18 protein-coding genes (1 of these 18 only partly in view) are annotated in these 57,671 nt (G+C 75.3%); 11 read left to right on the forward strand and 7 right to left on the reverse strand.

Translation table 11 applies throughout. The annotated features are described in order from the left end of the window. Positions 1-56: 56 nt before the first annotated feature. A complete protein-coding gene (locus WD341_RS16555) occupies positions 57-1,349 on the reverse strand; it encodes an NHLP bacteriocin system secretion protein (protein WP_368426587.1) in 1,293 nt (430 codons plus the stop codon). Between the two features lie 355 nt (positions 1,350-1,704). On the opposite strand from WD341_RS16555, the gene WD341_RS16560 reads away from it, so the two are divergent. The 9 genes from WD341_RS16560 (at position 1,705) to WD341_RS16600 (ending at position 49,136) form a co-directional block, all read left to right on the forward strand. Next, positions 1,705-2,382 (forward strand): hypothetical protein, encoded by a 678-nt coding sequence (locus WD341_RS16560; RefSeq protein ID WP_368426588.1) that lies wholly within the window; start codon positions 1,705-1,707, stop codon positions 2,380-2,382. 104 nt (positions 2,383-2,486) lie between these two features. Beyond that, positions 2,487-8,936: a beta-ketoacyl synthase N-terminal-like domain-containing protein gene (locus tag WD341_RS16565; RefSeq protein WP_368426589.1), complete on the forward strand. Its 6,450-nt coding sequence runs from the start codon at positions 2,487-2,489 to the stop codon at positions 8,934-8,936. 14 nt (positions 8,937-8,950) lie between these two features. Continuing rightward, complete coding sequence (locus WD341_RS16570) at positions 8,951-14,626, forward strand: beta-ketoacyl synthase N-terminal-like domain-containing protein (RefSeq protein ID WP_368426590.1); 5,676 nt, start codon at positions 8,951-8,953, stop codon at positions 14,624-14,626. After that, on the forward strand, positions 14,623-16,464 hold the full coding sequence (locus WD341_RS16575; protein ID WP_368426591.1) for a PfaD family polyunsaturated fatty acid/polyketide biosynthesis protein: 1,842 nt from the start codon (positions 14,623-14,625) through the stop codon (positions 16,462-16,464). Before WD341_RS16570 ends, WD341_RS16575 begins: the two co-directional genes overlap by 4 nt. After that, the gene (gene menD / locus WD341_RS16580; protein ID WP_368426592.1) at positions 16,461-18,200 is read left to right on the forward strand and encodes a 2-succinyl-5-enolpyruvyl-6-hydroxy-3-cyclohexene-1-carboxylic-acid synthase; all 1,740 of its coding nucleotides are present in this window, start codon (positions 16,461-16,463) and stop codon (positions 18,198-18,200) included. The genes WD341_RS16575 and menD overlap by 4 nt, the downstream gene beginning before the upstream one ends. Positions 18,201-18,293: 93 nt before the next feature. Continuing rightward, positions 18,294-31,613, forward strand: a complete 13,320-nt coding sequence (locus WD341_RS16585; protein WP_368426593.1) for an amino acid adenylation domain-containing protein — start codon at positions 18,294-18,296, stop codon at positions 31,611-31,613. Next, a complete protein-coding gene (locus WD341_RS16590; RefSeq protein ID WP_368426594.1) occupies positions 31,610-40,738 on the forward strand; it encodes an amino acid adenylation domain-containing protein in 9,129 nt (3,042 codons plus the stop codon). The genes WD341_RS16585 and WD341_RS16590 overlap by 4 nt, the downstream gene beginning before the upstream one ends. Continuing rightward, entirely contained in the window at positions 40,735-47,832 is a 7,098-nt protein-coding gene (locus tag WD341_RS16595; RefSeq protein WP_368426595.1) for an amino acid adenylation domain-containing protein, read from the forward strand. Before WD341_RS16590 ends, WD341_RS16595 begins: the two co-directional genes overlap by 4 nt. After that, complete coding sequence (locus WD341_RS16600; protein WP_368426596.1) at positions 47,823-49,136, forward strand: glycosyltransferase; 1,314 nt, start codon at positions 47,823-47,825, stop codon at positions 49,134-49,136. Before WD341_RS16595 ends, WD341_RS16600 begins: the two co-directional genes overlap by 10 nt. A gap of 4 nt (positions 49,137-49,140) precedes the next feature. Here WD341_RS16600 and WD341_RS16605 read toward each other — a convergent pair whose 3' ends face one another. Further along, the gene (locus tag WD341_RS16605) at positions 49,141-50,550 is read right to left on the reverse strand and encodes a TolC family outer membrane protein (RefSeq protein WP_368426597.1); all 1,410 of its coding nucleotides are present in this window, start codon (positions 50,548-50,550) and stop codon (positions 49,141-49,143) included. A gap of 161 nt (positions 50,551-50,711) precedes the next feature. On the opposite strand from WD341_RS16605, the gene WD341_RS16610 reads away from it, so the two are divergent. Next, positions 50,712-51,797, forward strand: coding sequence for an LLM class flavin-dependent oxidoreductase (locus WD341_RS16610; RefSeq protein WP_368426598.1), 1,086 nt, complete (start codon positions 50,712-50,714; stop codon positions 51,795-51,797). Here the strand turns inward: WD341_RS16610 and WD341_RS16615 are convergent. Further along, positions 51,789-52,745, reverse strand: a complete 957-nt coding sequence (locus tag WD341_RS16615; protein WP_368426599.1) for an alpha/beta hydrolase fold domain-containing protein — start codon at positions 52,743-52,745, stop codon at positions 51,789-51,791. The two genes, WD341_RS16610 and WD341_RS16615, sit on opposite strands and share 9 nt — an antisense overlap. 10 nt (positions 52,746-52,755) lie before the next feature. Further along, a complete protein-coding gene (locus WD341_RS16620; protein ID WP_368426600.1) occupies positions 52,756-54,207 on the reverse strand; it encodes a polysaccharide pyruvyl transferase family protein in 1,452 nt (483 codons plus the stop codon). A 174-nt stretch (positions 54,208-54,381) separates the two neighbouring features. Between WD341_RS16620 and WD341_RS16625 the strand changes: the two genes are divergently transcribed. Then, positions 54,382-54,960, forward strand: coding sequence for an inner membrane-spanning protein YciB (locus WD341_RS16625; protein ID WP_368426601.1), 579 nt, complete (start codon positions 54,382-54,384; stop codon positions 54,958-54,960). A 35-nt stretch (positions 54,961-54,995) separates the two neighbouring features. Here WD341_RS16625 and WD341_RS16630 read toward each other — a convergent pair whose 3' ends face one another. The 3 genes from WD341_RS16630 to WD341_RS16640 all read right to left on the reverse strand — a co-directional run. Next, the gene (locus WD341_RS16630) at positions 54,996-55,514 is read right to left on the reverse strand and encodes an N-acetyltransferase family protein (protein ID WP_368426602.1); all 519 of its coding nucleotides are present in this window, start codon (positions 55,512-55,514) and stop codon (positions 54,996-54,998) included. Positions 55,515-55,891: 377 nt separating this feature from the next. After that, entirely contained in the window at positions 55,892-56,347 is a 456-nt protein-coding gene (locus WD341_RS16635) for an SCO family protein (protein ID WP_368426603.1), read from the reverse strand. A 50-nt stretch (positions 56,348-56,397) separates the two neighbouring features. Beyond that, a protein-coding gene (locus WD341_RS16640) for a selenium-binding protein SBP56-related protein (protein WP_368426604.1) crosses the window boundary here: on the reverse strand, positions 56,398-57,671 show its 3' portion. The gene runs 64 nt beyond the window's last position; only the last 1,274 of its 1,338 coding nucleotides appear in the window; its start codon lies beyond the right edge, outside the window; it ends in the stop codon at positions 56,398-56,400.

The raw sequence follows: 57,671 nt of genomic DNA on the forward strand, positions 1-57,671 counted from the left end.
GCCGCGGGCCGCGCCGCCCGCGCCCGCAGCGAGCGCGGGCGTGACGGCGGCTTGTCTCACACGCCGCCTCCGTGGAACCAGGTGCCGAAGATCGGGATGATGTAGGCGAGCGGCGGATCCTCCTGGACCGCGACCTTGGCCGCCGCCGTCGTGCCGGCGGTGACGCGGTAGGGTGGGCCGACCGAAGAGGTCCAGGCCAGGCCGCTCGCGGTGTGCGGGTCGGCGGTCAACGAGATGACGACCTCGATCGGTGCGCCGCCCTTGAGCAGTTGCTGCACGAGAGTCTCGTTGTCGATCTCGTTGCGCAGCTCCGCCTCCGTTGCCGGCTGCGCCCCGACCGAAACGACGGTGCCGACAAGGGTCCCGTAGATCTCCGGCTCGACCGTATCCGGGGACACCTGCGCGGCCATGCCCGGCCTGACCCGCTTGCCGTCTCCCGGACGGAAATAGCCGTAGAGCTGCAGGCTGCTGGTCGCGCTTTCGAGCTGCACGACCGGTGAGCCGGCCGCCAGCTCGTCGCCCTCGCGGGCCTCGACGGCGACGACGCGGCCGGCGCGCGGCGCGACGATCCGGGAGCTCTCCGCGACCAGGGAGTGGAGCTCGGCGACTTTGCTTTCCGACTCGACGATCTGGTTGTCGAGTTCGTCGAGGGAGCTCTCCTGCGTGGCGATGAACTGGCCGAGCTCCGCACGGGCGTTCTGAATGTCGCTGCGCGTGGTCGCGAGGGCGACCCGAGCGTCGTTGAGGTCGCTGCGGACCTGCTCGACGCGCTGGCGCAGGACCAGCCCCTGATCCATCTCCCGCTCGAGCTGGGCGAGGTAGGGCCGGTAGTCCGCCACGCGCTCCTCGAGCACCGCGGTCTTCTCCTCGAGGCTGGCGATCGTCGCCTGCGTCGCCCCGCGCCGCCGCTCGATCTCCCGCTGGACCGCGGCCCCGCGGCGCTCCCGCTCGCTCTTCAGGGTGGCCAGGAGGCGCTGCTCGCCGCTCAGCTCCTCGCGATCGGTGCCGACCCGGACGACGGCGACGAGGTCGCCCTCGGCGAGCTCCGCGCCGACGCCGACGGCCAGCCGCTCGAGTCGGCCGGCGGCGGGGGCGCGGAGCTCCTGGAGCACGCCGCCCTCGTACTCGATGACGCCGAGGCCGCTGACGTCGACGCGGATCTCGCCGAGGATGCCCCATGCGATCCCGCCCAGCGTGACGATCGCCAGGGTCAGGGCGACCAGCCAGCCGCGCGGCGAGGTGAGGCGCGCCAGTCGGCCGATGTCCTGTGGTGTGGCTGCCTTCGCAGCGGCCGGCGCCTTGTCGCGCGCCTCTTCCTTCGTCGTCCGCTCGTTGCGACGACCCAGCATCCCTGCCCCCCCTAGCGGCCCCGGTTGCGGATGTGCCAGTGGGCACCGCGCCGACCACCCCGCGTTCCATTCCACGTGCATTCGCGGCCGATTGCAAGGCTCGGGCTTTCCCAGCCGGAACGACCTCGGCCGGCCGCTTCGTTTCCCCGTCGTGTTTCGTCGCGTCGTGACAGGGGTTTAACTTGACCGCTCCGTGCGGCCATCGCACATTCGTTGCGCGAAAAGGGGCAAAGGGGTCGTGGCGCTACTTACTGACAAATCGCCTCGTTAGCGATTGCGGCGCAGATCGGCCAACCGATGCTGCCCGCGGATTGCACCTCTTTTATGTTTCACAAACAGGCAAGGAGGAATTGGCATGAAGGGGCAGGCTTCGCTCATCGTGGTCCACTACGATCGCAAGGATCCGCACTTCAAGGAGTTCGTAACCAAGGCCGTGGAGGCCACGAAGGAGCACAAGAAGGGGCAGCGCTTCTTCACCTACGTGCCGCTTCACGGTCCTTCCGACGTTGCCTACGTCTGGTTTCCCCACAAGTCCCATGCCGAACTGCATCCGGACAACCACGCTGCCGCGATGGTCGACAAGCATGGCGAGGCGAAGGCGGCGACGGCGGCGCAGAAGGCCCGCGGCGGCGTCAAGGGCCTGGGATCCGAGCTGATGCACACGGTCGCCGAGGCCGGCGAGGTGAACGGTCCGAAGCCCTATGTCATGGCCTACGGCCTCAAGGTCGACGGGGAGAAGAGCGACGCCTTCCGTGGCGCGGCCCGCCAGTTCATGGAGGCCAACCGGAAGTCGTCCAACCCGGTGCGAATCACCGTGCATCGGCCGGCCAGCGGCCAGCTCAGCACCTATCTGGTGCTGATCGGCGCCGACGACCTCGCTGACTTTGATCCGGACGGCAAGCACAACCACTCGCGCCTGTCCGACGCGATCGGCCCTGAGAACGCGGCCGAGGTCGCGCGCAATCTCAAGGAGGGCGCTTCCTTCGTGTGGCGTCAGCCGTTGCGCTACGTGGCCGCCTTCAGCAACCCCTGAGGTCGGCGGATCGGACCGGCCGCCCTCGGGCGCGGTCGGCACGAGAGTTCAGCGGCCGGTCCGGGCAGGGTAGTTCGGGCCGGCCGTTCATTTTGGGGGTTCCAGTGGCGGGCAGTACAACTCCAGGAAGCGCGAAGGCGACCGAGTCCGGCGGGGAGGGGCGCCGGGCGGCGATCGCCATCGTCGGGCTGTCCGCGGTCATGCCCGAGGCTGCGGACCTCGCCGGCTTCTGGTCGAACATCCTGCACGGCGTCGATTGCATCCGGGATCTGCCGCCGGGGCGCTGGCGGCGCGACCTCTACCTCGATTCGGACAGTGCGTCGCGCGACCGGGCCTATTCCGCGCGCGGTGGCTTCCTGCCGCCCGTGCCCTTCGATCCCCTGGCCTTCGGGCTGCCGCCCAAGGCGCTGGAGTCGGTCGACGCCAGCCAGCTGCTGGGCCTCTATGCGGCCAGGGCCGCGCTCCAGGACGCCGGCTGTCCGCCCGGAGTCGTCGATCACGCGCGCACCGGCGTCATTCTCGGCCTTGCCGGCACCACCATGAAGTCGCTCCAGGACCTGCGCGCGGGCCTCGAAGTGCCCCTGTGGGAGAGCGTGCTGCGCGAGCAGGGCCTCGCGGAGGAGCGGGTGGCCGAGATCGCCTCGGCGATGCGGCGTCTCTACCCGCAATGGGAGGAGACCAGCTTTCCCGGCTTCCTCGCCAACGTCGTCGCCGGGCGCATCGCCAACCGCTTCGACCTCGGCGGCCCGGCCTTCGCCGTCGATGCCGCCTGCGCCAGCAGCCTCTGTGCCGTCGGCTTGGCGATGGACGCGCTGTCGGCCGGGCGGGCCGACCGGATGCTTACCGGCGGCCTCGATACCGACAATGGCCTGACGGCCTACCTCAGCTTCTCCAAGACGCCGGCGCTGTCTCCGGGCGGGCGGGTGCGAGCTTTCGATGCGGCGGCCGACGGCACGGTGATCTCCGAGGGCGCCGGGCTGCTGGTGCTCAAGCGCCTGGCCGACGCCGAGCGGGACGGCGACCGGATCTACGCAGTGCTGCGCGGCTACGGCATGACCAGCGACGGCCGCTCCAAGAGCATCTATGCGCCGCGCGCCGAAGGTCAGGCGCGCGCGATCCGGGAAGCGCTGGACGCCGCGGGCCTGGCCGGCGAGGGCGTCGACCTGATCGAGGCCCACGCCACCGGCACCGAGGTTGGCGACGCGGTCGAGCTCGAGGCGCTGCACCTGGCCTTCGACCGGGCCGCGCCCGGCTCGATCGCGCTCGGCAGCGTCAAGTCGCAGATCGGCCACACCAAGGCGGCGGCCGGCGCCGCCAGCCTGATCAAGACGGCCTTGAGCCTCCACCACCGGACGTTGCCGCCGACGCTCGGCGTGACCGATCCCAACCACGGCCTCGAGGTGGCGGGCACGCCCTTCTACCTGAACACGCGGACACGGCCCTGGCTGGCACGCCCGCAGCGGCCGCGCCGCGCCGGCGTCAGCGCCTTCGGCTTCGGCGGCGCCAACGTCCATGTCCTGCTCGAGGAGGCGCCGAGCCCGCTCGAGCCGCTGCCGCTGGCGGCGAGCCCGGTGGGCATCCTGGTCGAGGCCGCGGACCCCGCGGCCCTGGCCGAGCGCTGCCGCGACCTTGCCGGACGCCTCGCCGGGAGCGACGCGCCCGCCACACTGGCCGAGCTCGCGGAGGCCCCGGCGCCGGCGCCTGAGCGACCGCGCCTCGGCTTCCTGGCGGCCGGACCCGCCGAAGCCGCCGAGGCCCTGGTGCTGGCGGCGCGGACGCTGGACGAGCGCGGCGGCGTGGACCCCTGGTCGCTGCCCGGCGGCATCCACTATCGCCCCGCGGCCCTGGCCGAGGCGACGCCGGACGCCCTGGTCGCGCTGTTTCCCGGGCAGGGCTCGCAGTACGCCGGCATGGGCGCCGAGCTGGCTGTCGCCTTTCCCCAGATGCGCAGGGCGGTGGAGCGGCTGGACGCCCGCTATGCGGCGGCCGGCCTGGAGCCGCTCTCCTCGGTTCTCTACCCACCCCCGAATCCGGCTGGCAGAGACGAGGGACAGGAAGCGGCCCTGCGCCGGACCCTCTACGCCCAGGGTGGAGTCGGCGCGCTCTCGCTCGGCCTGCTGCGGGTGCTCGAGAGCGCCGGCTTCCGACCCCGCTTCGCCGCGGGCCACAGCTTCGGCGAGCTGAGCGCCCTGGCGGCGGCCGGCGCGCTCGAGGAGGAGACCTACCTCGACTTGGTTCTGGCGCGCGGCCGGGCGCTGACGCCGCCGGAGGATGGCTCCGACCCGGGCGGGCTGCTGGCCGTGGAGCTGGACCGCGAGGCCGTGGAGGGTCTCCTGGACGGCCTGCCGGGCATGCGGCTGGCCAACGCCAATGCACCGCGCCAGACCGTCATCGGCGGCCCGACGCCCGCCGTCGAGGCGGCGCAGGCGCGGCTCGCCGAGCTCGGGCACGCGGCGGTTCGCCTGCCGGTCGCCGCTGCCTTCCACACCCCCAGCGTCGGCTACGCCGAGGCCCCCTGGCGGCGGGTCCTCGAGGAGGCCGCGATCGCGGCGCCGAGGTTGCAGGTCGCCGGCAACCGGGGCGGCGGCTTCCACGAGCCCGAGAGCGAGCGGGTGCGCGAGGCCCTGGCCGGCCAGCCCTTCGCCCCGGTGTTGTTCCAGGAGAACCTCGAGGCGATCTACGCGGCGGGCGGCCGGATCTTCGTCGAGATCGGCCCGCGCAGCGTGCTGACCCGCCTGGTCGGAGCGACCCTCGGCGAGCGGCCGCACCTGGCCGTGGCGCTGGATCCCGGTCGCGGCGGCGATGGGGAGCGATGGCTGCGCGGCGCGCTCTTGCAGCTTCGCGTCGCCGGCCTGGCGCTGGAGGAGCCGCGCCCGGTCAAGCGTCCGGCGCGCCCGGCAGCCCTGGCCGACCATGGCGCGCTGGTCTGGATCGACGGCGATTCCTTCGGCGCGGCGGAGCGCCGCCGGACGGCCGAGCAGCGGCTCACCGAGCTCGCCCGTACCCCGATTGCTCCGACGGCGGGTGCGGCCGCCGAGGTCTCGCCGCGCCAAGCGGCGCGGCCGGCCGAGGCCCGGCCCGTCGGTGCAGCGCCGGCGACGACGCCGCTCCTCGGCCGGGCGCTCGACCTGGAGGACGCGACGCTCGGCGCCCACCGCGAGTTTTTGACGCTGCAGACGGAACAGGCCCGGCTGCTCGCGGAGCTGCGGCGCAGCGGCGCCGAGCCCGGACTGTTCGAAAGGGTCGCCGCACAGCAGGCCGGAGTGACCCGGCTGCACGCGGACTTCCTGGCGGGCCAGCGCGGGCAGGTTCATGGCCTGCTGCTGCCCGGCGACGTGCCCGCCCCGGCGGCTCCGCCGTGGGTGGCGCCACCCGCAGAGACCTCTCCGGCGCCGCCGCGCCCGCTCGAGGCCGCCGCCACTCCTGCGGCGCAGCCGGAACCCCCCGCGGCGCAGCCCGAAACCCCCGCGGCGCAGCCCGAAACGGGAACCGGCGACCTGATGCCGGTCCTGCTGAACATCGTCGCCGAAGCGACCGGCTATCCCGCGGCCTTTCTCGAACCCGGCATGGACCTGGAGGCCGACCTCGGCGTCGATTCGATCAAGCGCGTCGAGATCCTGGCCGCGGTGCGGCGCGCTCTCGGTGCGGCCGGCGAGGCTGCCGGCCCGCTGCCGAAGGCGGCGCTCGGCGGCGCGCGCAGCCTGCGGGCGCTGGCCGACATCCTGGTCCACCACGTCGCCGGCCCTGCGGCGGGACCGGCTCCGGCGGAGTCGCCTGTCTCGGCCCCCGGACAAGGCGCGGCGGACGCCCCCGGAGACCTCGAGGCGCTGAGCGCGATGCTCACCGGCATCGTCGCCGACAAGACCGGCTATCCGGCGGACATGCTGGCGCCGGAGCTCGACATCGAGGCGGACCTGGGGATCGATTCGATCAAGCGCGTCGAGATCCTGGCCGCCCTGCGCCATGCCCTCGAGCGGGAGTCGGTGGACTGGCCGGACCAGCGGGCCCTGGCCGGCGCGCGCACCCTCGGCTCGGTCGCGCGCCTGCTCGCCGGTGCCGCCGCCTCGGTCGCCAGCGAAGCCATCACGGGCGCCGCGGCACCGGCCAACCAGAACGATACGGCCCAGAACGATACGGCCCAGAACGATAGGCCGAACGATAGGGCGCCGAACGATAGGGCGCCGAACGATAGGGCGAAGGTCGTGGCGCCGCCGCGCCACGTCGCCACCGGACGCCTGCTCTGGTCGGATCTGCCGCAGGCCTGTCCGGGGCGAGCCCTGCCCGGGGGGACGCTGGTCCTCTACGACGGGGGCGGTCGCCTGGCCGCCGAGCTGGCGCAGCTTCTGGAGCAGGCCGGCGCGACCGTTGTCGTGCTGCAGGCGTGCACGCTCCCGGAGTCCGTGGCGGTCGAGCTGCCGGAGACGATCCACCGCCTGCCTCTCGCCGAGGCGGGCCGCGCCACGCTCGAGGCTGCGCTGGCGCGCATCGAGCGACTGTTTCCGCCGATCGCCGGCGCGATCTTCTGCTGGCCCGAGACTACGGCCGGCACCGCCGGGCAGGACGACCCGCTCGGCCCGACGGCGCCGCTCGCAGCGGCGCTGGATCTCGCCGGCTGTCTCGACGCACGCTTCCTCGCGGCCGAGGCGCCGGCCTTCCTGACGCTGGTACCGGCCCGGGCCGAGGCCGCCGCCGCCGGCCTGCGCGGCCTGGTGCGCAGCCTGGCGCAGGAATGGCCCTCGGCACGGCTGCGCGCGCTCGAAGCCGAGGCCGGCCTGTCGCCGCTCGCGCTCGCCCGGGCCGCTGTCGCCGAGCTGAGCGACGTGGGCGCCGGCGCACCCGTGGTGAGTCTCGGGGTGGGGACGCGGCGCGCCCTGCGCCTCGAACCCGTCACGCTTCCCGACGAGGGGTCCCTGCCGGTGGCGCCCGGCGACCTGGTCCTGGTGACCGGCGGCGGCCGCGGCATCACGGCCGAGGCTGCGGAAGCGCTGGCCCGCGCCAGCGGATGCCGCCTCCTGTTGCTCGGGCGCAGCGCGCTCGACGTCGCCGAGCCAGCCTGGGCCGAGGGCGCCGAGAAGGCGTCGCTGCGCGCGCGGGCGATCGAGGCGCTGTCGGCCGAGGGGCGGCCGACGCCGCGCGCGGTCGAGGCCGCGGTGGCGCCGATCGTCGCGGCGCGACTGCTGCGGGCTCGCCTGGCGAGCCTGCGGGAGGCGGGCATCGAGGCCGACTACCGTGCCGTCGACGTCGCCGATTCGGCGGCGCTGGCGGCGGTGCTTTCCGAGGCCGGGCCGGTCGCCGGCGTGATCCACGGCGCCGGCGCCCTGGCCGACCGCCGCATCGGCGAGAAGCGCCCGGAGGATTTCGCCACCGTCTTCCGGCCCAAGGTGGAGGGCCTCTCGACGCTGCTCCGCCTGCTCGATCCGGCGGGCCTCAAGCTCCTGGCGCTCTTCTCCTCGACCGCCGCCGCCTTCGGCAACGTCGGCCAGAGCGACTATGCGATGGCCAATGCCGTGCTCGACCGGACCGCCGAGCGCCTGGCCGAGACCCTGCCCGACACCCGCGTCGTCGCCCTCGCCTGGGGTCCCTGGCGCGCGGGCATGGTGACGCCCGAGCTGGCGCGGCGCTTCGCCGAGCGCGGCATCCGGCCGATCGAGCCGGAGACGGGTTGCGCCCTCTTCCTGGCCGCCCTGAGGCAAGGCGGCGCGGCGCACCTCGTCCTCGGAGACGACCTCTCGGAGCCGGCCGCCAGGCCAGGCGCGCCGCGCCGCTTCGGCCTCGCGGAGACGCCGCTGCTGGCGGAGCACGTCATCGACGGCCGGGCGGTCGTGCCGGCGGCCTGGCCGCTCGCCTGGATGCTGGCCGAGCTGGAGGCGCGAGGGACCACGGCCGCGACGGTGGAGGACTTTCGGGTTCTCCGGGGGCTGATCCTCGAGGAGGGAGAAAGCGCGCCGCTCGACCTGCGGATCGACGGCAGCGACGGCGGAGACGGCAGCTTCGAGGCCGCGATCCTCGATGCCGGGGCGGCGTCCGGCGAGCGGCCCTACTACCGGGCGCGGCTGCTGACCGGGGCCGCGGCGGAATGCCCCCTCGCCTTCGAGCCCGGCACGGACGGCGGCACCCACGACCCGGCGGCCTACCTGGAGGGGCCGATCGCCTATGGCCCCGGCTTCCGTGGGGTGAGCCGGGTCGACCGCCTGGATTCGACCGGGGCGACGGTGACTCTCCGGCTGCCCGCCGCGGTCCGCGAGGGCGCGCGCAACCCCCTCGCCTACGATCTGGCGACCCACGCCCTGCTCGTCTGGCTCCAGGCGCAGCGCGGGGCGGGCTGCCTGCCGAGCCGAGTCGAGCGCATCGTCTGGCCCGCGACACCGGCCGCCGAGGGCACGCTGAGCGCCCGCGTGGCGATCCGCGAGCTGGACGACGAGCGGCTGGTCGCCGACCTCGCGCTGTTCGACGCCGGCGGTCGCGCGCTGCTCTGGATGAGCGGCTTCGAGGGCGTCGTCGTCGGCCGCGAGCACCCGCTGTCCGCACGCGCCGCCGCCCGGCGCAGCGCCTGACCCCGCGGCGCGCCATGGACCGCGAGCCTCTCGCCATCGTCGGCCTGTCGACCCTGCTGCCGGGGGCGTCCGACGCGGAGGCCTTCTGGCGCCGCCTGCTGGAAGGCTGGGACGCCATGAGCGAGGCGACCGCCGCGGACTTCGGGCTGGATCCCGCTGCCGTCTACAGCCCGGAGCGCGGCGTCCCGGATCGCCTGTGCAGCCTGCAGGGTGCGTGGCTGCGCGATGCCGAGGTACCGTGGGAGGGCTACGCCGTCTCCGCGGAGGAGCTGGCACGCCACGGCCCGCTGGTGCGCTGGCCGCTGCATCTGGCGAAGGCGGCGCTCGCCGAGGCCGAAGCCGGCGGACCGCTCGCGCGTGGGCGGTGCGGCCTGCTGCTCGGCGCCTACTCCTGGGGCACCACACAGCAGTCGACGCGGCTGTTTCGTGCGCTCTACGACCCGCCGATCGAAGCGGGCCTGGGCGCAGCGCTGGGGGACGGGGACTTCCGCTTCGCCGAGCCCGGGGACGCACCCGCACCGGAGAACGCGCTGATCGCCGGCTACGTGCCGGGGCTTCTGTCCCGCGCCCTGTCGCTCGGCGGGCCGCGCTATGCCCTCGACGCCGCCTGCGCGACCTCGCTCTACGCCCTGAAGCTCGCCGCGCTGCATCTCTGGGCCGGGCAGGCCGACAGCATGGTGATGACCGCGGCCAGCACCATCGATCCGCTTTACGCGAGCCTCGGCTTTGCCGCCCTGCACGCCCTGCCGGCGGGCAGCCGAAGCCGGCCGCTCGACGCCGGATCCGAGGGCCTGGCGCTGGGGCAGGGCGGCGTCGCCTTCGTCGTCCGCAGGCTGTCAGACGCGCGCGCCGACCGGCAGCCGGTCCGCGCCGTGATCCGCGGCATCGGCCTCGCCAGCGACGGCCGCGGCCAGCACATCATCACGCCCAACGCCCGCGGCCAGCGCCTCGCCTGCGCGCGGGCCTACGAGGAGGCGGGCCTGCCGCCCTCGGCCATCGACTACGTCGAATGCCACGCGACCGGCACCCGCGTCGGCGACCGCAGCGAGCTCAACGTGCTGGCGGAGGTCTTCGGCGGCGGCGCCTCGGCCATGCCACCGCTCGGCGCCGTGAAGTCCAACGTCGGCCACCTTCTGACGGCCGCCGGCGGCGTCGGCGCGCTCAAGACCCTGCTGGCCATGGAGCAGGGGCGCATTCCCCCGACCATCGGCATCGAGAGGCCGCTCGCCTCCGACGACGGGCGGGCCGGCGCCGGGCAGATCGTGCGTGACGAACAGGCCTGGCCCGAGCGCACGCCCGGCCGCCGCCGTGCCGCGGTCAACGCCTTCGGCTTCGGCGGCACCAACGCGCACATGATCCTGGAGGATGAGGCCGACCTCGGTGAGGAGTGCGCCGCGCCGGCGCCCCTGGCCGAGCGGGAGCCCCTGGCGATCGTCGGCCTCGGCGCCCAGGTCGGCTCGGCGGATACGCTGGAGGCCTGGCGCCGCCGCCTGCCGGAGGGCGAGGCGGATGCGCGCGCCCTGCCGGCGCGACGCTGGAGCGGTCTGGAGGCCCAGCTTCGCGGCGAGCCGCCGCGCGGCGCCTGGATCGAGCGCCTGGAGCTCGACGCCCTGCGCTACCGGCTGCCGCCGCGCGAGCTCGAGCGCCTCAATCCGCAACAGCTGCTGATGCTCTCGGTCGCCGACGCGGCCCTGCGCGATGCCGGGATCGAGGAAGGCGCCCGGGTCGCCGTCGTCGTCGCCGCCGAGGCGGAGCTGTCGGTGCATCGGCTGCGCGCGCGCTGGGACAGCGAGGCGCGCCTCGCCGAAGCCCTGGCCGACAAGGGCGCGGCGCTGCCGGACGAAGAGCGCGACCGACTGGCGGCGGCCCTGCGCGACGCCCTGCACCCGGCCTGCGATCCCGGCGACTTCCTCGGCTACATCGGCAACCTCTTGGCCAGCCGCATCACCGCGCTGTGGGACTTCCCGGCACCCAACTTCACCGTCTCTGCCGAGGAGAACGGCGGCCTGCAGGCGATCGCCATCGCCGAGCTGCTGCTCCGTGCCGGCGAGGCCGACGCCGTGCTGGTCGGCGCAGTCGACCTGGCCGGCGGGCCGGAGGCTATCTGGCTGCGTCGGCTGCTGCGCGGGCAGGAGTCGGCCTCGCCGGGCTTCGCGCTGTCGCCGTCGGGTGGCTGGTGGCCGGGCGAAGGTGCCGGCGCCCTGGTGCTGCAGCGCGCCTCCCGGGCCCGTGCCGAAGGACGCCGCGCCTACGCCTGCGTCGAGGCCCTCGCCGAGGCGCCGGCCTCGGGAGACCTGGCCGGGGCGGTCGAGCGAAGCGCCAGGGCCGCGCTCGCCGAAGCCGGCGTGGCTGCCGAGGAGGTCGGCATGCTCGAGGCCTTCGCCGGCGGCTCGGCCGTGGAGGACGCCCTGGAGCTCGAGGGACTGGTCCGGGTCTACGGCCCGGGCGCCGCGCCCTGCGTCCTGGGCAGCGCCAAGGCGCAGATCGGCCATACCGGCGCCGCCTCCGGCCTGCTCGGCGTGATCCGAACGGCCCTCTGCCTGTTCGATCGGGTGCTGCCCGCCCAGCCCGCCTGGGCCGGACCGCGCGCCGGCCTGCCGGGCGACGCCGGCAGGCTCGTCATCGGCGGCGGCGCCCGCCCCTGGCTCCGGCGGACCGGCCCGCGCCGTGCCGCGGTCCAGGGCCTCGGTCTCGACGGGCGCAGTCTTCACCTGCTGCTCTCGGAAGCCGGCGAGAGTGCGGACGGCGGCGTCGGCGCCGAAGGCGAGCGGCCTCCGCGAGCGCGCCTCGGGCTGTCCGAGGCGCCGCCGCTGCCCCTGCCGGTCTTCGCCGGCGACCTGGCGGGGCTGCTGGCCGGACTCGACCGGCTCGCCGAGGACAGGCGGCCGCTCGCGACGATCGCGCGGGAGCGGCTGGAGGCGGCGCCCGCCGACGGCCTGGCGCTGGTCCTGGTCGCGCGCGACCAGGCCGGACTGGAGCAGGAGATCGCGCTCGCCCGCGCCAGCCTGCCGGCGGCCTTCGCCGAGGCGCGCCCTTGGCAGACGCCGGCCGGCAGCTGCTGCGCGCCGCGGCCGCTTGGCCAGGGCGGCAAGATCGCCTTCGTCTATCCCGGCATCGGCTCGGTCGGGCCGGGACTGGCCAGCGAGCTCTTCGCCCTGGCTCCGGAGGCGCTGCAGGAGATCGAGGCCGCCTTCGCGAACCCGGCGGCGGCGCTCTCCGCCGACCTGGTCTATCCGACCGCCTTCGGCCGGGTCGGTCCGGCCGCGCTGGAGGCGGCGGACGAGGCGCTGCTGAGCGACGGGCTGACGGCGCTCAAGACGACCCTGATCTTCTCGGTCGGCTATGCCCGGCTGCTCTCGGCACGCCTCGGCCTGGAGCCGGACTTCGCCTGCGGCCATTCGATGGGCGAGCTCTCGATGCTGGTCGCCGGCGGCGCCTGGCGGCTGTCGGAGGACTGGCTGCAGGCGGTCGGCGCCAGCGAGAGCGTCGTCGAGCGACTGAGCGGCGACAAGCGCGCGGTGCGCGAGCTCTGGGACCTGGAGCCGGCGGCGCCGCTCGACTGGACCAGCCTGGTGCTGACCGCCGAGCCGGCCGCGGTGCGCAAGGCGCTCGCCGGCGAACGGCGGGTCTACCTGACCCACGTCAACGCACCGGCCGAATGCGTCGTCGCCGGCGAGGAGGCCGCCTGCCGGCGGGTCGCGGAGCGCCTCGGCTGCGATCGGCTGCGCACCGGCGGCGCGCTGGCGATCCACTGTCCGCCGGTCGAGAGCGAGCGGCCAGCGCTCCGGGCGCTGCTCGAGCGCCCGGTCGGCAGCCCGCGCGGCAAGGAGCCGGGCTACCTGTTCTCGGCCGGGGACGGGCCGCCGGTGGCCGCACCGGCCGATCCCCTGGCCCTCGCCGATCTGGTGGTCGAGGGCATCGCCCGGCCGGTCGACTTCCCGGCGACGGTCGAGCGTCTCTATGGCGAGGGCGCCCGCTTCTTCATCGAGATCGGGGCCGGGGCGACCTGCAGCCGCTGGGTCGCGGCGACCCTGGGGGAGCGGCCGCACCTGGCGCTGCCGGTCAACCGGCGCGGCGCCAGCGACAGCGTCACCGTCACGCGCCTGCTCGCGGCCCTGCTGGCGCAGCGGGCGCCGATCGCGCCGGGCCGCTGGGCCGCGCTGCTGCCCGAGCCGCCGGCGCCGGCGCGGATGCCGATCCGCATCGAGCTCGGCGACCACGACATCGGCAGCGCGCTCGATTCCCTGCCGCGCACTCGCGCGGTCCAGACGCCCGAGGCGCCCGCTGTGCCGGCGGCGGTCGAGGCCCCGCATCCACCTGCGCCCTCTGACCCCGCCGTCGCGGCTCTCGTGGAGCTGGCGATCGGGACGGCGCGGAGTCATGCCGCCTTCCTGGCGGGACGGCGCGCGGCGCTGGTCAAGCTCGCCGCTCTCGCAGCGCCCGGCGCGCCCGTGGCAGCGCCGGACGCGCCCTCCTGCGCGGCCCCGCTGTTCGACGAGGCCGACATCCGCGAATTCGCCGAGGGCAGCCTGGCGAAGGTGCTGGGGCCCGGCTACGCCTTCGCCGACGCCCTGCCGCGGCGCGTGCGGGTGCCGGCACCGCCCTTCATGGCGCTGAGCCGGGTCACCGCCGCCGACTACCGCAGGGGCGTTCTCGGCCCGGCGACGATCAGCACCGAGTACGACGTGCCCGATCCCGCCTGGCACGCGGTCGAGGGCGAGGCGCCCTACCTCGCCATGGACGCCCAGGGCATCCTGGTCCTGCTCAGCTGCCTCGGCATCGACGAGCGCCTTCAGGGCCGCCGAGGATTCCGCTGGCTCGACGCCAGCCTGACCTTCCTCGGCGACCGCCCGCGGGCCGGCCAGCGCGTGACCTACGACATCCGCATCGACCGTTTCGTCGAGCACGGCCAGACGCTGCTGTTCTTCTCTGACTACCTGGGAAGGGTCGACGGCCGGCCGATGCTGCGCATCGACGACTGCTGCGCCGGCTTCTTCAGCGCCGAGGAGCTGGCCGAGGGCCAGGGGCTGACCGATGGCGGACGGCCGCCGCGGGGCGCGCCGCGGGACCGCCTGGACAGCCCGGTTGAGGCGCTGTCGCGCGAGGCGCTGCTGGCCTTCTCCCGGGGGCAGGCGGCCCGGCTGCTCGGTCCCGACCGCGCGCCGGCCAGCCGCGCGCTGCGCCTGCCGCCGGCCGACATGCTGATGATCGACCGGGTGAGCCGGCTGGAGCCCAACGGCGGGCGGCACGGCCGGGGGCTGGTGGTGGCCGAGAAGGACCTCGATCCCGGGCACTGGTACATCCGCACGCATTTCCTCGACGACCCGGTGTTCGCCGGCCCCTGCATGATCGAGGGCGCCATGCAGATGCTCCAGGCCTTCGCGCTCGCCTGCGGCCTCGGGCGCGGACTGCCGGACGCGCGCTTCCAGCCGGTCGCCGGGCTGCCGCTCAAGGTCAAGTTCCGCGGCCAGGTGCCGGGCTCGCGCAGCCTCTTCACCTATCGGCTCGAGGTCGTCGAGCGCGGCCTCGATCCGGTGCCCTATCTGGTCGCCGACGTCGACCTGATCCATGACGGGCGGGTCAGGGGGCGCTTGACCGGCCTGTCGCTGCAGGTCGTGCCCGCGGCCGGGGGACTGCGCCTCGACGCCGCGCCGCTCGCCGCGGCGCTGGCGCCGGAGGCCGTGTCTTGACGCCGGCCGGGGCGTCGCGCGACCGCCTGTTCGACCTGGCCCGGCCGCTCGCCGTCCTCGCCTTCGACGACGGCCGCCGCGCGCTGGCCGAGGCGGCGGCGCCGCTGCCGGCCGGCGCGCAGATGGCGGCCCTGGTGCCGGCTCTGCCGCCGGAGGCCCTCGGCAGCGCGGCCTTCCGGCGCGCGCACGGAGTCCGGCTGGCCTATGCCGCCGGGGCGATGGCCGGCGGCATCGCCTCCGAGGCGCTAGTCGTGGCGCTCGGCCGGGCCGGGCTGCTCGCCGCCTTCGGCGCCGCCGGCCTGTCGCTGCCGCGAATCGAGGCGGCGCTGGTGCGTCTGCACGAGGCCCTGCCCGACGGCCCCTGGGCGATCAACCTGATCCACACGCCGGAACGTCCGGAGGAGGAGATGGCGCGGGTCGCGCTGTTCCTGCGGCACGGCGTGACCGTGATCGAGGCCTCGGCCTTCATGGAGCTGACGCCGGCCGTCGTCGCCTTCCGCGCGGCCGGCCTCTCGGCAGGACCCAGCGGCCGGCCTGTGGCCGGAACGCGCGTCATCGCCAAGCTGTCCCATCCGCGGATCGCCGAGCAGTTTCTCTCGCCGCCGCCGGCCGACCTGCTGGAGGCGCTGGTCGCCGAGGGCCGCATCACGGCGGTCCAGGCCGACCTCGCCCGCGGCCTGCCGGTCGCCGGCGACGTGACGGTCGAGGCGGATTCGGGCGGCCACACCGACGGCCGCCCGCTGATCGGACTGCTTCCGGCGATGCTGCGCCTGCGCGACCGGCTGCAGGTGCGGCACGGCTACGCAGAGCCGCCGCGCATCGGCGCCGCCGGCGGCATCGCCACGCCTGAAGCGGTCGCGGCGGCCTTCGCGCTGGGCGCCGACTATGTCGTCACCGGCTCGATCAACCAGGCCTGCCGCGAGGCCGGCACCTCCGAGGCGGTCAAGGCGCTGCTCGCCGAGGCCACCTTCGAAGACCTCGCGACGGCGCCGGCCGCCGACATGTTCGAGCTCGGCGTCCAGGTCCAGGTCCTCAAGCGCGGCACGCTCTTCGCGCTCCGTGCGCGCCGCCTTTGGGAGCTCTACCGCGCGCACGAAAGCTGGGAGGCGCTTCCCGCGGCCGAGCGCGCGCGGCTCGAGCGCGAGATCTTCCGGCAACCGGTGGAGGCGGTCTGGAGCGAGTGCGAGCGCTACCTCGGCGAAGTCGATCCGCCGGCCCTGGCCGCCGCCCGGAGCGACGGCAAGCAGCGGCTCGCCCTCCTGTTCCGCTGGTACCTGGGCCTCTCCTCGAAGTGGGCGAACGTCGGCGAACCCGAGCGGCGCCTCGACTATCAGGTCTGGTGCGGTCCGGCGATGGCAGCCTTCAACGACTGGGCCGCGGGCGGCGACCTGGCCGCCCCCGCGGCGCGCGGCGTCGTCGCGGTCGCCGAGGCGCTGATGGTCGGCGCGGCCCGCCATACCCGCCTCGCCCAGCTGCGAGCCGCCGGCCTGCAGCTTGCGCCCGAAACGCCGGTGGCAGCGCCGGCTCCCCCAGCCCCGGCCCCGGAACCCCCGGCACCTGCGGCACCGGAATCCGCGCCCGAGCGCCCGGACGCTGAAGCGGTCGAGGCTTGGCTGGTCGCCGAGCTCGCCGCCCAGCTGGCCGTGCCCGAGGAGGAGGTCGACCCGCGCCGCTCCTTCGAGAGCTACGCGCTCGATTCGGTGAAGGCCCTGGCGGTGATGGCGCGGCTGGAACAGTGGCTCGGCCGCAGGCTTTCGCCGACCCTGGTCTGGAACTACCCGACCATCGAGGCCCTGGCGGAGCGCCTGGGAGAGGCCCGCGCGGGGGCGCCCCGGTGAGCGGCGGCGCCCCGGTCGGCGGCGGCGAGCGGCTCGACCTGAACCTGCTCTGGTGCCGGGCGATCGCGGGCGAGCTGCATCGCGCCGGCGTTCGCCACGTGCTGCTGACGCTCGGCGGTCGCAGCGCCGCCATGGTGCTGACGCTGCAGCAGGACCCGCGGTTCGAGACGATGACGCGGGTCGACGAGCGCGGCGCCGCCTTCCTGGCGCTCGGCATCGCGCGCACGACCGGCCGGCCGGTGGCCGTGGTCACGACCTCCGGCAGCGCCGTCGCCAACCTGCTGCCGGCGCTCGCGGAAGCCGCGGCCTGGGGCACGCCACTGGTGCTGGTCACCTGCGACCGCCCGAACGAGGAGCGCGCCGGCGGCGGCCCGCAGTCGAGCGACCACCTGGGGCTGTGCGCCGCCCTGGTCGCCGCCGCCCTCGACCTGCCGGAGCCGAGCCCGGAGCCCGCGGCGCTCGCCGCCCTGCGCCTGAGCCTCGCCGACACGCTGCGCTTCGCCCTGCCGGGCCCGGCAGGCGGTCCGGTCCAGATCAACGTGCCCCAGCTTGGGCGGGTGGCCAGCCTCGACGCCGCAGCGACCCGGGCCGAGTTGCAACTGCCGCCCGGTGAGGCCTCCCCCCTGGCCGCGCCGGCGCGGCAGCAGGAGGACCTGGCGCCGCTGATCGCGCGGCTGGCGCTGCGCCCGGGCCTGCGCGGCCTGATCGTCGCCGGGCCCGAGACCCCGGTGCCGCCGGCCTGGATCGCCGAGCTCGCCGGCGCGAGCGGCTTCCCGCTGCTGGCCGACGCCGCGAGCGGCCTGCGCCGCCCCGCGGCGCCGAACCTGGTGGCGCTGGCCGATCTCCTGGTGCTCAGCCCGGACTTCGCCGGCGAGCCGCCCGACCTGGTCGTCCAGGTCGGCGCTGCGCCGGTCTCCCACGGCCTGCACGCCTACCTGCGCCGGCATGGAGCGCGGGTTTTGCGCATCGCGCGCGCGCCGGTGGCGGCCGACTTCCTGCACGCGGCGCCGGAGATCCTGGTCGCCCCCTCGCAGGGCCAGCTGGCCGAGCTCGGCGCGGCGCTCGGCCCCGGCGATGCAGCTTGGCGCGCGCGCTGGCTGGGCGCGGACGCGGCGCTGGAGGCGCGGCGCGAGGCGGCGCTCGAGGCGGCCGGCTGGGGCGACGCGCAGGCTGCCGCCGTCGCCTGCAACGCCCCCGGCTTCGGCCTGACCCTGCTCGCCAACTCGATGGCCGCGCGTCTCGGCAATCTCTTCTGCCGGCCCGGCGAGGCCGCTCACCCGATCCTCTGCAACCGCGGCGTCAACGGCATCGACGGAACGCTCTCGACCTTCCTGGGAGCCCTGGTCGGCGCCAAGGCGCGCGGGCTGGCGCTGATCGGCGACCAGGCGATGCTGCACGACCTGCCGTCCCTGGAGCCGCTCGCCGAGCGCTCGCTCGACGGCTGCATCTGCCTGCTCAACAACAAGGGCCCCGGCATCTTCGATCTTTCGATCTGGCCGGAGGACGCCGCGCTGCGCCGGCAACTGCGCCGCGAGACCCAAATCGACTTCGGCCCGATCGCCGCCGGCTTCGGCCTCGCCTACGAGCGGGTCGGCGAGGCCGCGGCCCTGAGCGCGGCGCTCGAGCGCGCCGCAAGCCGCGACGGCCTGAGCCTGGTCGAGGCCGACCTCCCGGAAGCTGCGCTGTTCGAGCGCTTCGGCGGGGTGGTGCGACACTGGCTCGGGGTCGGCGGCTGACGGAATGGTCATGTTCCGGCAAGCAGACCGCAAGGCGACGGGGCGCTACAATCGATCCAGGACGGGTCCGGGGCGCGAGAGGCGGGGGTACAGGTGAGCGAGAGGCTGCGCGAGCTGGCGATCGTCGGCATGGGCTGCCGCCTGCCGGGGGCGGGGAGCCCTGAGGCTTTCTGGGAGCTCCTCGAGTCGGGGCGCGAGGCGATCGCCGATATCCCCTCGGTGCGCCGGGGCCTGGCCGCGCCCTTCGATCCCCTGCCGGGCGCCCCCGGCAAGACCTACAGCCGCCGAGCCGGCCTGCTCGATGGGGTCGAGCAGTTCGACGCCGGCTTCTTCGGCATCGCCCCGCGCGAGGCCGACGCCATGGACCCGCAGCAACGCCTCCTGCTCGAGGTCGCCTGGGAAGCGCTGGAGAGCGCCGGCCTGACCCGCGAGCGCCTGGCGGGTTCCGCGACCGGCGTCTTCGTCGGCATCTCGACCTTCGACTACAGCCGCATCCAGCCGCCGGGGCCGGACGCCGTGGACGCCTATGCCGGCACCGGCAACGCGCTCTCGATCGCGGCCAACCGCCTGTCCTACCTCCTCGACCTGCGCGGGCCCTCGGTCGCCGTCGACACCGCCTGCTCCTCCTCCCTCGTGGCGCTGCACCTGGCGCGCCAGAGCCTGCTGTCGGGCGAATGCGAGCGGGCCGTCGTCGCCGGGGTCAACCTGCTGCTGGCGCCCGAGCTGATGGTCGCCTTCTCGGCGGCGCGCATGCTCTCCGCCGACGGCCGCTGCAAGGCCTTCGACGCCCGCGCCGACGGCTACGTACGCGGTGAGGGCTGCGGGGTCCTGGTGCTCGAGCGTCTCGAGGACGCGCGCGCCGCCGGCGACCCGGTGCGCGCGCTGCTCTGCGGCTCGGCGGTCAACCAGGACGGCCGCAGCAACGGGCTGACGGCGCCGAACGGGCCGGCCCAGGTCGCCGTGATCCGCGCCGCCCTGGACTCGGCCGGCGCGACCCCGGCGGCGCTCGGCTACGTCGAGGCCCACGGCACCGGCACGCGCCTGGGCGATCCGATCGAGGCGCTGGCCCTGGCCGAGGCGCTGGAGGGGCGCGTCGGCGCGAGCCTGCCGATCGGCTCGGTCAAGAGCAACATCGGGCACCTGGAGGCCGCCGCCGGCGTCGCCGGCGTGATCAAGACGGTGCTCGCGCTCGAGCGGGGTCGCCTGCCGGCGAGCCTGAACTACAGCGCGCCCAATCCCGACATTCCCTTCGCGGAGATCGGCCTGAGGGTGCTCGCGGAGGCCGAGGACTGGCCGGAGGACCGGTCCCTGGCCGGCGTCAGCGGCTTCGGATTCGGCGGGACCAACGCCCACGTGCTGCTCGCGCCGCCGCCGTCCCGCCCGGCCGAGCGTCCGGCGCTGGCCCCGGCCGAGCGTCTGCTCGTGCTGTCGGCCGCCGAGCCGGCGGCGCTCGTCGCGCTGGCGCGGCGCTTCGCCGAGCGGCTCGAGGGGCTCGGCGACTCGCCCCGCGCCTTCGCCGACCTCTGCTGGACGGCCGCCGTGCGGCGCACGCATCACGACCACCGGCTCGCCCTGGTCGCCCCGGATGCCGCGGCGGCGGCCGGGCTGCTGCGCGGCTTCGCCGAGGGCGCGGCGCCGGCCGGCCTCCTCGCCGGCGAGCGGCCGCCCCGGCCCAAGCGCGGCGGCCCGGCGGCGACGAGGCCGCTGCCGGAGCTCGCGGCGGCCTTCGTCGCCGGCCGGCGGATCGAGTGGCAGGCGCTCTACCCGGAAGACAGCCGGATCGCCGACCTGCCGTCCTACCCCTGGCAGCACCGGCGGCACTGGTTCGCCGAGGCGGCAGCGGCGCGCGAGGCGACGGATTTCGCCGGCCTCGCCTACGCACCGGCCTGGGTCGCCATCGATCCCATCGAGGCGCCGGACCTGCCGGGGCGGCTCGCCGCGACCGCCGCGCGCCTGCGCGACCCGGCGCGGGAAGCCGAGACCGGCGCGCTCGAGGCGGAGCTGGAGCGTCTCTGCGCCGGCTTCGCGCGGCGGGCGCTGGAGGCGGTCATGGAGGCCGAGGTCGTCCCGGCGCACCGGCGGCTCTTCGCGCGGCTGACGGAGATGGCGTCCGATCCGGAGGCGGCCGGCGAGCCCGGCGCCCTGGCCGAGGAGCTGCAGGCGCGCTTCGCGACCCACCGCGGCGGCATCGCCCTGGTCGCGGAGTGCGGCAGGGCCCTCGCCGAGGTTCTGCGCGGCGCACGCGATCCGCTTGAGATCCTGTTCCCCGACGGCAGCGGCGACAGGCTGGCCGCGCTCTACTGCGATTCGGCCGTGCTGCAGCTGGCCAATGGCCTGGCGGGAGAGGTCGCGGCTGCGCTCGCCGCGGCGGCGGCAGAGGAGCGCCCCTTGCGCGTCCTCGAGGTCGGTGCCGGCACCGGCGGCACGACCGAGCACCTGCTGGCGCGCCTGCCGGCGCAGCGCACGCGCTATCTCTTCACCGACGTGGCGCCGCCGCTGCTGGCCCAGGCCGCCGCCCGCTATGCCGAGCGGCCCTGGCTCGAAACCGCGGTTCTCGACATCGAGTGCGATCCGGCCGGCCAGGGCCTGACGCTCGGCGCCTACGATCTCGTCGTCGCGGCCAACGTCCTGCACGCGACCCGCGACCTGGGCGAGACGCTGTCCCACGTCGGGCGCCTCTTGGCGCCGGGCGGCCGGCTGCTGCTGCTGGAGCAGACCGCGCCGCGGCGCTGGCTCGACCTTGTGTTCGGCCTGACTGAGGGCTGGTGGCGCTTCGCCGATGCCGAGCGGCGCCCCGACTACCCGCTGCTGCGGCCCGGTGCCTGGCAGGAGCTGCTGGCCGAGGCCGGCTTCACGGTGGAGGCTGCCGAAGCCTGCGGCGAGGCGGCGGCCCAGAGCGTCATGGTCGCGCGCCGCCCGGTCGCGATCCGGCCCGCCGGCCGCTGGCTGCTGGTCGCCGACCGGGCCGGCGAGGGCGCGGCGCTGGCGGCGGCGCTCGACGCACCGACGATCGCCGCCGGCGACGACCCGGAGGCCGCCGAGGCCGAGGTCGCCGCCGAGCTTGCCGCCGGGCGCTTCGACGGCCTGGTCTGCCTGGCGCCGCTCGACGGCGGCGAACCAGGGCTGCGGCGGACGCTGGCGGCGCTGCGCGGCCTGGCAGCTTCGGGTGCCGAGGTGCCGGCCTGGCTGGTCACCCGCGGCAGCCAGCTGCTGGAGCAGGACTCCGCCGCCGACCCCTGGCAGGCGGCGGCCTGGGGCCTGGCGCGTTCCTTCGCCGCGGAGCACCCCGGCTGCGCCGGCGGTCTGATCGACCTCGACGCGGCGACCCGGGTCGAGGCGGCGCTGCCGCACCTGTCGGGCGGCGCCGAGCGCCAGGTCGCGCTGCGCGCGGCGCGCAGCCTCGCGCTGCGGCTGCGCCCCCTGGTTGCGCCGGAGGGCGGAGCCGACGCGCCCGCTCTCAAGGTGTCGGCCGAGGCGAGCTACCTGGTGATCGGCGGCGGCGGCGCCCTCGGCGGCGCGGTCGCCGAGCGGCTCGTCGCGCTGGGCGCGCGCCATCTCCTCCTGGCCGGCCGTCGTCCGCCGCCGGCCGAAGCCCTGGAACGGCTGGCGGCGCTGGGCGCGCAGGTCGAGGCGCTGCAGATCGACCTCTGCGATGCGGAGGGCCTCGAGGCCGCGATCGCCGGCCTGGCCGACAGCCGGGCCAAGGAGGGCCGGCCGCTGAAGGGCGTCGTGCAGGCGGCCGGGGCCTTCGAGGACGCTCCCTTCGCGACCCTCTCCTGGAGCGCCTGCGCGCCGCTGCTCGCCGCCAAGCTCGGCGGCACCGAGAGCCTGCTGAGGGCGACCGCGGACCTGCCGCTCGACTTCCTGCTGTTCTTCTCCTCGGCGGCGGCGACGCTGGGTCTGGCCAAGGCAGCGAACTACGCGGCGGCCAATGCCGGCCTGGAGGCAACGGTGGCCGCGGCGCGCCGCGCCGGCCGGCCGGCCGTGGCCGTCGCCTGGGGCCCTTGGGCCGAGCTGGGCATGGCCGGGCGCGCGGCTGCCCATCGCTGGGCCGCCGCCGGCCTCGACGGCCTGACCCGAGAGCAGGCGCTGGCGGCGCTGGAGCGCCTCGCCGGCGGCCCGACGGCCTGCCCGCTGGTCCTGTCCGCCGACTGGCCGGCACTGTCGCGGGTCGTCGCCTACCGCGACGCCCCGGCCTGGCTCTCGGAGGCGGCAGCGGTCCGCCGGGCGGCGGAGCGCGCCGCGAATCCGGCGCCCGGCGAGCCGCCCTTGCTCAGGCTGCGGCTGGCCGAAGCCTATCCGGCGGAGCGCGCCGGCTTGGTCGAAGCCTTCGTGCGCCGCCAGGCGATGGCGGTCCTGGGCCTGGGCGAAGACCGCTCGCCGCCCGCCGATCGCGGCCTCCAGGACCTCGGCATGGATTCGCTCTCGGCGCTCGACCTGCGCGATCGCCTGCAGCGCGCGAGCGGCCTGGTCCTGCCGGCGACCTTGGCGATCGAGCATCCGACGATCGAGGGGTTGGCGGGGGGGTGGCTGGGCGGGCGGGTGGCGACGCCGCGGGCGGCGGCGGCGGCCGGCGCGGTCGCGGCGGCCCGGGCCGCGCGCCCGCAGCCCGACCCGACGCCGGCGGCGGCGCGCGAGCCGATCGCCATCGTCGGCCTGTCCTGCCGCTTCCCGGGCGGCGAAACGCCGGAGGCCTTCTGGGAATTGCTGGCCGAGGGGCGCGACGCGATCGGGCCGATTCCGCGCGACCGCTGGGACGTCGACCGCTTCCACGGCGCCGGCGGGCCGGGCCGCAGCCGCGCCGCCGAGGGCGCCTTCCTCGAGGACGTGCGCGGCTTCGACGCCGCCTTCTTCCATCTCTCGGGGCGGGAGGCCGACGCGCTCGACCCGCAGCAGCGCCTGCTGCTCGAGGTCGCCTGGGAGGCCCTGGAGCGTTCCGGACTCTCGCCCGATTCGCTGAAGGGCAGCCGCACCGGCGTCTTCGTCGGCCTGACCTCCCACGACTACGCGGACCGGCAGATCGCCCGCGGCGAGGCCGAGCGCATCGACGCCTACTTCGGCAGCGGCAACACGGCCTGCTTCGCCGCCGGCCGCCTATCCTACCTGCTCGGCCTGAGCGGGCCGAGCCTCGCCGTCGACACGGCCTGCTCGGCCTCGCTGGTCGCGCTGCACCAGGCCTGCCTCTCCCTGCGCTGCGGCGAAAGCGAGCGGGCGCTGGTCGGCGGCGTCCACCTGATGCTCTCGCCGGGCGGCTACCTCTACAACGACGTCACCGGCGCGCTCGCGCCCGACGGCCGCTCCAAGACCTTCGATGCCGCCGCCGACGGCTTCGGGCGCGGCGAGGGCTGCGCGGTGCTGGTGCTGCGCCGCCTGTCCGACGCGCTGGCGAGCGGCGAGCACATCCTCGGCGTGATCCGCGGCAGCGCGGTCAACCAGGACGGCGCCGGCGGCGGGCTCACGGTGCCGAACGGCGCCGCGCAACAGGCGGTGATCCGCGACGCCCTGGCCGACGCCGGCCTGGAGCCCGACGCGATCGACTACCTCGAGGCCCACGGCACCGGCACCGAGCTGGGCGATCCGATCGAGCTGAACGCCCTGGGCGCCGTCTTCGCCGGGCGGCCGGACGACCGGCCGCTGCTGGTCGGCGCGGTCAAGACCAGCGTCGGGCACCTGGAGGCCGCGGCGGGCCTCGCCGGCCTGGTTAAGACGGTGCTGGCCCTGGACCGGGGCGCGGTCCCCGGGCAGCCGTCCCTGCGCAGGCCGAACCCGCACGTGCCCTGGTCCGAGCTGGCGCTACGCGTGCCGCGCCGCTGCGAGCCCTGGCCGGCGACTGGCCGGCCGCGCCGCGCCGGGGTCAGCGCCTTCTCGCTCATGGGCACCAATGCCCATGTCGTGCTGGAGCAGGCGCCCGCCGTCGCGGCCCCGAACCCCGGCCCGGAGCGCAGCCACCACCCCTTCGTGCTCTCGGCGCGCTCGCCGGCGGCGCTGCGGTCGCTGGCCGGGGCGGTCGCCTCCAGCCTCGGCGAGGCCGCGCCGATCGGCGACCGCTGCTTCACCAACAACGCGGGGCGCGCGCAGCATGCCTGCCGCCTGGCGACGGTGGTGGCGGACGAGACGGAGCTGCGCCACCGCCTGGCGGCCGTCGCGCGCGGCGAGCGGCCGGCCGAGGTCGCACTGGGCCGGGCGACCGGGACGGCCGCAGCGCCGGTCGCCTTCCTCTTCACCGGCCAGGGCGCCGTCGGCGCCGGCATGGCGCGCGGCCTCTACGAGACCTCGCCGCCCTTCGCCGCCGAGATCGAGCGCTGCGCGCGCATCCTGAAACCGCATCTCGACGTCCCGCTGGTCGCGCTGCTCTACGGCGAGGAGACCGAGCGGCTGGCGCGCACCCGCTACGCGCAGCCGGCGCTGGTCGCGCTCGAGTGGTCGCTCGCCTGCCTGTCGCGCAGCTGGGGAATCGAGCCGGCGGCGGTGCTCGGCCATAGCCTTGGAGAGTACGTCGCGGCGGCCGTCGCCGGGATGATCGACCTCGAGGATTTGCTGCCGCTGGTGGCCGAGCGCGGGCGCCTGATGGACGCCCTGCCGGAAGGCGACATGCTCGCGGTCGCCGCCGACGCCGCGACCGCCCTCGAGGCGATCGGCGAGCTTGCCGAGCGGGTCTCGCTCGCGGCGCTGAATGGGCCGCGGGCGACGGTGCTGGCCGGCGACCGCGAAGCCGTGGCGTGCGTCGAGTCGCGCCTCGGCGCGCGCGGCCTGCGCAGCCAGCGCCTGCCGGTCTCCCATGCCTTCCATTCGCCCATGATGGACCCGGTGCTGGAGCCCTTGGCCGCGCTCGCCGGCTCGGTCTCCTGGCGGGCCGGTGCGGTGCCGCTGGCGCGGAACCTCGACGGTGCCCTGCTGGCGCCGGGCGCGCAGCCGCTGCCGGCCGACTGGGCGCGCCACGCCCGCGAGCCGGTGCGCTTCGCCGAGGCGCTGAAGACGCTCGCCGACCGCGGCATCGAACGGTTCCTGGAGATCGGGCCGCGCCCGGTGCTCTCGGCGCTCGGCCGGGCCTGCCTTCCGACGGCGCGCTTCCTTCCGGCGCTGGATCCGGGCGAGCCCGACTGGCGCTGCTGCCTGGAGAGCCTGACCGCGCTCTGGCTGGAGGGACAGCCGGTCGACTGGGCGGCCGTCGACCGGCCCTACGGCCGACGCCGGCTGTGGCAGGCCGGCTATCCCTTCGAGCGGCGCGTCCACTGGATCGAGGAACCTGCGATGAGCGAACCCGAGGGGACCGAGGGCGTCGTCGCGCCGCTGCCTGCACCGCGGGCCGCCGCCGATACGAACGCGATGATCGCCCTTGTCGCCGAGGCGCTGAAGAGCGACCCGGCCGACATCGATCCCGACGCGCCGCTGCTCGAGCTGGGCGCGGATTCCCTGAGCCTCGTCGAGGTCGGGCGGCTGGTGCGCCTCCGCTACGGCCTGACCCTCTCCGGCCGGCAGTTCTTCGAGGAGCTGACCAGCGTGCGCGCGCTCGCCGACTACGTGGCGCAGGCCGCTCCCGCCACGGCCGAGGACCGCTCTTCGGCCTTGCCCGGATCCACGCTCGCCGCCCCGGCGAGCACGCCCGGTCCCGCCGGTGCCGCGGCCGGCGAAGAGCTCGCCGCACTCTTCGCCCGCCAGCTCGACCTGGTGCAGAACGTCGTCAGCCAGCAGCTCGCCGCCCTCTCGGGACGCGAATCGGCCGTGCCGGGGTCGGCCGTGCCGGGGTCGGCCGTGCCGGGGTCGGCCGTGCCGGGGTCGGCCGCGGCGCGCCGGCCGGCGGCAGCGCGACGCGATCACGGGCCGCACCGCCCGCCGCGACGCGAGGAGGCCGGCCAGGGCGACCCGCGGCGGCAGGCCCACCTGGAGGCGCTGGTCTCGCGCTACACGAGGCGCACGGCGCGCAGCAAGCAGCTCGCCGAGGCGGGGCGCCCGCGCCTCGCCGACAGCCGCGCCTCGGCCGGTTTCCGGCCCTCGATCAAGGAGATGCTCTATCCGCTGACGGGCGCGCGCGCCGAGGGTGCCCGCCTGTGGGACATCGACGGCAACGAGTACATCGACGTCTCGATGGACTTCGGCGTCAACCTCTTCGGGCACCGCGCGCCCTTCCTGCTGGAGGCGCAGCGTGCCGCGCTCGACCGCGGGCTCGCCATGGCCCCGCGCTCGGCGGATGCCGCGGCGGCGGCCGAACTGCTCTGCGAGCTTACCGGCATGGACCGCGTCGTCTTCTGCCAGTCCGGCAGCGAATCGGTGATGACCGCGGTCCGCCTCGCGCGCCTCGCCAAGGGCCGCGACGGCATCGCGCTGTTCCGCAATTCCTACCACGGCCACAGCGACGGCCTGCTGGCGGCGGGCGCCGGCGACGGCTTCGAGGCGGAACCGGTCGCCGGCGGCATTCCGGCCGCCATGGTGCAGGACGTCCTGCTGCTCGACTACGGCGACGACGCCAGCCTGGAGACGCTGCGCCGCCACGCCGGCCGCCTGGCGGCGGTGCTCGTCGAGCCGGTGCAGAGCCGTGCCCTGCAGCTGCAGCCGGGCGACTACCTGAAGCGGCTGCGCGCGGTCACGCGCGAGCTCGGGTTGCTGCTGATCTTCGACGAGATGATCACCGGCTTCCGCCTGCATCCCGGCGGCGCCCAGGCCTGGTTCGGCGTGGAGGCCGACCTGGCGACCTACGGCAAGGCGATGGGCGGCGGCATCGAGGTCGCTGCCGTCGCCGGGCGCGGCGATTTGCTCGACGGCATCGACGGCGGCCTCTGGCGCTACGGCGACGCCTCCTACCCTGCGGGCGAGGTCACCTTCTTCGCCGGCACCTTCAACGGCAATCCCCTGGCCATGGCCTCGACCCGTGCGGCGCTGGCCGAGATGAAGCGGCGCGGCCCGGCGCTGCAGGCCGACCTCAACGCGCTGACCGGCCGCTTCGCCGCCGAGCTGAACCGCTGGCTCGCCGAGCGCGAGGTGCCGCTGGAGCTGCTGACCTGCGGCTCGCTGTTCCGCTTCGCCCACCGCGGCAACCTCGACCTGCTGTTCTACCACCTGCTCGAGAAGGGCGTCTTCGTCTGGGAGGGGCGCAACTGCTTCCTGTCGGCGGCGCACGGGCCGGTGGAAATGGACCAGGTCGCGCAGGCCGTGCGCAACAGCGTGCTGGCCTTGCGCGAGGGCGGCTACATCGAGGCGAGTCCGGGTCGCTCCGCCGTCGCGGCCTCGCGGGTGCTGCCGCTCTCGGCGGCCCAGCAGCAGCTCTGGCTGCTCGCCGAGGTCGAGGAGACGGCGTCGCTCGCCTACACCGAATCCCTCGCCCTGGAGCTCGAGGGCGGGCTCGAGCCGGCGCTGCTGGAGGCGGCGCTGCAGCGCCTGGTCGCCCGGCACGAGGCGCTGCGGACCGCCATCGACGGCGACGGCCGGACCCAGGAGATTCGGGAGACCCTGCCGGTCGCGCTGGACCGCGCGAGCGGCGTGCCGCGCGACGCCTGGCTCGCCGCCTTCCTGTCCCGTCCCTTCGACCTATCGTCGCCGCCGCTCCTGCGCGTCGGGCTGCTGGAGGAATCCGAGGGGCGGCAGGTCCTGGCGCTGGCCGCACACCACATCCTCGTCGACGGTTGGTCGCTGGCGCTGCTGCTCAACGACCTCTGCGCCTGCTACCGCGCCGAGCTGAAAGGCGCTGCGCCCCCGGCGGCGCCGGCGGGTCAGCTGAGCGACCTGGTGCGCTACCAGCAGGCCGCGCTCGAGGGCGCGCGTCGCGCCGAGCTGGAGAGTTTCTGGCGCGCGGCCCTGTCGCCGCTGCCCGAGCCGCTCGACCTGCCGACCGACCGCCGGCCGGTCGAGGGCCGGCCGCGGCGCGGCGGGCGCCATCGCTTCACGCTCGACGCCGGGCTGCGCCGCCGGATCGAGGCGCTCGGCCGCTCCGCGGGCGCGACCCCCTTCGCCGCGCTGCTGGCGGTCGTCACCTCCTTCCTGCACCAGCTGACCGGTCGCGAGGCGCTGCTGGTCGGCTGCCCGGTGCTCGGCCGCGGCCACGAGGCGGACTTGGCCGAAGCGGTCGGCTATGCGACCCATCTCGTGCCGGTCGCCAGCCGGTGGCGCGCCGAGGAGTCCTTCACCGCGCATCTGGCCCGCACGCGCTCGGCGCTGGTCGAAGCGCTGGACCACCAGGACTACCCCTACGCGGAGCTGCTGCGCCTGCTCGGGCTCGCCTGGAGCGCCGAGCGGCCGCCGCTGCTCGAGGTCACCTTCAACCTCGACCGCCCCAGCCTCGGCCCGGCGATTCCGGGGGTGAGCGCCCGCTTGCTGCCCTCGCCGGCGCAGGGCGCAAAGTTCCCGCTCTGCATCAACGCGCTCGACGTCGAGGGGTCGCTCACTCTCGACCTCGACTACGATGCCGACCTGTTCAGCCCGGCGGCCGTCGAGCGCCTGGCCGAGCAGCTTCAGGTCTGGGCCGCGGCCCTGGCCGAGCAGCCCGAGGCGCCGCTGCGCGACCTGACGCCGGTCGGGGAGGCCGAGCGGGCGCTGCTGCTCGAAGGATGGAACGACACGGCCCAGGCTTGGCCGGCGGACCTCGGGCTGGTGCATGAGCAGTTCGAGGCGCAGGCGGCCCGCGCGCCGGAGGCGCCGGCGCTGGCCTTCGCCGGGCGGACCATGAGCTACGGCCGTCTCGCGGCCGAGAGCGGCGCGCTGGCGGAGAAGCTGGCGGCGCTCGGCGCGGGCCCGGAGACCAGCGTCGCCTGCCTGTTCGACCGCTCCTTCGAGATGGTCGTCGGCCTGCTGGCGGTGCTGCGCGTCGGCGCCGCCTACCTGCCCGTCGCGCTCGACGAGGCGCCCGAGCGGCTGGCCGGCGCGCTCGGCGACGCGGAGCCCGTCGCGGCGCTGACCCGCGCCGGCCTGCGGGTGCCGGAGGCGATGCGCTCGGCGCTGGCCGCCGGGCGGCCGCTGCTCGAGCTCGGCCCGCTCGACCTCGAGGCGCCGGCGCCCGAGACGGCGGCTTCCGCACTGCCGCGCGCAGGAGCCGATCAGCCCGCCTACCTGCTCTTCACCTCGGGCTCCACGGGCCGGCCGAAGGGCGTCGTCTCGCTGCACGGCGGCCTGCGCAACCGCCTCGCGTGGATGCAGCAGGCCTTCCCGATCGGCCACGGCGACACGGTCCTGCAGAAGACGCCCTACACCTTCGACGTCTCGGTCTGGGAATTCTTCTGGCCGCTGACCGTCGGCGCGCGCCTGCTCGTCGCCGAGCCGGAGCTGCACCGCGACCCGCGCGCCCTGGCCCGCACGATCCGAGAGGAGCGGGTCACGGTCTGCCACTTCGTGCCCTCGATGCTGGCGGTCTTCGTCGAGGATCCGGAGGCGGCCGCCTGCAGCTCTCTCCAGCGGGTGGTCTGCAGCGGCGAGGCCTTGCCGCGCGACCTGGTGGCGCGCTTTCACGCCCTCGGCCTGCCCGCGGAACTGCACAACCTCTACGGCCCGACCGAGGCCGCGATCGACGTCACCCACTGGGCCTGCCTCGACCTGCCGGAGGAGCCGGCGGTGCCGATCGGCCGCCCGATCGCCAACACCCTGGTGCGCATCCTCGACGACCGGGGCCGCCCGGTGCCGGTCGGCGGCGTCGGCGAGATCCATCTCGGCGGCGTGCAGCTCGCGCGGGGCTACCTGAAGCGCCCGGAGCTCACCGAGCAGGCCTTCGTCCCCGACCCCTTCCGCGCCGGCGAGCGCCTCTACCGCACCGGCGACCTCGGCCGCTGGCGGGCCGACGGCGCGATCCTCTACCTCGGGCGCCGCGACAACCAGGTGAAGCTGCGCGGACAGCGCATCGAGCTGGGCGAGATCGAGGCCGCCCTGCGCACGCATCCGGCGGTGCGCGACGCCGTCGCGGGGCTGGTCGGCGAGGACGCCGTCGCACGGCGCCTGGTCGCCTGGATCGTGCCGAACGCCGCGGCGCCGGCCGCAACCGAGCTCCCCGGCGGGGAGCGGGAGGGCTTCCTGCTGCCGGGCGGCCTGCGGATCGCCGCGCTCAATCCTGCCGAGACCGCCTTCATGGTGCGCGAGCACTTCGAGGAGCGGACCTACTTCCGCCACGGCATCGGGCTGCCGGAGGACGCGGTCGTGCTCGACATCGGCGCCAACGCCGGCATCTTCGCCCTCTCGGTCGCGGCCAGCCTGCCCGGCGCGCGCATCCACGCCTTCGAGCCGGTGCCCGCGGTCCATGCGCTGCTGGCCTCCAATGCGGCCCTGGCCGGCGGACGGATCACCAGCCACGCCCTGGCGCTCGCCGAGACCGACGGCGAAACCGCCTTCACCTGGTACCCGCATGTCTCGATCCTGTCCGGCCCCAGCGCCGATCGCGAGGAAGAGACCGCCGTGGTCCGCGCCTTCCTGCAGCAGGGCGGGGAGGCGGCGGGCATCGAGGCGGACCTGCTCGACGAGCTGGTCGCCGACCGGCTCGCGAGCGAGACCGTGACCGTGCCGACCCGCCGCCTGTCCGGCCTGCTCGACAGCCTGGGCATCGAGCGTGTCGACCTGCTCAAGATCGACGTCGAGAAGGCCGAGTGGTCGGTGCTCCAGGGCATCGACGCGGGCGACTGGCCGAGGATCCGCCAGGTCGTGATCGAGGTCCACGACATCGAGGGGCGCCTCCAGGCGGTCGAGGCGCTGCTGCGGGAGCGCGGCTTCGAGGTGGTCGCCGAGCAGGAGCGCTGGCTGGCCGGCACGGCGATCCACTGCCTCTATGCCCGGCGTCCGGGCCACACGCTGCCGCCGGTGCCCGAGCCGCGCGCCGAGTCGCTGCGCGCCGAGTCACTTGGCGGCGGCTCCGGGCCGGCGAGGGGGCTCCTGCCGGCAGGCCTGGCGGACGGCCTGCGCGATCATCTGGCGCGCCGCCTGCCGCCCCACATGATCCCCGACCGCTTCGTCGGCCTGGCCGCCCTGCCGCTGAGCGCCCACGGCAAGATCGACCGCAAGGCCCTCGCCCTGCCGGAGACGGCCGATCCGGCGCCTGCGCCACCCCGTGCGGCGGAGACGGCGCTGGAGCGGGAGCTGCTGGCGCTCTGGCGCTCGCTGCTCGGCACGGCGGAGCTCGGCGTGGACGACGACTTCTTCCGCCTTGGCGGCCACTCGCTGATGGCCGCGCGCCTGGTCGCGACGCTGCGCGAGCGCTACGCCGTCGAGCTCCCGATCAAGGCCTTCCTGGAGCGCCCCACCGTCGCTGCGGCGGCTGCGGCAATCGAGGCCTCCCGGGCGCACCAGTCGGCCGCGCGCACGCCGCAGACTGCAGCAGCACCGATACCGGCGGCACCGGCCCCGGCGGCGGGAGCGGGGAGCATCCGTCGGGTCGACCGGGAGCGCCGGCGGCTCGACCGGGCGACCCTGGGGCTGGAGACGCGCCGCGAGGAAGAGGGCACCGGATGAGCGGCCAGGTCTACGTCTTCCCGGCTTCCCCGGCGCAGCGGCGGCTCTGGTTCCTGGACCAGCTGCAGGGGCCGAGCGCGGCCTATGTCGTCGCCCACGCGCTGGAGATCCGGGGCGCGCTCGACTGCGCGGCCCTCGAGCAGGCCTTCCAGGAGTTGGTCTCGCGCCACGAGATCCTGCGCACGGCGCTGGTCGCGGTCGACGGCGAGCCGCTGCAGGCGATCGAGCCCAAGCTGCCCTTCAGCCTGCCGGTGCTCTCCTTCGAGGCTCGGCCGGCGGCCACGCGGGCAGGCGCGGCGCAGCGACACCTCGCCGAGGCCCTGGCGCGGCCCTTCGAGCTGGCGCGGGCGCCGCTGCTGCGCGCGCAGGTCGCCCGCCTCGCGGAGGAGCATCACCTGCTCGGCATCGCCCTGCACCACGCCGCCTGCGACGGCCAGTCGATCGCCCTTCTGGTCGAGGAGCTGGCGCTGCTCTACCGGCGGGCCCGCGGCGAGGCGCTGGACCCGCCGCCCGAGCCCGCCATCCAGTATGCCGACTATGCCGCCTGGCAGGCCGAACAGACCGAAAGTCCGACCGCCGAGGCGGCGCTGTCCTACTGGACCGGGCGGCTCGCCGACGCGCCGCTGCTCGCCCTGCCGGTCGACCGGCCGGTGCCGGCGCTCCTGCCGCCCGACGGCGCGCGCCACGACTTCAGCCTGCCCGCCGCCCTCGTCGAGGCGCTCGAGGGGCAGGCGCGGGCCTGCGGCGCGACCCCCTTCATGCTGTGGCTCGGTCTCTGGTCGGCGGCGCTCGGCCGGGCCGCAGGCCAGGACGACCTCTGCGTCGGCGTGCCGGAGGCCGGCCGCGACCGGCCGGAGCTCGAGCGGCTGATCGGGCTCTTCGCCAACACCCTGGTGCTGCGCGTCGATCTCTCCGGCGGACCCTCCCTCGGCCTGCTCCTGGAGCGGCTGCGGTCGACGGTCCTCGTCGCTTTCGCGCACCGCGAGACGGGCTTCGAGAGCCTGGTGGAGGCGCTGAGAGTGCCGCGGGCCACGGGGCGTTCGCCGCTGTTCCAGACTGCCTTCGCCCTGCACGAGGACCCCCTCTCGGACCTCCACCTGCCGGGCCTGGCAGTGCGCCCGCTCGACCTGCCGCAACAGGGCGCCAAGTTCGAGCTGACCCTGGAGCTGACCCGGCGGGCCGGCGGCGGCCTCGACGGCCGGCTCGAGTACAGCAGCCTGCTGTTCGACCCGCCGACGGCGCATCGCCTGGCCGAGGACCTCCGGCGGCTGGCCGAAGGCTGGGTCGCCGATCCGGAACGGCCGCTGGCGCTCGCGACGGGAGCGTCGGCAGGCTCCTCCACGAGGCCGGAAGACGGCGCGCCGGCGGTCTCGTCCGAGAGGACGACGCCGCTCGAAGGCGAGCTGGCGGCGCTGTGGCGCGAGCTGCTGGGCGTCGCCGAGGTCGGGCGCGGCGACAGCTTCTTCGATCTCGGCGGCCACTCGCTGCTCGCCTGCCGCCTGGTCGCCCGGATGCGCGACCGCCTGCAGGCCGACCTGCCGGTCGCCGCGGTGTTCGAGGCGCCGACCCTTGCCGGCCTCGCCGAGCGGCTGCAGCAGGTGCGCGACGCCGCCGCGCCGCCGACCTCGGCCGGGGTCGAGACGATCGGGGTCTCGGCCGCCGAGACGACGCACCCGCTGTCGCCGGCGCAGACCCGCCTGTGGTTCCTGCACCAGCTGGAGAGCCAGAGTCCGGCCTATGCCCTGGTCGGCGCCCTGGCCATCGAGGGATCGCTCGACGTCGAGCTGCTGCGCCGCGCCTTCGAGGAGATCGAGCGGCGCCACGCGACGCTGCGCACGCGCTTCCGGCTGCTCGACGGGACGCCGGTCCAGGTCGTAGGAGCGCCGCGCGGCCTGGCGCTGCCGGTCGTCGACCTGGCGCCGCTGCCGGCCTTCGCCCGCGAGGAGGAGGTGCGGCGCCTGGGCCGCGCCGAGGCGCGGCTGCCCTTCGACCTCGGCGAGGGGCCCCTGATCCGCCTGAAGCTGCTGCGGCAGTCGGCCGAGCGCCACGTGCTGCTGGTCTCGCTGCACCACATCGTCGCGGACGGCTGGTCGGTCGAGCTGCTGCTCGCCGAGACCGCCGCCCTCTACCGGGCCTTCGCCGGCGGTCGGCCCTCGCCGCTGCCGGCACTGACGATCCAGTACGCCGACTACGCCGCCTGGCAGCAGCGCCAGCTCGACGCGGAGCGCCTCGACGCACTGCTCGAGCACTGGCGCGGGCGGCTGGCCGGCCTGCCGACGCTGGAGCTGCCGACCGACCGGCCGCGACCGCCGGTCCAGTCCGCCGAGGGCGCGCGCCACGACTTCGCGTTCGACGCCGCGACGCGCGAAGGCGTCGCGCGGCTCGCCGCCGACACCGGGACCACGCGCTTCCAGGTGCTGCTGGCCGCCTTCGCGGTGCTGCTCGCGCGCTACAGCGACCAAGGCGACTTCGCCATCGGCGTGCCCGTGGCAGGGCGCGAGCTGCCGGAGACGCAGGGTCTCGTCGGCTGCCTGGTGAACACCCTGGTACTGCGCCTCGACCTCTCCGATGCGCCGGACTTCCGGACCCTGGCGGCGCGGGTGCGGGCGGTGGCGCTGGATGCCCAGGCCCATCAGGACCTGCCCTTCGAGAAGCTGGTCGACGGCCTGTCGCTGAGCCGCGACATGAGCCGTCACGCCCTCTTCCAGGTGCTGTTCAGCTACCAGGCGGCGAGCGGGCCGGAGCCGGAGATTCCGGGCCTGGCGCTGCAGCCGGTCGAGCTCGACCCGGGCGTCGCGCAGTTCGACCTCTCGCTCTATCTCGACGAGCGCCCGGAGGCCCTGTCGGGTGGCTTCGTCTACCGCACGGACCTCTACGATTCCGGCACCATCGTCCGCCTCGAGGGCCACTTCCGGCAGCTGCTCTCGGCGATCCTGGCCGAGCCGGACCGGCCGGTCGATCGCCTGGCGCTGCTGACCGAGGAGGAGCAGGCGCGCCTCGACCACTGGAACGACACCGGCCTGGACTACGATCTGCCGCCGCGCCTGCTCGACCTGGTCGACGCCCAGGCGGCGCGGAGCCCCGAGGCCGTGGCGGCGGTCTTCGGCGAGGCGCGGATCAGCTACGCCGAGCTGATCGCGAGCGCCGACCGGCTGGCCGGCGCCCTCGCCGCCGCCGGGGCCGGGCCGGGGCGCCCGGTCGCGATCTGCCTGGAGCGCTCCCTGGAGCTGGTCGTCGCGCTGCTGGCCGCGCTGCGCTGCGGCGCGCCCTTCCTGCCGCTCGACCCGGAACAGCCGGTCGCCCGGCTTGCCGACATGCTCGAGGACGCCGATCCCTCGCTCGTCGTCACCACCCCGGAGCTGGCCGGGCGCCTGCCGGCGGGGGCCCGCTGGCACGACGTCGCCGAGGTCGGCGAGCCCTTGAGCGGGCCGCCGCCGGTCGGCGCGGAGGATTCCGCCTACCTGCTCTTCACCTCCGGCTCGACCGGACGGCCGAAGGGTGCGCTCAACAGCCAGCGCGGCATCGTCAATCGCCTCGCCTGGATGCAGCAGTACTACGGCCTCGGCGAGCGCGACCGGGTGCTGCAGAAGACGCCTTACACCTTCGACGTCTCGGTCTGGGAGTTCTTCTGGCCCTTGATCGCCGGCGCACGGCTGGTGCTCGCGCGGCCGGGCGGCCACCGCGATCCCCAGTACCTCGCCGCCACCATCGCGCGCCACGGCGTGACCGTCGTCCACTTCGTGCCCTCGGTGCTGGAGACCTTCCTGGCCTCGGCCGACCCGGTCGCCTGCGCCGGCCTGGAGCGGGTCTTCCTCAGCGGCGAGGCGGTCTCCGCCGATCTCGAGCGCCGCTTCTTCGAGCGCGGCCTCTCGGCCAGCCTGCACAACCTCTACGGCCCGACCGAGGCGGCCATCGACGTCACGGCCTGGGACTGCTTTCCGCCCGGCGGGCGCCGCACGCCGCCGATCGGCTACCCGGTGCCGAACTGCCGGCTGCACGTGCTCGACCGGCATGGACAGGCGGTTCCGGTCGGCGTCCCGGGCGAGCTCCATCTCGGCGGCGACCAGGTCGGCCTCGGCTACCTGAACCGGCCCGGCCTGACCGCCGAGCGCTTCCTGCCGGACCCCTTCTCGCCGGCGCCGGGGGCGCGGCTCTACCGCACCGGCGACCGGGTGCGCTGGCTGCCCGACGGCGCGCTGGAGTTCCTCGGCCGCCTCGACTTCCAGGTCAAGCTGCGCGGCCAGCGCATCGAGCTGGGCGAGATTGAGGCGGTGATGCTCGGCCATCCCGCGGTCCGTGCGGCCGTGGTGACGGTCCACGGCGAGGACGCGGCGGCGGCCCGGCTGGTCGCCTACCTGGTGCCGGCGCCCGGCGCCCCGGCAGCGGAGCCGCTCAGGGAGGCGCTGCGCCGGCACCTCGGCGAGCGGCTGCCGGCCTACATGGTGCCCGACAGCTACCTACTGCTCGAGGCGCTGCCCGTGAACGCCAGCGGCAAGCTCGATCGCAAGGCGCTGCCGCCGCCGCAGCCGCTGCAGGGGCGCAGCGGCGACCGGCCCCTGCGCGACAGCGAGCGGGCGATCGCCGAGGCCTGGTGCGCGGTGCTCGCGCTGCCGTCGGTGGCGCCGGACGCCAACTTCTTCGAGGCCGGCGGGACCTCGCTGCTGCTGGTTCAGGTCCACGCCCGCTTGCGGGCGGTCTATCCCGAAGTGGCGCTGGTCGACCTGTTTCGCTTTCCCACCGTCGAGAGCCTGGCGGGTCACCTCAGCCCGGCCGGCGCCGCCGAGCCGGCGGCCGGCGAGCTCGCGCCGTTGCCACGGCGACGGCCGGAGGCGGTAGAGGGCATAGCCATCGTCGGCATGGCCTGCCGCTTCCCGGGCGCCGCCGACGTCGAGGCCTTCTGGGCCCTGCTCACCGAGGGCCACGAGGCGATCCGCAGGCTGAGCGAGGAGGAGCTGCGCGCCGCCGGCGTGCCGGACTCCCTGCTCGCCGATCCGTGCTACGTGCGGGCGGCCGCGGCGCCGGACGGCATCGACCTCTTCGACGCCGGCTTCTTCGCCTACAGCCCGGCCGAGGCAGAGCAGCTCGATCCCCAGGGCCGGCTTTTCCTGGAGTGCGCCTGGCAGGCGCTCGAGCGGGCGGGGCAGGATCCGGCACGCCCCGCCGGCCCGATCGGCGTCTTCGCCGGTGCCGGCATCAGCAGCTACGCCCTGTCGCAGCTGGCCGGCCGCGACAGCTGGCGCGCGCTTCAGCGCGACCCGGCCGCCGCCTTCCAGACGCTCTTCGCCAACGACAAGGACTATCTGTCAAGCCGCGTCGCCTACAAACTCGGCCTGACCGGACCGGCGATCACCGTGCAGACCGCCTGCTCGACCTCCCTGGTCGCGGTGCACCAGGCCTGCCGCTCCCTGGTCGCGGGCGAGTGCCGGGTCGCGCTCGCCGGCGGCGCGTCGATCAGCGTGCCGAGCGGCGTCGGCTACCTCCACCAGGAAGGCGGAATCGCCTCGGCGGACGGCCACTGCCGCGCCTTCGACGCCGAGGCCGCCGGCACCGTCCCGGGCAGCGGCGTCGGGGTCGTGGTGCTCAAGCGCCTGTCCGACGCCCTCGCGGACGGCGACCCCGTCCACGCCGTGATCAAGGGCAGCGCGATCAACAACGACGGCAACGCGCGCGTCGGCTTCACCGCGCCCGGCGTCGAGGGCCAGGCGACGGTCATCGCCGCAGCCCAGGAGGCGGCGGGACTGGCTCCCGCGGAGATCGGCTACGTCGAGACCCACGGCACCGGCACGCCGCTCGGCGACCTGGTCGAGGTCGGTGCGCTGGCGCGGGCCTTCGGGCGCCCCGGCGTCGGGGCGGCCCCGGCGCAAGCCAGCGTCGCCCTCGGCTCGGTCAAGACCAACGTCGGCCACCTCGACGCCGCCGCCGGCGTCGCCGGGCTGATCAAGGCGGCGCTGGCGATCGAGCACGGCCTGCTGCCGCCCAGCCTGCATTTCCGCCGCCCGAACGAGCGGCTCGACCTGGCGCACTCGCCCTTCTTCGTCAACGGCGAGCTGAGGGCCTGGAGCGGCTCCGGCCCGCGCCGCGCCGGCGTCAGCTCTTTCGGGATCGGCGGCACGAACGCCCACGCGGTGCTCGAGCAGGCGCCGCCGCGCGAGCCGGGCCCGGCCGCCCGGGACCGCCAGCTGCTGTTGCTGTCCGCGGCGAGCGCCCCGGCGCTGGATACCGCCGCCGCCGAGCTCGCGGACTGGCTCGAGGCGAGGCCGGAGGCGGACCTGGCCGGCGTCGCCTATACCCTGCAGGCCGGGCGGCGCGCCTTCGCCGAGCGTCGCTTCGTGGTCGCGGCCAGCCCGGCCGAGGCGGTCGAGGCGCTGCGGGCGCCGGCGCCGGCCGGCACGACGGCCTCGCCGACCGCCGCGAGCCCGCCTGCCGTCGCCTTCCTCTGCTCCGGCCAGGGCAGCCAGTATCCCGGCATGGGCGCCGGCCTGGCCGAGAGCCTGCCGACCTACCGGGAGACGGTGGAGCGCTGCCTTGCGGCGCTGCCGGGGGAGCTGGCGGTGACCCTGCGCCAGCTCGTGCTCGCGCCGGCCGGCGGCGACCGCCGCAAGGCCTCGCTGCTGCGCCGCACGGACCTGGCGCAGCCCGCCCTGTTCATCGTCGAGTACGCGGTCGCACGACAGATCATGGCCTGGGGACTGCGACCCGCGGTCCTGCTCGGCCACAGCCTGGGCGAGCTGGTGGCCGCGACCCTGGCCGGGGTGTTCCGGCTCGAGGACGCGCTGGGCCTGGTCGCCCTGCGCGGGCGGCTGATGCAGGCGCAGCCGGCCGGGGCGATGCTGGCGGTCGAAGCCGGCGCCGGCGAGCTCGCACCGCTGCTCGGACCGGCGGTCGGCATCGCTGCCTTCAACGGCCCCTCGCTCACGGTCGTGTCCGGTACCGAGGAGGCGGTGGCCGCGCTCGCCGGCCAGCTGTCCGGGCTGGGTATCGCCAGCCAGGCGCTGCACACCTCGCATGCCTTCCACGGGCCGGCCATGGAGCCGGTCATGGCGCCCTTCGCCGAGGCGGTGGCCGCCGTCGAGCGGCAGGCGCCCACGCTGCCGTTGCTGTCCAACCTCACCGGCACTTGGCTCACCGACGAGCAGGCGGTCGACCCGGACTACTGGGCCCGGCAGCTGCGCGAGCCGGTGCGCTTCGGCGCGGCCCTCGACCGGCTGCTCGACGGCTCCGATCACCTGCTGGTCGAGGTCGGCCCGGGTCGCAGCCTGCTGTCGCTCGCCCGCCAGCACCCGGCCTGCGGAGGGCGCGCCCTGATCCGCTGCCTGCCCGGGGCGCTGGAGGAGACCGCGCCCGACCGCTGTCTCGCCGAGGCGGCGGGCGCGGCCTGGCGCGCCGGCTTCGAGCTCGACTGGCGGGCCTTCCATGCCCCGGCCACGCCCCGCAAGCTCGCCCTGCCGGGCCACCCCCTGGCGCGGCGGCGCTACTGGCTCGAGGCTGCCGGGCCGGGCGAGCTCCTGCTGGAGCCGGTCACGCTCCGCCCGGGCTGGCGGCGCCTCGAGGAGAGGCCGTCGCAGCCCGAGCTTGCCGGCCAGCGCTGGCGCGCGGCGGGCGCAGGGGCGCCCCTGGCCGCCGCGATCCGGCAGGCGGGTGGCGAGCCGAGCGAGTCGGGGCCCGCCGACGCGCTGCTGTACTGCGTGACCCAGGCCGAGGAGGCCGCGGAGGTCGTCCCGCGTCTCGCCGCGCTGCTCGCCGAGACCCGTCCCGCGCGCCTGTACCTGCTCACGGCCGGCGCCTGCGACCTGCTTGGCGACGAGGCGCTGGGCGAGGCCGGCGCCGCGGCCTGCGCGGCGGCGCTGGTCGCCGCGCAGGAGACGCCGGGACTCTCGCTGCATCGGCTCGACCTGGACCGGCTCGACCTGGACCGGCTCGACCTGGACCACCCGGCCGAGGAAGCGACCTCGGCGCAGGTCCTGGCCGCCCTCTGCGCCGGAGACGCCCGGCAGCTTGCCTGGCGCGGCGGCCGGCTGTGGCGCTCCGTGCAGGACTCCCTCGACCTGCCCGAAGGGACGCTGCCGGAGCGGCCGGTGGTGCTGGTGACCGGCGGGTTCGGCAAGCTCGGCCTCGCGGTCGCCGCGACGCTCGCGCGCTCCGGGGCGAGGCTGGTGCTGTGCGGACGCGCCGGGGGCGCCGGCCGCAAGGCCGACATCGCGGCCCTGGAAGCGGCCGGCGCCACCGTGATGACGGCACGCTGCGACGTCGCCGACCGCGGCGCGCTGGCCAAGGTCATGGCACGTGCGCACAAGCGTTTCGGCCGGCTCGACGCGGTCGTCCACGCGGCCGGCATCGCCGGCGAGGCGGCGCAGGTCGCGCTGGCCGAAACCGATGCCGGCACCGTCGAGCGGCTGTTCCGCGCGAAGCTCGAGGGGGTCCGCGCGCTGGACGAAGCGCTGGGCGGACAGAGCGCGGTCCCGGTGCTGCTCTGCTCCTCGCTCTCGACGATCCTGGGCGGCCTCGGCTTCGCCGCCTACGCGGCCGCCAACGCCGCCATGGACCTTTACGTCGAGCGCCGGGTGCGCGAGGGCGCCCGCTGGCTGGCCGTCGACTGGGACGGCTGGCGCTTCGGCGAGGACGCGCCCGAGGGGCTGGTGCCGGAGGTTGCGGCGGCGCTGGCCGCGCGGCTGCTCGGGAGCGGCCTGAGCGGGCGGCTGCTGGTGTCGGGAACGCCGCTCGCGCCGCGCCTCGCACGCTGGGTCGAGGGGACGGCCCCGCCGGCCCCTGCGCCCGCCGTGCCGACCGGCCTTGCGCCGCCGGCCGGAGGCGCGCCCGGCTTCGCGGGCCCGCGCAGCGGCCTGGAGGAGGCCATCGCCCGGATCTGGCGCCAGGCGCTGGGCCTGCCCGACGTCGGCGTCGAGGACGACTTCTATGCGTTGGGCGGGCACAGCCTGCTGGCCGTGCGCATGCTTGCGGGCCTCCAGGAGGTCGCCGGCGTGCCGCTCAACCTGAGGGCCCTGCTCGAGGCGCCGACGGTGGCCGCCCAGGCGCGCGTCGTCGAGGCGCTGCGCTGGCAGGCGCAGGGCCGCGGCGAGCCGGAGCGCGAGACCGAGGCCGCCGAGGGAGAGGAGGGCGAGATTTGAACCTGCCCGACCTGCTCGACGAGCTCCGCGCGCTCGGCATCCGGCTCCGGGTCGAGGAGGGCCGCCTGAGGTTCTCGGCGCCGAAGGGCGCCCTGACCGGCGAGCTGCGCGAGCGCATCGCCGGCCAACGCTCCGCCCTGATCGCCCTGCTCGGAACGGGGTCCTCCGGCCCAGAGACTGCGGCCTCGGAGAGGGCAGGCGAGGGGGCCTCGACGGCGCCGCTCAGCCACGCGCAGCGGCGGCTCTGGGTCGTCGAGCAGCTCGGCGACCTCGGGCCCGCCCACAACATTCCCGGCGCGGTCGAGATCCGCGGGCCCCTGGACGGCGACGCCCTGGCGCGCGCGCTCGCGCAGGTCATGCACCGCCAGCCCAGCCTGCGCACGGCGCTGCGGCTGATCGGGGAGGAGCCGCGCCAGGTCGTTTTGCCCGACTGCGCGCCGCCCCTGGCGGTCGAGTCGCTCGCCGATCCCGACGATCCGGAGCGCGCCGTGCGGGAGCGCCTTGCGGCCCTGGCCGCCGAACCCTTCGACCTGGGCACGGCGCCCCTGTTCCGGGCCCTGCTGCTGCGGATCGAGGCGCAGCGCCACGTCCTCGGCATCGTGCTGCATCACGCGATCGCCGACGGCTGGTCGATCTCGCTGCTGCTGCGCGCGCTCGGCGAGGCCTACGCCAAGGCCGGTGCCGGCGAGGTACACCCCGCTTGGCCCGACTATGCGGAGCTCTCCCGGCGCGAGCGCGGTCCCGAGGGGCAGGCCCGGATCGAGCGGCAGCTCGCCTACTGGCGCGAGCGTCTCGACGGCGCGCCGCAGCTCCTCGAGCTGCCGGCGGACCGGCCGCGCCCGGCGCTCCAGTCGTTCCGCGGCGCCAGCGCGCGGATCGAGGTGCCGGCCGAGACCGTGGCCCGCCTCGCCGCCGTGGCGCAGGCGGAGGGCGCCAGCCTGTTCATGGCCCTGGTCGCCGTCTTCGCGGCCCAGATCGGGCGCTACACCGGTGAGGAAGACTTCCTGGTCGGCACGCCGCTCGCCGGGCGCGACCGGCCGGAAAGCCAGGGATTGATCGGGCTCTTCGTCAATACCCTGCCGCTGCGCTGCGACCTGTCCGGCGCACCCGATTTCCGCGGCCTGCTCGCGCGCATGCGGCGCACGGTGCTGGAGGCCTTCGACAGCGCGGAGGTGCCCTTCGAGCGCCTCGTCGAGGCGACGCAGCCGGCGCGGGACCCGCGCTATCCGCCGCTCTGCCAGGTGCTCTTCGCCCTGCAGAGCGCCCTCGACGAGCGGCTCGACCTCGCCGGCGCGCGGCTCTCGCCGCTGCGCCTCGAGACCCGGAGCAGCAAGGTCGACCTGTTTCTCGCGGCCGAGCTGCGGGAGGACGGGACGCTTGGCCTGGAGGCCGAATACTGCAGCGACCTCTTCGAGGCCGAGCGCATCGAGCGCCTGCTCGACCATTTCGCCCGACTCGCTGCCGCCGCGGGCGGGAGCCCCGGGACGGCGGTCGCAGACCTGCCGCTGGTCGGCGAGGCAGAGCTCCAGCGCCTGGCCGCGCGCAATCCGCCCGCCAGGCCGCTGAGCGAGCCGCGGACCCTGACCAGGCGCCTGGCGGCGGCCGCCGCCCGCCGGCCCGATGCCGTCGCCGTCGCCTTCGGCGAGACCAGCCTGACCTATGCGGAGCTGGAGGCGGCGGTGGGGCGCCTGGGCGCGGAACTGGCCGCGGCCGGCGTGGCGCCGGGCGACGTCGTCGGCCTTCACCTGCCGCGCAGCCTGGCGCTGCCGGTCGCGCTGCTGGCCGTGCTGCGGGTGGGCGCGGCCTACCTGCCGCTCGAGACCGATCTGCCGGCGGCGCGCCGCCGGGCGCTGCTGGGCGACGCCGGCGCGGGCGTGGTGGTGAGCGAGGCGGCTTTCGCCCCCGAGCTCGCGGCGGACGGGCTCCGCGTCCTTGCCGTCGAAGCGGCCTTCGGCACCTCGTCTGCTCTGCCGCCTTCGCCGCCGGACGATCCCGATGCCCTCGCCTACGTCATGTACACCTCGGGCTCGACCGGCGGCCCCAAGGGCGTCTGCGTCACCCATCGCAACGTGCTGCGACTGGTCGAAGGCGTGGCCTACGAGGGGCCCCCGCCCGAGCGGGTCCTGCTGATTTCTTCCGTGGCCTTCGACGCCAGCACCCTGGAGATCTGGACGCCGCTGCTGTCGGGGGGCACGCTCGTCGTGGCGCCGCCGGGGCCGCTCGAGCCGGCGGCGCTGGCGTCGACGCTGCGAGATCAGGCGATCGACCTGCTCTGGCTGACCGCCGGCCTGTTCCACCGGATGGCCGAGAGCATTCCCGACGTGCTCGCCGGGGTCCGCTACCTGCTGGCCGGCGGCGACGTCGTCCATCCAGGCGCCGCGCAGGCGGTGCTCGACCGGATGGCAGCGCTCGGCTTTCACGACCACCGGCTCGGCAACGGCTACGGTCCGACCGAGTGCACGACCTTCGTCTCCCTGCACTGGCTGCTGCCGGGCGAGCGAATGGGCCCGAGCGTTCCGATCGGCCGCCCGATCGGCAACACGCGCGCCTACGTGGTCGATCCCCGGGGCCGCCTGGCGCCGGACGGCGTCCCTGGCGAGCTCTGGGTCGGGGGACTGGGCGTCGCCAGCGGCTACCTCGGCCGACCCGCGCTGACGGCTCAGCGTTTCGTGCCGGACGGCTTTTCGGGCCGGGGCCGGCTCTACCGCACCGGCGACCGGGTCCGCTGGCGCGCCGACGGCGTCCTCGAGTTTCTCGGGCGGCTCGACGAGCAGGTCAAGCTGCGCGGCTTCCGCGTCGAGCCGGGCGAGATCGAGCAGGCCCTGCTCGCCCAGGAGGGCATCGCCGAAGCCGCGGTCGTGACGCATGTCGCCGGCTCGGGCGCGAAGCGGCTGGTCGCCTACCTGGTCGGCGCCGAGGCGGCCGCGACGCCCTCGGCGGAGGCGCTGCGCGCGGCACTGGCCGAGCGGCTGCCGGCCTACATGCTGCCCGCCGCCTTCGTCTTCCTGCCGGCGCTGCCCCTGAACCGCAGCGGCAAGGTCGACCGCCGGGCGCTCCCGGCGCCGGACGGCGGGATCGCCGAGGCAAGCCGCTCGCGGCCGCCGCAGGGGCCGACCGAGGAGGCGCTGGCCGGCATCCTCCGCGACCTGCTCAAGCTCGAGGAGGTCGGCGCGGAGGACAACTTCTTCGCCCTCGGCGGCGACTCGATCCTGGCGATGCAGCTCGTGCTGCGCGCCGGCCAGGCCGGCATCGTCTTCCGCCTGCGCGATCTGCTGGAGCAGCAGACGGTCGCCGGGCTGGCGGCCGTCGCCGCGCGCTCGGCAGAGGCGCCGCGGCCCGAGGCGACGGACGTGGTCCAGGGCCCGCTGCCGCTCTCTCCAATCCAGCAGTGGTTCTTCGATCGGCGTTTGGCGCAGCCCTCCCACTGGAACCAGGCGGTTCTGCTCTCGGCCGCGGCACCCCTGCCGGAAGAGCGCCTGCGGGCCGGCCTCGACCGCCTGGCGGCGCGCCACGAGGCGCTGCGCCTCCGCTTTCCCGGCGAGGGCGGGCGGCGTCGCGCGCTGGTCGGCGAGGCGACGCCGGTCCCACTTCAGGTCCTCGCCCCGAAGGACGATGCCGAGCAGTCCGCCCTGGCCGATGCCGTCCAGGGATCGCTCGATCTCCTGCAGGGCCCCCTGTTCCGGGGCGCGCTGTTCCGGCGGGTCGACGGCAGCGAGCAGCTGCTGCTGGTCGCGCACCACCTGGTCGTCGACGTCGTCTCCTGGGGCCTGCTGATCGAGGAGCTCGGCCGCTTCCTCGAGGAGGGCGCGACGGCGCCGGCCGAACCGGTGCCGGTCGCGGTGCCCTGGAGCGCCTATGCCGCGCGGCTGCCCGCGGCGGTGCGGCCTGAGGCGCCGCCGCAGTGGCCGCTGCCCGTCGACTTCGACGAGGGCCCGAACGAGGAGGCGACGGCGGTGAGCCTATCCTGCCGGCTCGCCGCCGATCTCACCGGGGTCTTCCTCGGGCAGGCCAACGAGGCCCTGCGCAGCGAGCCGACCGAGCTGCTGCTCGCGGCGCTGGCGGGAGCGCTGCTCGACTGGAGCGGCGGGGACGCGCTGACTCTCGACGTCGAGCGCCACGGTCGCGACGTCCTGCCGGAGCTGGACCTGTCGGGAACCGTCGGCTGGTTCACGCGGCTCGATCCGCGACGGGTCGAGCGGCCTGCGGACGAGGGCCCGGGCGCCTGGCTGGCCGAGGCGCGCCTCGGTGCGCGCGGGACCGAGCGGGCCGAGGTCTCGCTGAACTACCTCGGTCGCCTCGGCGAGTCCGCGCCGGGGCCCTTGCGGCCGGTCGAGGGGCCGAGCGGCGCCCTCTATGGCGCCGGCGCCGAGCGGCTGCACCTGCTGGAGCTGATCGCCGTGGTGACCGAGGGGCACCTGCGCCTGGACCTGCGCTACAGCCCCACCCGGCACCGCGAGGCGACGGCGAGGCGGCTGCTCGAGGAGACCGCCGCGCGGCTGCGGGCGCTGCTCGCCTGGGCCCTGGATCCGGCGCAGGGCGGCCTGCTGCCCTCGGACGTGCCGCTCGCGGGTCTCGACCGGGCGCGCCTCGGGCGCCTTCTGGAGCGCATCGGAGCGCGCGCGGGGCGGCATCCGGCGCGGGCGATCGAGACGATCCTGCCGCTCTCGCCGCAGCAGCAGGGCATGCTGTTCGACAGCCTCGCCGCGGCCGGTAGCGGGGTCCACCACGAGCAGCTGGAGATCCGCCTGAAGGGGCGCCTGGATCCGGCTGCGCTGCGGGCGGCCTGGCGAGGGGTGGTCGCGCGTCACGCGATCCTGCGCACGGGCTTATTCTGGGACGGCCTGCCGCAGCCGCTCCAGGTGGTGTTCCGGCAGCCGCCGCCTTCCTGGGTCGAGCGGCAGGGCGCGCCCGACGTGGCCCGGCTGCAGCAGGACCGGCTGGCCGACCTTGACCTCCAGCGGCCGGAGGCCTTCCGGCTCGCGCTCTGGCGGGTCGATGCCGAGGACTGGCGCCTGGTCTGGACCTTCCACCACCTGCTGCTCGACGGCTGGTCGATGGCGCTGCTGCTGCGCGAGGTCATGATCCTCTATGCGGCCGAGTGTCGGGGGCGGGCGGAGCGGCTGCCTGCAGCGCTGCCCTACGGCGCCTATGTTGCCTGGCTCGCCGAACGGGACCAGTCGGAGAGTCTGGCCTTCTGGCGCGCGGAACTGGCAGCCGCGCCGCGCCTGCCGCCGCTCACCTTTGCCGGCGGCGACGCGGCGATCCAGGGCGACCCCTACGGCGAGCGGCGCCTCGACCTCAAGGTCGGGCGGCGGGGTGAGCTCGAAGCCTCGGCGCGCCGTCGCGCGGTCACGCTCGGTACCCTCGTGCAGGCCGCCTGGACCCTCGTCCTTGGCGGCCTGCTGCGCGCCGAGGAGGTGGTCTTCGGCGTCACCACCGCCGGCCGGCCCGAAACCCTGCCCGGCAGCGAGACCGGGGCCGGCCTCTTCATCGACACCCTGCCGCTGCGCGCGCCCCTTCCGGCGGCAGAGGGCCTCGAGGCCTGGCTGGCCGCACTTTTCGCGCGCCACGGCCGCGTCCTCGCGCACCAGCATGTCGGCACCGCCGCGCTGAGCCAAGCGGCGGGACCCACCGACCGGCCGCTGTTCGAGACGCTGCTGGTCTACGAGAACTACCCGAGCGATCTCGATTCCCCGGTCGGCGCTGAGGGCGACGGGACCGGCGTGGCGGTCGTCGAGGTCGCGAGCTGCGGCGCCCGCACGCGCTACCCCCTGGCGCTGCTCGTCGTGCCCGGCGAGCGCCTGCGCCTGCAGCTCGTCTTCGACCGGCGGCGCGTACCGGAGAGCCTGGCCGAGCGGCTGCTCGCCCTGCTCGACGGCCTGCTGGAAGCCCTGGGCGGCGAGGAGACCCGCCTGGAGGATCTGGCCGCCCAGGTCGCCGCGGCCGACCTGCCCGTGCCGGAGGGGCCGGAAGCGAGGGCGGAGGATCGCCGCGCGCCGGCCGACGCCGAGGCGGCGCCGGCGACGGCACAGGAGCGTACGCTGGCGGAGATCTGGAGCGCCCTGCTCGGCCTTCCCTCGGTGCCGCTCGATCGCTCCTTCTTCGAGCTCGGCGGGCATTCGCTGCTCGCCCTCGAAATGGCGGCGGCCGTCGAGCGGCGGTTCGGGCTCGCGGTCGACGCCGCGCTCCTGTTCCGCGCGCCGACGGTGCGCAGGCTCGCCGCCGCGCTGGCGCGCCTCGACCTGGAGCCGGCGGCGGCGCTGGTCCCGCTAGGCGCCGGCGAGGGTTCGCCGCTCGTCGTGCTGCCGGGCGCCAGCGGCAATCCCTTCGCCTACCTGCCGCTGGCGCGGCGCCTGGAGGGCCGGCCGGTCGTGGGTGTCCAGCTCGCCGGCCTGGTGGCGGCCGGCTCGCTCGAAGCCATGGCCGAGAAACTTGCAGACGATCTGATGACGGCCGAGCTGCCGCCCGGCCCGATCCACCTGCTGGGCCACTCCTTCGGCGCGGCGCTCGCCTTCGAGACGGCGCGTCGTCTGGAGGCACGCGGTCGCGCGGTCGGCGCCGTGCTGCTGCTCGACCTGGCGGCGCCGATGGAGGCGGGGTCGGCACCGGCGGGGCTGGCCCCGGAGCCCGAGCTGCTGACCGAGATCGCCCGGGCCGCGGCGCGCTATTTCGACCGGCCGCTCCGGCTGCCGCCCGCCGGCCTCGCCGGGCCGGACTGCCGCGGCGCCTTCCTGGCCGCGCTCGCCGAGGCCGGCCTGGTCAGCGAGCGGGCAGACGAGGCGGTCGTGGAGCGCCTGCTCGGTCTCTATCGGCAGAGCCTGGCGGTGCTCGCCGCCTGGCGGCCGCAGCCGCTCGCCAAGGCGGTGACCGTCGTGCGGGCGGCCGACAGCGAGGTCACGGCGGGCGGCGGCGAGGCGACGCCGGACCCGGCCCTCGGCTGGGACCGCTGGGCCAGCGTGGCGCGCAGCCTTGAGCTGCCGGGCGACCACATCGGCGTGATCCTAGAGCCCGCGGTGGCCCGGCTCGCCGAGGTCGTGGCCGCGGAGCTGGCGGAAGCCGAGCGCCGGCAGGAGGCGGTGCCGACGTGCGCGTGACGATCCTGACCCTCGGCTCGCTCGGCGACGTCGCGCCCTTCCTCGGTCTCGGCAAGGGCCTGGCGGCGCGCGGCCACGGCGTCCGGATCGCGACCTACGGGCGCTACGGTGCCGCGATCGCCGAGGCCGGGCTCGAGCACTACGTCCTCCCGGGCGACCCGGCGCGCCTGCTGCGCAGCGCCTCGAGCCAGGGCATCGCGCGCGCGGGTACCAATCCGCTCGCCTACTGGCGCAGCCAGCGCGCCCAGGCGCGCGCCATCGCCGCCAAGGCGCGCCCCCTGCTCGACGAGGCCCTGGCGGCCTGCGGCGATGCCGAGCTGATCGTCTACTCCCTGACCGCCCTGATGGGCGGCGCCATCGCGGAGGCGCGTGGCGTGCCGGCCGTGCAGGCCTTCCTGACGCCGGTGACGCCGACCCGCGCCTTCGCCAGCATCCTCGCCGGTCGTGATCAGTCGCGGCTCGGTCCGCTCGGCAACCTGCTCGGCCACTATGTCGCCGAGTGGGCCCTCACGGCCGGCTTTCGGCGCCTGCTCGACGACTGGCGCGGAGAGGTGCTGCACCTGCCGCCGGCGCGACCGCGGGGCTTGCGCGGGTGGAGCCTGCGCGGCGGGCCGCTCGCCGAGGCCGAGCGGCGGCGCTGCCCGCGGCTCTATGGCATCAGTCCCGAAGTGCTTCCGGCTCCCCCCGATTGGGGCGACTGGACGGAGGAGACGGGCTACTGGCCGCCGCCGCTGCCGCGCGACTGGGCGCCGCCAGCCGCCCTGGAAGCCTTCCTGGCCGAGGGCGAACCGCCGGTCTGTGTCGGCTTCGGCAGCATGGGCGAGGCCGACGGCCAGCGCCTGACGGCGCTCGTTCTGGCCGCCCTGGCGCGGGTCGGCCGGCGGGCCGTGCTGCTGTCGGGCTGGGGCGCCCTGGATCCGGGCGAGCTGCCGGACGGCATCCATCTCGCCGAGAGCGTGCCGCACGCCTGGCTGCTGCCGCGGGTCGCGGCGATGGTGCATGCCGGCGGCGCCGGGACCTCGGCGGCGGTGTTCCGAGCCGGCCTGCCGGCGGTCGTCGTACCCTTCTCGGGCGACCAGTTCTTCTGGGCGCGCCGAGCGGCAGCACTGGGAGTCGCGCCGCCGCCGCACTCCTGGCGGCAGCTGACCGCCGAGCAACTCGCCGACGGACTGGACAGCGTGCTGAGCGAGCCGAGCTACCGGGCGGCGGCCGCGCGCCTGGCCGGGCGCCTGGCCGGCGAAGACGGCGTCGCGCGCGCGGTGGCGGCCATCGAGCGGCTGGGTCCTCGCAGCCGGGACGCCTGAAGCCTCAGTCCGTGCCGGCCGCCTCGAGTCCGAACCAGGCGTTGCGCACCCGGCGATAGTCGAGCTCGGGATCGTAGAGGGCGACCGGCAGGCCGAGCTCGCCGGCGTGGAGCCGGCCGACGGCCGAAAGCAGCTGGAAGCCGGCGAGCACCTCGTCGCGCTCGGCGGCGACCCGGCCCAGCTCGGCCTCCTTGAGTTCCTGGATCTGGTCGAGCAGGTCGTCGACGGTCTTGTCGCCCAGCCGGTACTCGCGACGCACACCCTCGAGCGCACGGTACGCCAGGTCCACCTGCTCCCGGAAGGTGTGCAGGCGCGAGGTCGCCGCGGTCAGGGACTGCCAGGCCTGATCCGCCGACTGCTCTGCGTCGCGGCGCGCCTGCTCGGTGGCGAGGCGGCGCTGCGAGGCGGTCTCCTTGGCCTCGCGGACACCGCTGGAGACGACGCCCTGCTGATAGAGCGGCACCGTGACGGCCAGGCCGACGCTGGCGATCGTCTCCTCCGAGTCTTCGCTCAGGGTCTCGTGGTTCTGGGTCAGGCTGCCGGTCAGGCCGAGGGTCGGGTAGAGCGAGCCGAGGGCACGGGCGACGTCTTCCCGTGCCGCCCGCTCCTGGAAGCCGGCCGCGATGACGTTGGGGTTGGCTTCGCGGGCCTCGGCGACCGCGCTCTCGAGGCCCGCCGGCAGGCCGCCGAGCGCCCCCGGCATCGGCAGCGCACCCGGCTCGATGCCGGTCACGAGCCGGAAATCCTTGCGGCTCTGGTTCAGCTGGGCCAGGGCCGTGGCCGTATCCGCGCGGGCGCCGGCGAGCCGCGAGAGCGTCTGGTCGAGGTCGGTGACCGTCGCCTCGTTGATGCGGAGGCGCCGCTCGATGTTGTCGACCTCGCCGGCCAGGAGCTGCTCGGTCTCCTGGCGCAGGCGCAGGGACTCCTGGGCCTGCGCCACGTCGACGTAGGCCTGGGCGGCGCGCAGCAGGACCGTCTGCTCCGTGTCGGCAAGGACCGCGCGCTGGGCGCGGACCAGATCCTCGGCCCCTGCGACGGCCGAGCCCACCGTCGCGTCGATCAGCGGCTGGGTCACGGCGAGCTCGGCCTTGCGCGGAAAGAGATGCTCCGTCACCCGAGGCGCCGGCGGTTCCAGAACCTCGTCGCGCGCGTAGCCCACGGCGCCCTTGAACTCGACCGAGGGACGCCAGCCGCCGAGGGCCTGGGGCACGGACTCGTTGACGGCGCGCAGCCGGCTGCGCGCGCCCAGCAGGGTCGGGTTGGTTTCGTAGGCGGCGCTCAGCGCCTCGATCAGGCTCTGCGCCGAGCCCGGCCCGGAAAGGCCCGCCAGGAGCGCACAGGCGAGAACTGCCGTGCTGGCGGCGCGACGGAACGGGGCCCGCGGCATCAGGGCCGAACGCAACTTGATGCTCATCGTCTCGCGGCTGCCCCCCGGCGATCCACTCGCACCAAGACTAGTCGAAGGGCCAGCGCGCCGCCAGCATGGCGTCCGCCCCCTCCGTCAGCGCTGCCGGCGTCGACACCGGGCGCCCGAGCCGGCAGGATGGCGGTGCGAGACGAGGGGCTTGGGCTGCCATGGACATCGGGATCTTCCTGCTCATGCAGTCGCCCGAGGGGGCGGCTTCCCGTGAGGTCTATGCGCGGGCGGTGCGCTCCGCGCGCCTCGCGGAGTCGCTCGGCTTCTCGCACCTCTGGGTCGCCGAGCACCACTTCATCAACTACTCCTATTCCTCGCAACCCTTCGTGCTGCTGGCGCACATCGCCGCCCTGACCGAGCGGATCCGGCTGGGCACGGCAATCGTGCCCCTGCCGCTGCACAACCCGCTGCTGGTCGCCGAGCAGGCTGCGGCGGTCGACCTCTTGAGCGGCGGTCGCCTCGAGCTCGGGATCGGCAAGGGCTACCAGCGCTTCCAGTACGAGCGCCTGGGCGTCGAAAAGAGCGATGACCACGCAGCCTACGAGGAGGCGATCGACCTGCTGCGCCGGGCTTTGGGCGGACGTCCCTTCAGCTTCGAGGGGCGCCGCTTCGCAGTGCCCGAGACCCTGATCTACCCGCAGCCGCTGCAGGATCCCGTGCCGGTCTGGGCGGCGGTGAACTCGACGGTCGCGCCGGCGGTCGAGGCGACGGTCGCGCGCGGCATCAACCTCTTCTCCGGCACGCTCGAGCCGATCTCCAAGCTGGTCGACATGCGCCGCCGATACGCCGACGCCTTCGCCGCGGCGCCTGGGGCGATCCGCATCGGCACCCAGCGCCCGGTCTACGTCAGCGAGAGCGAGGCGGAGGCCAGGGTCGTCGCCGAGGAGGCGCGCTGGAACGCCCGCGCCGGGCTCAGCCTGCGCCACGAGATCGGCGGCGTGACCGGCGGCCGCGTCGAGACCGCGCCGCTGCCCGGCGAGCCCTCTACCGATGAGATCCTCGCCGAGCACATGGTCGTCGGCACGCCGGAGCAGTGCATCCGCCAGCTCGAGCGCATCCTCGCCGGCAGCGGCGCCGACCTGTTCAACGGCAACTTCTGTTTCGGGGCGATGACCCAGGACCAGGTCGAGCGCTCGATGCGGCTGTTCGCCGAAGCCGTGATGCCCGTTTTCCGGCCCGGCGGGGCCGGCCGGGCGCGGCCGTGCCGGCCTGAGCACGCCAGGGCGGCGCAGGGATCAGAGTAGGCTCCGGGCGAAGGCGGCGCCTTCGCGCAGGCTGGCCGCTGCGGCCTCGACCGCGGAGAGGAACAGCAGGTAGCCGTGCGGCAGCCCGGCGGCGACCGAGAGCCGCGACCGGCCGCCGGCGGCGCGCAGGCGCCAGTGCAGGGCCAGGCTGTCGTCGCGCAGGGGGTCGAGCTCGGCTGCAGCGACGAAGAGCGGCGGCAACCCCGAGAGGTCCTGCGACAGGGGGTCGAGCCGCGGATCGCTCGCGTCGCCGCTTGAGCGCAGGTGGTGGCGCCGGAAGAAGGCGAGCTCGCTCTCGCCCAGACCGAAAGCGCCGCCGGCGTAGAGCCGGCGCGAGGCGGAGTCGGCCAGCCCGTAGCTGCCGTAGTAGAGCAGACAGGCCCCGACCGCCTCGAGCGCGCGCACCTTCGGATCCAGGCAGGCGGCCAGCGCCAGCCTGGCGCCCGCGGATTCGCCGGCCAGGACCATCGGCGGCCCCTCGAGGCCCGGTTCGCCACCCTGCCGGGCGAGGTGGGCGACGGCGGCTACGGTCTCCTCGAAGGCCGCCGGAAAGGGCCGTTCGGGCCCGAGCGCGTAGTCGAGGCCGACGACCGGGCCGTCCAGCGCGACCGCCAGCTCCCGCAGGATCCGGTCGTGGGTATCGAGGTCGCCGACGACGAAGCCGCCGCCATGCAGGAACAGCGTCAGCGGGCCGCGCCCCTCTCGGGTCGGCCGGTGGATGCGGATCGGGACCGGCCGCCCAGGGCCGGGCAGAAGGGCGTCGCTGGTCTCGGCCATCTCCGGCCCGCCCTCGTTCCAGGGCGCACGTGCCGCACGCAGCTGCGCGCGCACCGTCTCGACCGGTAGTGCCGACAGGTCGCGCAGGGCGGCGGTCGACTCGAGATAGCGCTGCCCGGCCGAGAGCATCTGCGGGTCGAGCTGCAGCGCGGGCTCGCCCAGGGCTGGCACGGCCGTGGCCTCAGGCGTGGCGCGCAAGGAGGTCCTCGACGAGCGGCGGCAGGGGCGGCAGGTGGCTGTCCCAGCTGCGCGGCCGCTTCGGCAGTGGCAGGTCCGGGTGATGGCGGCGCAGCTCGTCGGCGAAGGCGATGCCCATCTCTCCCATGCGTCGGATCTCGCGGGCGGTCGTGCGCTCGGCGGCCACGGCGGCCTCGCCGTGCCATTCGGCCTCGCTTTCCAGCAGCTGCAGGATCTTCGGCTCCAGCTCCGGGTCGTCGGCGCGGAAGGCACGGCCGCCCTGGCCGGACTCGTCGAAGAGATTGCGGATGCGCTCGTCCATGCTGAGGCCGATGCCGGCGACGCCGCCGGGCATCGCCGTGACCAGGGCGTGGAACCGTGAGCTGATCAGGATCCGGCAGCGGCGCAGCAGGCCCACCAGCTCCCGCGGATGCCGGTCCTGGGCGGCGAAGATCGCGGTCTCTCCGCCGAGACGCTCGGCGAGGTCCTTGCAGGCCTGCTGGTCCAGGCGCTCCATCCCCACGATCACCGGGAAGACCGGGCGCGACCGCCCGAAGGCGCTGACCGCGCCGGCGATCGACTCGAGATAACGGGCGTAGAGCGCGCGGCTCTCGGCGGTGTCGGTGTGGAACACGCCGCTGCCGTAGTGGGCGTCGCTGTGGGCTCCGGTCGCCTCCATCTCCCGTGCCTTCTGCGGATCGAGGCGGGCCGGCCACCAGAAGGGATTGACCGGGGCGATGCCGACGACCGGCATGCTGCCGTCCCAGCCGGCCGCGCGCAGCAGTTCCTCGGCCCTGGCGGGCGGCGCCGGATCGAAGGTCCAGGCGGTGTCGGCGCCGCTCTCGACCCTGAGCCCGAGATCGCGGAGCAGGTCGGCCGAGGCACCGCTGCGGGAGATCACGAAGGCGTCGCGACAGGCCTCGGCGACGAAATCGCTCAGCGCCGGCGTCATCTTGCCGGCGTCGGCGCCGTAGCCGATCGCCGGTTTGCCGGCCGCGGCGCCGAGTCCGAGCGCGCCCGCCATCAGCATCGTGAAGAGGTCGGCGTGACTCGACTTGAACATCGAGCCTTCGCAGGTGACGACGCCGTGGTAGGCGCGCAGCTTCTGCGCCAGCAGGACCGGCAGATAGAGGTCGCCGAGCTCGAGATCGACCTCGGCAAAGAGGTCGCGCGGCAGGTGCTCCTTGACCATCAGCAGGCCGGGCTGCAGCAGTTCCGGGCCGACCACCGCCTTGAACTGACGGACCATCTCGCAGACGCGCACGTCGGCGCCGGTGTTGCCGGAGCCGTTGTAGCCGGCCAGGAACAGACGCAGCGGCGTGCCGGGCTGCCAGCGCTCGCCGGGCGATTCGGCGATGGCCTCCATGAAGTCGAGGATGTGCCTGCGGATCGCCGCCTCGGGGTCGGCCGCCCCCGCGACTTCCTGGAGCAGCTCTTCGATCGGACGGTGGCGCATCGCTTGTCCTCGCTGCCGGTTGTGGGCGGATCGGCCGGCAGTCTAGCGAGGGCCGCCGCCGCGGCACAGTTAAAGGAAGTATAGGTCCAGCGGTGCGGCTCAGGCATCGACGATTGCCGTCGGCGAGCCGGCGAGGCTAGATTAGGGCCTCCCGCGCGGGGGAGGCGGGGCAGGATGTCGACCTTCAAGGAGCGCTACCTGACGCAGCCGGTCGTGCTGGAGCTGCTGCCGGCCGCAACCTTCTTCCTCGTCAACTACGGCTGGGGCATCCAGGCGGCAACCGCGGCGGTGATCGCGGCGACGCTGGGCGTGGTGGCGGTCGGCTACCTCACGGCGCGGCGCGTGCCGCTGATCGCGGTGGCGACCCTGCTGATCGTCCTCGCCCTCGGCGGCGCCAGCCTGCTCATCGACGACCCGCGCTTCATCAAGATGAAGCCGACGGTCGGCCGCTGCCTCTTCGCCCTCGCGCTGGCCGTCGGCCTGGCCTTCCGGCCGAGCTTCCTGGAGCGGGTGCTGGGCGGGCGGCTCAAGCTCACGCGGGCGGGCTGGCGTGTGCTGACCTTCGCCTGGATCGCCTTCGCCCTGTCGCTGGCCGCGCTCAACGAGGTCGTCTGGCGCAGCGTCCAGACGGACAGCTGGGTCGCCTTCGACACGGTCGTCGGGCCGCTGGCGCTGGTCGGCTATGTGCTGATCGTGCGCTTCGTCGCGCCGAGGTGCTGGGACCGGGAGGCCGAGGCGGCGGACCGGCAGTAGGCCGCCTGCCCCCGGACGGACCCCGGACTCCGCTCCTAGCCTGTGCCCCGAACCGGGTAGCGCTTCGAGATGCGGTCGACCGGCGTGCCGTCGGCCAGCGGCACGCCGCGCGCCACCGCGTGGTCTTCGAATCCCATCTTTGAATAGTACGCGAGGCCGCCGTGGTTGTCGGCGCGGATCGTGGCGTTGATGGTCGTGACCCCCAGCAGGCGCGCGCGGGCCGCGGTCGCCGCGAAGAGCGCCGTTCCCACGCCGGGGATCTTCGGCTCCGGCCGCGCGAAGGTCGCGATGTCGGCCCAGCCCTCGGGCAGCCCGGCATGGCGTTCCAGCGCCTGGAAGCCGCCGAGGAGGCCGCTCGCCGCCTCCTCGGCGACGAGGCAGCACAGAAAGCCGGGGCCGCGCAGGAACTGCTCCGCGAAGCCCTCCACCGTCAGCGGCCTTTCGTGCGCCGTCGTGCCGCCGATCCGGATGATCGCGTTGAGGAGGGTGCAGAGCTCGCCCGCCTCCTGAAGACGGGCCGGGCGAACGCGAAGGCGGGGCGGTCGGGTCGTCATGGCTGCTGGATAGCGGCCCGGATTGCGCCCTTCAAGCCTTGTCGCTGACCTTGCCGAAGCCGCCGCGAAGGGTGAAGGCGCCGGCGATCGCCGCCGTCGGGCGACGGTGGCTCACGGCTTGCCCCGTGACGGCTTGCCGCTCGCACTCTGTCGGGTCGGCTGTTCCTCGACGAGCAGGCTCAGAACGTCGTTGAGCACCAGGCGCGGGTCGAGGAAGTCGGCGCTGTAGATGTTGCGGATCCGCTGGTCGCCGTCGATCAGGAAGACCCGCAGCAGATGGCTGTAAGGCCCGGCGGGGTGGTCTGGGTCGGGCCTGGCGGCGACCGGCTGCCCGTAGTTCTCCAGAACCGGCGCGAGGCTGGCGCGGTCGGGCGCTGTCAGGAACAGCCACTGCGGACCGGGCCCGCCGGCTGCCGGAGCTGCCGGCCGTACTCCGCCATGCGCGCGGGCGTGTCGTGCTCCGGGTCGAAGCTGAGGGAGATCAGCTGCAGCCGCTCGGCGACCTCCGGCAGGCGCGAGGCCAATGCCTGCAGGTCGGCAAGGCGCAGGGCCGCGATCGGGCAGGCGTCGGCGCAGCGCGTGTAGAGGAAGGCGAGCACGGTGATCCGGCCCGGCAGTAGAGCCGAGAGTCGGAGGGGGGCGCCACCGGCGTCGAGCAGCCGGGCGTCGGCGGCCGGCTTGATCGGCGGCAGCCGATAGCTGCCGGGCTCCGCCAGGCGGAAGAAGTAAGCGTCGGCCGGCCCTTCGATGGGCGGCATCTCGTGATTCTTGCCGTCGTGTGCGACGGCGGGCAGCGCGGCCAGCAGGGCGGCGCAGACAAGCGGAAGCTTCATCGCCGGCACTCCGGGGAGGGGCGGGCGCCAGGGCCCCCGCCCGGGATCGATCAGCGGTAGAGGGCCGTCGAGCCGAAGCGCATCAGGTGCGGCCGGCCCAGTCCTTCGGCCAGGAAGTCGATCTCGAAGCGCGGGGTCAGCGCCTTGCCGTCCCAGGCGTAGGCGCGCAGGAACTGCTCGCCGTCCGGTGTCGTGATGTCCTTGTCCCAGTTCGCCAGCAGCGAGCTGGTGTAGTAGAGCCGCTTTCCGTCCCAGCTCTGCGAGACCATGTTGACCTGTCCGCCGATCTTCTCCTCGTGGATCAGCTTCGGCTGAAAGGGGTCGGTGACGTCGTAGATCCGCGTCATGCCGTCCATGAAGCTGTCGACGATCAGCGTCGAATCGTCGGCGCTGAGGCTGATGTCGACCGGCAGCGGCAGCTGTGCGGGGTCGCCGACCGTGCCGACCTTCTCGGCGCGCCACTCCTGGTTCCCGTCCTCGTGGACCAGCCAGATCTCGGAGGTCAGCGCCGTGGTCGTGAAGGCGTAATTGTGGTCCTCGCCCCAGGCCCAGCGCACCTCCAGGGGCACGCCCGGCACGGAGAAGACCTGGCGCGGCTGGCGGGCGTGGAAGTCCCACAGCACCATGGAGCCGCCGAAGGCCTTCATCGCCTCGGGGTCGTTCACGACCTCGCCGAGCGGGCGCATGTAGTTGTTCCAGCCGGTGAAGGAGGAGGTCAGCATGACGTTGCGCCGGGGCAGAACGCGGGCGTCGTAGCCGTAGCCGTCGGCATGCTCGGCGCCCGCAGCGCCGCGCGGCTCCTCGGCCGTCGGCATCCAGTGGGTGGCGATGTGGTCGCCCTCGTTGGAGTACTCGACCAGCGCGGTGCGCCCGGTCCCGTCCTTGTTGGAAAGGCCCGAGATCAGCATCCGGCCGGGCAGGGCGTAGGCGCCGTGCGGGCCGGCGACGCCGCCGCTCGCTTCGACGAAGTCGTCGATGGTCTTGACCAGCTTCGGGTTGGCGGGGTCGCTCGCAATGTCGAAGACGAAGATCATGCTGCTGTCGAGGCCCTGCACCCAATAGTGCCGGCGGTCGTCGGTCAGGCCGCCGTGGTGCGCCTCGTGCCGGCCGCCGACGGAATCGACGTCGATGACGCGGCCGAAGGTCGGCGAGCCGGACCGCGCGTCGACCGTGACCAGCTTGTCCGAGCCGTCGCCCAGTCCCTCGACGCCGAGGGTCCAGATGTAGACGTACTCCTCTTCGCCGGTGATCTTGGCCATGTAGGGCGACTGGCAGGTCTCGTCGGCGGCGGCGGGGGCGGCGCCGATAAGCGCCGACGCGAGCG

This window comes from Tistlia sp., assembly GCF_040905785.1.
Taxonomy (GTDB): Bacteria; Pseudomonadota; Alphaproteobacteria; order Kiloniellales; family DSM-21159; genus Tistlia.

Coding starts and splice junctions, on each gene's coding strand:
- WD341_RS16610 (WP_368426598.1), top strand. CDS start 50,712: ATGGACATCGGGATCTTCCTGCTCATGCAGTCGCCCGAGGGGGCGGCT.
- WD341_RS16635 (WP_368426603.1), bottom strand. CDS start 56,347: ATGAAGCTTCCGCTTGTCTGCGCCGCCCTGCTGGCCGCGCTGCCCGCC.
- WD341_RS16625 (WP_368426601.1), top strand. CDS start 54,382: ATGTCGACCTTCAAGGAGCGCTACCTGACGCAGCCGGTCGTGCTGGAG.
- WD341_RS16555 (WP_368426587.1), bottom strand. CDS start 1,349: ATGCTGGGTCGTCGCAACGAGCGGACGACGAAGGAAGAGGCGCGCGAC.
- WD341_RS16620 (WP_368426600.1), bottom strand. CDS start 54,207: ATGCGCCACCGTCCGATCGAAGAGCTGCTCCAGGAAGTCGCGGGGGCG.
- WD341_RS16630 (WP_368426602.1), bottom strand. CDS start 55,514: ATGACGACCCGACCGCCCCGCCTTCGCGTTCGCCCGGCCCGTCTTCAG.
- WD341_RS16590 (WP_368426594.1), top strand. CDS start 31,610: ATGAGCGGCCAGGTCTACGTCTTCCCGGCTTCCCCGGCGCAGCGGCGG.
- WD341_RS16560 (WP_368426588.1), top strand. CDS start 1,705: ATGAAGGGGCAGGCTTCGCTCATCGTGGTCCACTACGATCGCAAGGAT.
- WD341_RS16605 (WP_368426597.1), bottom strand. CDS start 50,550: ATGAGCATCAAGTTGCGTTCGGCCCTGATGCCGCGGGCCCCGTTCCGT.
- WD341_RS16570 (WP_368426590.1), top strand. CDS start 8,951: ATGGACCGCGAGCCTCTCGCCATCGTCGGCCTGTCGACCCTGCTGCCG.